Raw genomic sequence first — 53,124 nt, 5'->3', positions numbered from 1 at the left:
TCGAGACCCGCTGGCTGCTCGAGGAGTATCGCGTGAGCGTGTTCGCGCAGCGGCTCGGCACTGCCCAGCCCGTCTCGCCGCAGCGCATCATGAAGGTGCTGGCATCCCGGGGGTAGCCTGAGGGCATGGCTCGCGCGATCGTCTACACAGAGTTCGGTTCCCCTGATGTGCTGCACCTGATCGAGGTCCCCGATCCGATCGCGCTCGACGGCGAGGCCGTGGTGCGCATCGAAGCGGCAGGGGCCAACCCGATCGACGCCAAGCTGCGCAGCGCGAAGCGGCCATCGCCGCCGATCACCGAGCCCCGCGCCGTCGGCTTCGACGGCGCCGGGGTGATCGAGTCGCTCGGCGACGACGTCGACGGCTTCGCCGTGGGCGACCGCGTGGCCATCCGCGACACCCTCGGCACCTACGCGAGCCTGCTCGCCGTGCCGGTCGAGAAGATGGTGGCGCTGCCCGATGCGGTCACCGCGGCCGAGGGCGCCGGCATCGGCATCCCGGCCGGCACCGCCTACCAGGCCCTCCGCTCGCTCGGGCTCGCGGAAGGCGACGTGCTGCTCGTGCACGGCGGCTCCGGCTCGGTCGGCCAGGCGGCCGTGCAGTTCGCCGTCGCCTGGGGCGCCACCGTGATCGCCACCGCCAGCCCTGCTCGACACGATCAGCTGCGCGAACTCGGCGCCACACCCGTCGCCTACGGGGACGGGCTGCTCGAACGAGTGCGCGAGGCCGCTCCGGACGGCGTGACCGTCGTCCTCGACTGCGCAGGCACCGACGAGGCGATCGACGCCTCGCTCGAGCTCGTCGCAGACCGCGACCGCATCGCGACGATCGTGCGCGGCCCGGATGCCGCGTCGTTCGGCATCCGCGCCTTCTCCGGCGGCTCCCCCACCCCGCTCTCCGAGCAGGAGCTCGCGTGGCGGGCCGAGGCGCTGGGCGCGACCGTCGAGCTGCTGGCGGCCGGCGACTTCGTCATCGAGCTCGGACCCGAGCTGCCGCTCGCCGAGGCGGCGCAGGCCCATGAGCTCATGGAGTCCGGCGCCGCCTCGGGCAAGATCGTGCTGATCCCGTAAAGCCTCAGGACCAGACGCCGGCCGCAGTGGATGCTGTGGCCAGCGAGATCGAGTTCGCGGTGATCAGTCGGCGCGTCGCTTCGGCGATCTGTTTCTGAGTCCTCGCCTGGTTCAGACGGCAGCGACCGGACGGCCGAGCGAGAGCATCAGTCGGTTCGCCCAGTTGAAGAACGCTGCCCCGTGGATGACGTCGGCGATCTCGAGATCGTCGAGGCCCGCCGCGCGCAGACGGGCGATCTCGTCGGCGCCGAACGCATTCGGGGTGTCGGTCAGCGCGACGGACGCCGCCACCACGGCGTTCCACCGCTCGCCGAGGTCGGCATCCACGCCCTCGTCGAGCAGGCGATCGACGTCGTCGACGCGCTTGCTGTGGTGCGCCGCGAAGCGCGAGTGCACCGAGGCGCAGAACACGCAGCCGTTGCGTCGGGATGCGGCCGTCGCCGAGAGCTCGCGCTCGGCGCGAGGCAGCCCTTCAGCGGCGTTGTAGAAGATGTCCTTGTCGACGAGCGTGCGCGCCTTGAGCACCTCGGGGTCGCGCGCGAGCAGACGGAAGTAGTCGTTCTTCGCGCGCGAGGCGTCGACGAGTCCGTCGTAGTGGCGCTCGGTCAGCTCCTCCTCGGCGAGTGGCGGGAGGTGAGGAGTCCAGCCGACCTCGGCCCGTGTGAACGCCTCGGGGTGCGGTGCGATGTCATGCAGCAGAGCGGTCATGCGGCGATTCCCTTCTGAAGTGCGGTCAGCCCTGTGACCACGCGCTGCTGGAACGCGAGGAACGACACCAGCTGCGACAGCGTCACGATGCCGTCGGCCGACCACCCCGCATCCACCAGCCGCTGGATGTCGTCCGCCGACGACTCCCGCGGACGGAACACGAGCAGGTGCGTGTGCGCGAGGGCCGCGGCGAGACGGTCGCCCAGCACTTCTGCGACCTCGGCCGACGGGGCGTAGCGCTCACCGTCGGTGTTCTCGGCCTGCAGCCCCGCCTCGGTGTAGGAGCCGAACGGCCCGGCGACCGCGGCATCCGTCGCCTCGGCGATCACGACCGCCGCGCGCTGCGGGTCCGCCGTCAGCGCCCGGTCTGCGTAGAACCTCCCTGTGGCGTCGTCGTCTCCGGCGAGGCGCGTGGCGAACGCGGCGATCAGCTCGCGCTCGGCCTGCGACACCTCCGTCGTCGAAACCGGCGCGAAGAGCGCATCGAAGCTCGCCTGCAGCTGCTCCCTGGTGACGGGGCGACGGCGCCGCAGCGCATCGAGCTCGGGCGTCACCCCCGCGATCTGATCGACGATGTCGGTGGTCATGCCTTCTCCTTGATGGTGTCGGTGCGGGTGTAGCCGAGAGCAGGGGCCACCTGCTCTGCGAACAGCTCGATCGAGCGCAGCACGTGCTCGTGCGGCGCATCGACCGAGTGGACCTGGAATGCCACCTCGGTGGCTCTCGCGAGGGTCGAGTCGGAGGCGAGCGACTCGGCGACCTGCTCGGGGGTGCCGAGGTGGGTGTCGAGCGCGAGGATCAGCTCGTCGAGGTCGTCGCCGGGGATCGTCTGCCCCTGACGACGGAAGCCCTCGGCGGCACGGCGCAGGCCGACCTCCGCGAAGCGCAGGGCCTCGGCGCGGTCGTCTGCCACGAACACAGTGCGCGAGGCGGTGATGCGCGGAGCGGTGCCGTCGGGCAGAGCTTCGAGATACGCGTCGATGATCGGATCCTGCAGCGCCGAGAGCGGGGCGTGCAGCGCGTCCGTCGACCGCGGCTGGGTACGCGACAGCAGCAGGCCGTGTCCGTGGATGCCGGCGCGGTGACCGCCTGGCGACGAGAACGTGGCCTGCCAGATGCGGTCGGCGAGGCTGCCGGCATCCGGATAGAGAGTGTTGTCCGCGCCGATGTCGCGCCCCGAGAGCGCGTCGAGGAGAAGTCGGAGCTTGCGGTCGTAGGTCGGCGCCTTGTCGCGCACGTCCTCGCCGAACGGGATGAACGACGCCGGCGTCCCTCCGCTTCCCAGCCCCAGATCGATGCGGCCGCCCGAGAGCAGATCGGCGACGACGGCATCCTCGGCGACGCGCACCGCATCTTCGAGCGGAAGCGTGACGACGCCGGTGCCCAGGCGGATGCGCGACGTCTGCGCGGCGACGTTCGCCAGGAACACGAGCGGTGAAGGGAGCCCGCCCTCCGCCGCACGGAAGTGATGCTGCGCCACCCAGGCACGTCCGACGCCGTGACGCTCGGCGTGCTGGATCTGCTCGGTGGCGAGCGCGTATCGCTCGGCAGGAGACGCGTCATCGAGCAGACGTGTGAAGAAGGCGATCGTGGGTCCGGTCATGCGGGCTGCTCCGTTCGTCCGGGGACGGCTGCGAGCAGCTCCCTGGTGTACTCGTGCTGAGGGTCGTGGAAGAGGTCCTCGGTGTTGCCCTCCTCGACGATGCGCCCGCGGCGCATGACCGAGACCGTGTGGCTGATCCGGCGCACGACGGCGAGATCGTGCGAGATGAACAGGTAGGTCAGGCCGAGTTCCGACTGCAGCGAGGTGAGCAGTTCGAGGATGCGCGCCTGCACCGTCACGTCGAGGGCCGAGACCGCCTCGTCGAGCACGACGATCTCGGGGTCGATGGCGAGCGCCCTCGCGATCGCCACCCGCTGCCGCTGACCGCCCGAGAGCTCGCCCGGCGTTCGTCGGGCGACGTCGCTCGGCAGCGACACCCTGTCGAGCAGCGCCAGCGAGCGCTCCCTGCGTTCGGCGCGCGAGCCGACGCCGAAGTTCTGCAGCGGCTCGGCGACGATGTCGACGATCTGCTGCCGCGGGTCCAACGACGCGAACGGGTTCTGATAGACGAGCTGGATGCGGCGACGCAGGGCGCGCAGGCGCTGCCCCGACAGCCCGGTGACATCCTCTCCGTCGATCTCGATCGCACCGGCATCCGGCTGATGGAACCGCGTGACCAGTCGCGCGGTCGTGGTCTTGCCCGAACCCGACTCCCCGACCAGGGCGTGCGTCGTTCCCCTGCGCACCCGGAACGACACGTCGTCGACCGCGCGGAAGCGCTCACGCCCGGCGACCGCGAACTCCTTCACGAGTCCGGTCGCGGTGATCGCGAACGGGTTCTCCGCGGCCACCGCCGCAGCATCCCTCAGGAATGGCGGTGCCTCCGGCCGACGGAAACCGGTGGTGAATGCCGGAGCGTCGGCGAGCAGCTGCTTCGTGTACCCGTCTGAGGGTGCTGCGAGCACCTGCGCGCTCGCGCCCTGCTCGACGATGCGCCCGTCCTTGAGCACCACCAGTCGCTGCGCGCGGTCGGCGGCGACTCCGAGATCGTGGGTGACGAGCAGGATGCTCGTGCCCTCCTCGCGGCGCAGCTCGTCGAGCAGATCGAGCACCTTGCGCTGCACGGTGGCATCCAGTGCGCTGGTCGGCTCGTCGGCGATCAGCAGGCGGGGGCGCAGGGCGATCGCGGATGCGATGAGCACGCGCTGGCGCATGCCCCCGGAGAGCTCGTGCGGGTACTGGCGCACGCGCAGATCAGGGTCGTCGATGCCGACCCGCTCGAGCAGCTCGATCGCCCGCGCCCGGCGCGACCGACGGTCGCGGTGGCCGTGCAGCCGCAGCACCTCCTCGACCTGTGCGCCGATCGTGCGCACGGGATCGAGCGAGGTCACCGGGTCCTGCGGGACGAGACCGATCTCAGGACCGCGGATGCTGCGCAGCGCGCGATCCGACCAGCCCGAGATGTCGAGATCGCCGAGGCGCACCGCACCACCCTCGACCCTGCCGCCGGCCGGCAGCAGGCCGAGCAGGGCATGCGCGGTGGTGGACTTGCCCGACCCCGACTCGCCCACCAGCGCGAGCGCCTCCCCCTCGGCGATCTCGAACGAGACGCCGTGCACGACCTCGCGCCGACCCTCCCTGGTGGCGTACGAGACCCTGAGGTCGTCGACGGCGAGAACGGTCATCGTGATCTCCTTCCGATGCGGTGCGAGATGCGGTTGGCGCTGAGCACGACCGCGACCACGACCAGACCGGGCAGCGCGGTCAGCCACCAGGCGGTGGCGGTGTAGTTGCGACCCTCGGCGATGAGCAGACCCCATTCGGGGGTGGGCGGCGGAGCCCCGTAGCCGAGGAAGCCGAGTGTCGAGATCGCCAGGATCGCGGTGCCGAACTGCAATGCGGCGAGCGCCACGATCGGGGTGAGCGAGTTCGGCAGCACATGCCGGCGGAGCACCGTGAGGAACGTGCCACCGCTGCCGTACGCCGCCTCGACGTACTCGCTGCGACGCACCCGCGCGACCTCCGACCGCATCAGACGGGCGAACGCCGCGACGCTGCCGAGACCGACGGCGATGGCCGCGTTCACCGTGCCGAAGCCGAGCAGGATGATCACCGAGAGCGACAGCAGCAGGCCGGGGATCGCCAGCAGCACGTCGACCACGCGCATCAGGATGTCGTCGACGACGCCGCCGATGGCTCCGGCGATCGCGCCGAGGATGGTGCCCAGCGCGAGGCCGAGAGTGACGGCGATGAGGGCGCCGGAGAGCGAGTGCACGGCGCCGTGCACGACGCGCCCGAACAGGTCGCGCCCCAGGGTGTCGGTGCCGAACCAGTGCGCCGCGCTCGGCGGCAGCAGCTTGTCTGCAGGGGTGCCGGTGAGCGGGTCACCCGGGGCGAACGCCCCGGGGATCACCGCCCAGAGCACTGCGAGAGCGATCACGGCGACAGCGAGGTACAGATCCCACTGTCGTGCCCCGAGTCGCCGAGGTCGGCTGCTCGGGACGGATGCCGTGGCATCCTGCTGCGGAGGCTCGACGGCGGGGTCGGCGGATGCGGCGATGGCTGCGACGGTCATGCCGAGACTCCTGTCTTCGAGAGGGCGCGCTGGCGGGGATCGATCAGCGGGGTGACGAGGTCGACGGCGAAGCTGATGAGAACGAAGCCGAGCGCCGACAGCAGCACGACGCCCTGCAGCACGGGGATGTCCTGGTTGGAGACCGCCTGCTCGGTGAGCCTGCCGATGCCGGTACGGCCGAACACGGTCTCGGTGACGACCGCTCCCCCGACCAGTTCGCCGAAGAGCACGCCGGCGATCGTGAGCGTCGGCAGCGCCGCGTTGCGCGCCACCGAACGGGTGAGGACCCACGATGGTGGTGCGCCCTTGGCGCGCACCACGGTGATGAAGGGCTGCGCCTGCACCTGGTCGATCGCTCGCACCAGCACCTGTGCGAGTGGCGCCGAGATCGGCACGGCGAGCGTGAGCACGGGCAGGATCAGCCCCGCGACCGGGTCGGCGCCGACGACCGGCACCCAGCCGAGGCCGAACGAGAAGACCTGGATGAGCAGGATGCCGAGCCAGAAGACCGGCACGGCGACGAACAGACCCGGCACCTGGCGGATGCCGTCGCGCAGCCAGGCGAACGGTGCGAGCGAGGAGAGTCCTGCGACGAGCACCGCGATCAGCAGCGCCACCACGAGTCCGAGCGACGCGAGCAGCAGGGTCGACGGCAGCGCCTCGGCGAGCATCGTCAGCACCGGGGTGCCGAACTGCGTCGAGAAGCCGAAATCGCCGCCGAGGAACCCGAGCCCCGCATGCAGGTACTGCTGCCACCACGGCAGGTCGGTGCCGTACGTGGCGCGGATCCCGTCGAGCTGCTCCGGCGACAGCCCGAGGCTGGGGTCGGAGAACTTGATCAGGATCGCGTCGCCCGGCAGCAGCTGCAGCAGGAAGAAGGTGGCCGTGAAGGCCGCGATCAGGACGATCGCGGCCTGCCCGGCCCGTCGGAGGACGAAGTTCATCGATGCACCGTGTCGCTCGGGCTCAGTGCTCGGAGAGCCAGACGCCCGAGAAGGTGGGGCGACCGACCGACTCGAAGTCCACGCCGTGCACATAGGTCGCGGTGCCGTAGACCTGCGGCTCCTCGAACAGCGGGATGACGTATGCCTGCTCGGCGATGTAGTCCTGCACGGCCTGCGAGGCCTCGGCGCGCTTCCCGGTGTCCGGCTCCGAGGCGACCGCCTCCAGCAGAGCGTCGAGCTCGGCGTCGTTCGAGATCAGCACGTCGCGGTTCTTCGTGTGGTACTGGCTCTTGATCACGTCGAAGTCCGCGCGTCCGACCATCGAGTGGTAGAACCCCGTCTTCAGCGGGTCACGCGTGTCCTCGGCATACGAACCCGCATCCGCCGGCTTCACCGTGAGCTCCACACCGACCTTCGCGAGCTGCTGGGCGACGAGTTCGAGCGTCTGCTTCGAGAGCGGCTGCGGAGCGGCCTCGTAGACGGTGATCGACAGACGCTCTCCGTCCTTCTCGCGGATGCCGTCGGATCCCTCCGTCCATCCGGCCTCGTCGAGCAGCTCCTCGGCCTTCTCCGGGTCGTAGGCGTAGTGCTCGGACTCGTCCTTGTAGCCGAGTGCCTCCTGCGACAGCACCGAAGTCGCGACCGGGTAGTTCTCGGTGAACAGGGTGTCGACGACCTCCTGAGCGTCGACGGCGGCGACAAGGGCCTGACGCACCTTGATGTCGGCCAGAAGCGGGTTCTCGGGGCGCAGCGCGATGGAGTTGTTCACTCCGCGGGTCTGCGGCGCGTAGAGCGTGAAGCCCGCGCTCTCGACACGATCCTCGTCGAAGGCCTGCACGTAGCGCACGTAGTCTGCCTGACCGGCGAGCAGTGAGCCGATGCGCACCGAGTCCTCGGGCGTCACGAGGACATGCACGGCGTCGACGTAGGGCCGCCCCTGGTTGCCGGCACTCTCGGGTGCCCACGCGTAGTCCTCGCGAGCGGTCAGAGTGAACTCGGTGCCCAGCTTCTCGTCGGTGACCGTGAAGGGCCCTGCGCCGACGATGGCCTCGGCGTTGCCCGCACCGAAGTCCTCGATCGTGCCGTCGAGTGTGTCGGAGGAGAGGAGTCCGGAGTTGATGGTGGAGGTCGCCTGCAGGAACCCCGGGGCCGGGGCCGAGAAGCGGAACGTGACGGTGTCGTCGTCGACGACCTCGCTCGACGCGTAGTTGTTGATCGCCTCCGAGACGGTGAGTCCGCGCTCCGGATCGCCCAGGCCGTAGGTGTCGAAGTTCTTCGCCACGGCTGCGGCATCCACCGGGGTGCCGTCCGAGAACGTCACATCCGGCTTCAGGTTGAACGTGTACTCGGTGGCATCGGCGTTCACGGTCCAGTCCGACGCGATCCACGGCTCGATCTCGAGCGAGTCCGGGTTCTGCCAGGTGAGGCGGGCGGTGATGTTGTTGACCACGCCGCCATTCGGATAGAACCCCGCCTGCGGCGGATACAGGTTCGTGAACGTCTGGTGCTCGAGGTACGTGAGCGTGCCCCCGGTGATGGGGTCGCCGCCGGCGTCCGACTCGCCGGAGGGAGCGGGAGACGAGGCGCACGCCGCGAGGCTCGCGGCGAGGACGAGCGGAAGCGCGACTGCTGCTGCGCGGATGAGACGGCGGGTCATGCGGTCCTCCTGGGAAGGGATGCTGTGGTTCGTGGTGTGCGGGTGATGGTCACGCTAGGGACTCCCTGAGCCCCGCCGCGAATGGAGTCGTCACGCGCGGACGTGACCTGTCATGAGGCGTCATGACAGGTCACCGGGCGCAATCCGGCGTAATGATCCAGGGGGTCACCGGGTGGCGAGCGCGGACGAGGCTGCGTCTCGTCGGTCGACACCGAGACGGTCGCGCAAGGTGCCGGTGCTGCCCTCGTCCGCGCGCCTGAGCAGGCCACGACGACGCAGCTCTGGCCCCGCAAGGCGCGTGAACGCGTCGAACTGCGCGGGCTGGAAGGCCGACAGCACGTTGAAGCCGTCCGCCGCACCCTCGTCGCGCCAGGTCTCGAAGTGATCGGCGATCGTGGAGGCATCGCCGACAACGAAGGCTGCGGGCACGGCGTGCGCCGCCACCAGATGGCGCCAGGTGAGCGCGTGCGAGCTGCTCTGCCCCTCGACGTGCAGTCCCGCGATGCGGGCGAGCCGGTCGATCAGCGCGGCGCCGGCGTCACCCAGTCGCCGCGCATCGTCCGCTGATACCTCATCGTCGAAACCGGCCGCGCGCAGCCGGTCGTCCGGTGCCACCCCGAGCGCGTCGGCCAGTGCCGCGACCGATCGGTTCGTCGGGAAGGCCGTGCGCGACGGCTGAAGCCCTTCGGCGAGGGGCACGAGGGCGAGCAGCCGTTCGACGATGCGGTGCGCCTCGGCATCCGAGTCGGCGACGACGGGAAGCACGGGAGCGATCACCGCGAGCGCCTCGGGCGAGCGCCCGGCGGCGGCTGCGATGTCGCGCAGGTCACGCCGGGTGGCGATCGCATCCGCGAGGTTCGGGGCCGCGATCAGTGCCAGGTCTGCCTCGGTGGCCGCGAGCACACGCGACCGAGCAGACGTCCCCGCGTGCACGATCGGGATCTGCCCCTGCGGCGGCCTGGCCACGTTCAACGGACCGGAGACCCGCAGGTGCTCCCCGTGCAGGTCGGCGCCACGGAGGCCGTCCGGGTCGATCAGCACGCCGCGCTCGGCATCCGCGATCCAGGCGTCGTCGCTCCACGAGTCCCACAGGCGTCGCAGCGCCGCGACGAACTCCTCGGCGCGGTCGTATCGGGTCTCGTTGTCGGCGTGCGCGTCTCGGCCGTGGTTGCCCGCGGCGCGAGGCTCGGCGCCGGTGACGAGGTTGATGCCGGCGCGTCCACGGGTCAGCACGTCGAGGGAGGCGAGCGAGCGAGCGGTCGTGTAGGGGTCGGCGTAGGTCGTGTTCACGGTGGCGATGAGGCCGATGCGCGACGTGACGCCGGCGAGGAACAGCACCGCACTCACCGGGTCTATGCGCGCCAGCAGATACGGGTCGCGGAACTCGAGGTCGGGCCCGGTGGCCAGCCAGTCGCCGAAGAACAGGTAGTCGAGCCCGGCGTCCTCGCCCTCGCGCGCGATGTGACGGAGGATGTCGGCATCCGACGAGGGGTTCCGGTGCGCTCCTGGCTGACGCCAACCCGACGGATAGGCCCCGAGGGTGCGCACCATGGCGCCGATGATGAGGGGTTCGGTCATGCCCCCGAAAGTACGTGCGCCGCGGGCGGCCGCCAATCGCCGGGGAAGCTCGGAGACACGCAGCGCAATACGCCGACACATCCTCGCGGCGATCCAGCTGTCGGTGCGACCCTCTACGCTGAGACCATGACTGGTCTTCGTTGGGGAATCCTCGCGACCGGCGGCATCGCCGGCGCGTTCGCATCCGATCTGCGCACGGCAGGGCTCGACCTCGTCGCTGTCGGCTCGCGCTCGCAGGAGTCGGCCGACGCGTTCGCGGCCCGCTTCGACATCCCCCGCGCGCACCCCACGTACGAGGCCCTCGTCGCCGACCCGGACGTCGACATCATCTACGTCTCCACGCCGCACCCGCTGCACCACGAGAACGCCCGCCTCGCGCTCGAGGCCGGCAAGCACGTGCTGGTCGAGAAGGCCTTCACCCTCAACCGGGGCGAGGCCGAAGACCTGCAGCGCCTCGCCGCTGAACGCGGGCTGCTGGCGATGGAGGCCATGTGGACCCGGTATCTGCCGCACATGGTGCGCATCCGCGAGATCATCGCCGACGGAACGCTCGGAGAGATCCGCGCCGTCACCGCCGACCACACCCAGCTTCTGCCGGACGACCCCACCCACCGCCTGAACGCTCTCGAGCTCGGCGGCGGTGCACTGCTCGACCTCGGGATCTACCCGATCTCGTTCGTGTGGGACGTCCTGGGCGCCCCGACCGCCGTCCATGCCGTGGCCCGGCTCATCGAGACCGGAGCGGATGCCGAGGTCGCCACCGTCATGACCCACGAGGGCGGCGCGATCTCGACCACTCTCTCCTCGTCGCGAGCCGCCGGCCCGAACGCCGCGAGCATCGTCGGCACCAAGGCCCGCATCGACATCGATCGCGTCTGGTACACCCCGACGACCTTCCGCGTCGTCCTCCCCGACGGCACGGTCGTCGAGGAGTACGTGTCCGAGGTGGCCGGCCGCGGCATGCAGTATCAGGCGCATGCGGCCGAGCGCCTCGTCGCCGACGGCGTGCTCGAGGGCGACATCCTGCCGATCGCCGAGAGTGTCGCGATCATGGGCACGCTCGACGACATCCGCGCCCAGATCGGGGTGCGCTACCCGCGCGAAGGAGTCAACCATGGCTGAAGCCAACGACGCCCGTGTCGCCGTCTATCTCGACTTCGACAACATCGTCATCTCCTGGTACGACCGCGTGCACGGACGCAACGCCTACGGCAAAGACCGTCAGCGGATCACCGAGAACCCGACCGATCCCGAGGTCACCGAGCGGCTCTCCCGCGCCATGATCGAGGTCGGGGCGATCATCGACTACGCGGCGTCCTTCGGCACGCTCGTGCTCACGCGTGCCTACGCAGACTGGTCGTCGCCGGTGAACGCCGTGTACCGCTCGCAGCTCGTGGCCCGCGCCGTCGATCTCGTGCAGCTCTTCCCGGCCGCCGCCTATGCGAAGAACGGCGCTGACATCCGCCTCGCCGTCGACGCGGTCGAAGACATGTTCCGTCTGCCCGACCTCACGCACGTCGTGATCGTCGCCGGCGACAGCGACTACGTCCCCCTCGCGCAGCGCTGCAAGCGCCTCGGCCGTTACGTCATCGGCGTCGGCGTCGCGGGGTCCACGGCCAAGTCGCTCGCCGCGGCGTGCGATGAGTTCGAGGCATACGACTCGCTGCCCGGTGTGGTGCGCCCGAGCAAGACCGCTCCGGCCACCGTCATCGCGGTGCCGGAAGCCGCAGTCGAACCCGCCGTCGAGCCGGCCGCAGAGCCTGCCGCGAAGACGAGGACGAGGCAGCCTGCCAAGACCGCCAAGGCCAAGGCCCAGGCAGCCGCCGCCACGGCTGCGAGCGCGACTCCGGCCAAGGTCGACGAACACGCAGAGGGCACTGAGCAGGGCGAGGCGACAGAGCTGCTGCATCGCGCGCTGCGCCTCGGGCATGACAAGGCCGACGCCGACGAATGGCTGCACAGCTCGGCCGTGAAGACGCACATGCGCCGCATGGACCCCTCCTTCAGCGAGAAGGCCCTCGGCTACCGGTCGTTCTCGGACTTCCTCAAGTCGCGCGAGAGCATCGCAGAGCTCGAGGAGACCGGGCACGAGCGTCTCGTGAAGCTGCGCGACTCGGCCTGACCCCGCACGACTCGACCGGCCTGTCACGCCACCGGACGGTCACTCCTCGAAGTCGTATTCCTGGAAGGCGGCGACCTCGGGCACCCAGCGCTCCGACACGAACGCGGTGTGCGCAGGGTGCGCGTCGTAGGCGCGGTACGCCGCTCGGTCGTGGAACACCATCGAGAACTGGTGCTCCAGGTCGCTCTTCGGGCTCACCTGGCGACGGATCGTGAAGTCCTCGACCCCGGGGATCGACGTGAGCACGGCTCTGGCGGTGGCGAGGAACTCGCGCTCCTCGGGGCTGCCCGCCTCGTGCACGAGGCGGAAGACGACGGTGTGCTGGATGGTCATGCGGTGTCTCCGGTCGTCTGGTTGCTGAAGGCGGCGTCGAAGGACGCGGTGGGCACGGGCCACAGCAGCGACCGCACGTAGGCGAGCGCCTGCGGAGCCCCGTGCAGGCGGTCCATTCCGGCATCCTCCCACTCGATCGAGATGGGACCCGCATAGCCGATCGCGTCCAGCGCGCGGAACGAGTCCTCCCATGGCACGTCGCCGTGACCGGTCGAGACGAAGTCCCACCCGCGTCGGGGATCCCCCCACGGCAGGTGCGAGCCGAACACTCCCGCACGCCCGTTGTGCGGCCGCATCCGGGTGTCCTTGCAGTCGACGTGATAGATCCGGTCGGCGAAGTCGACGATGAACCCGACCGGGTCGATGTTCTGCCACATCATGTGCGACGGGTCCCAGTTGAACCCGAACGCCTCGCGGTGGTCGATCGCATCCAACGCCCGCACCGACGACCAGTAGTCATAGGCGATCTCGCCCGGATGCACCTCGTGCGCGAAGCGCACGCCCTCGCCGTCGAACACATCGAGGATCGGGTTCCAGCGGGTGGCGAAGTCGTCGAAACCGGCCTCGATGACGGATGCCGGCACCGGCGGGAACATCGCCAGATACGGCCAGATCGACGAGCCGGTGAATCCCACGACGGTGTCGACGCCGAGCTTGCGCGCCACTCGAGCCGCGCGTCTCATGTCCTCCGCCGCGCGGACGCGCACGCCCTCCGCCTCCCCGTCTCCCCACACGTAGTCGCGCAGGATCGCCCGGTGGCGGAAGTCGATGGGCGCGTCGCACACCGCCTGCCCCGCGAGGTGATTCGAGATCGCGAAGATCTGCAGTCCGTGTCGGTCGAGGATCTCGAGGCGCGAGGCGACGTACGCGTCATCCTCGTCGGCCCGCCGCAGGTCGAGGTGATCGCCGGAGGCGGCGACCTCGAGGCCGTCGTACCCCCACTCCGCCGCGAGGCGCGCGACCTCCTCGAAGGGCAGATCTGCCCATTGGCCGGTGAACAGGGTGACCGGGTGCGTGGTCATGGACACTCCTTCGTATCGCGTGACGGTTCAGGCGCCGAGCACTCTCAGCGCCTGGATGCTGCGTGCGGCGAGTTCGTCCTGACTCTCCGCGAGTGGTCGCCACACGGACGCGGCGACCGCGATCGTCGCGTTCTCACCCGTGAAGCTCTCGAGCCCGAGCGGACCCCGATACCCCGCGTCGTCGAGGGCTCGCAGGATCTCCGGCCAATCGGTGTGATCGTCGCCGACCGCTCCCCGATCGCTGCCGCACACCTGCACGTGGGCGATCGCCGACCCCGCCGCACGGATGGCCTGCGTCGGCCTCTTCTCCTCGATGTTCAGGTGATAGGTGTCGAGAGCGAGCCCCACGCCCGCACCGAGCAGCGGCGCGAGCGCGTCGAGGCTCTGCTCGACGGTGTTGAGCACGCTGGTCTCATAGCGGTTGAGCGGCTCGATGGCGAGGGTGATCCCGGCATCGGCGGCATCCGACGCCAGCGGTTCGAGGTTCTCGCGCAGCTCCCGCACCATCTGGGCGCGTTCATCCGCCGACATCCGCCAGGTCGCGCCCGTGGGTGCGTAGAAGGGGCCGGCGACCACGGCGGAGCCGAGCGTCGCCGCTGCGGCGATGCACGATCGCAGGTAGTCCTGGGTCGCGCCGACGTCGCCCGCCTGCGCGAGCAGCGAGCGCCCCGGCCCCATGGCTCCGATGACGATGGCGCCGAGGCCGAGATCGTCGAGCACGTCGCGGGATCGCGCCGGATCCCAGTCCCCGATGCTCTCGAGCGGCAGTTCGAGCGCCTGATACCCCATGTCGGCGGCCTTGCGCGCGAGCGGTCCGAGCGTCGCGTCGGTGAGCGGAGACGTCCACACCCACGTGTTGACGGCGATCGTGCGAGGCATCCTGCTCCTTCGGGGATGACGCGAGTGCTCCCACCCTCCCATCCGCGGGACGCGGAGGGAAGGGCGGGAGCATCACAGAGGGTTACGGGATCTGACGTTCCTGCCACACCGTCGGGTAGCCGGGGAGGTTCTCCCCGCCGAACTTCGCGTAGTGCCCGTCAGGCATGCCCTCGTTGGCGGCGAGGTAGTCGTCGAGCTCTCCCTCGGTGATCGGCTTCTGCGGCAGCACCCACTCCTTCGGCACCTCTTCACCCGCGAAGATCATCTGCGCGGCGAGCAGGGGCGTGCGCCATTGGAAGTTCGAGTAGACCGGTGCGAGACCGGTGAGACCCGTGTCCTTCCACTTGCGGAGGAAGCTCATCTCGTCTTCACCGGTCATCACCGGGTAATCGGCGCCGGCGTCCTCGAAGGCCTCGATCGCGGCGACAGCGCCGTCACCGGCATCCATCCAGACGCCCTGGACATCGCCCTTGGCGAGCTCGTCGCTGATGATGCTCTTGATCTCTGCCGGGTCCGCGCCTGTGAAGTAGTCCACCGCCTCGATACCCGCCTCGTCGAAGAGCTTCTCCGCCGCGGCCCACCGGTGCTCGAGCACGTCGACGCCGGGGAGGATGCGGAGCGCCACGACCTTGTCGCCCTCTTCGAGGTTGTCGATGAGGAACTCGGCGGTGTCGATGCCCCACGCGAATCCGCCGATCGGGTGGATGAACGTGACGGGGCAGTCGGTGTCGACGCCGCGGTCGAACACGATCACCGGCTTGCCGGTCTCGCATGCCCGCTCGACGGCCGGGGTCATCGCCGCGGTGCTGTTGGGCGAGATGAGGAAGACGTCGCAGTCGCCCTCCGAGATGAAGTAGTCGATGTCGGCGATCTGCGTGTCATCGGAGTCCTGCGCGTCGCGGGTCTCCATCTCGCTGATCGCGCCGGCCTCTTGCAGAGACTTCAGCTGCTCGTTCATCGTGATCCAGCCCGTCTGCCGCCACGGGTTCGAGATCGAGGCGTTCGCGAAGCAGGCCTTCTTGGCCCCTTCGCTCGCGAACTCCGAGGTGTCGACCATCTCGGCGTTGATGTGCTGGAGGTACGGCTCGTCCGCCGGGCCCTGGGGCTCGACACCCCGCTCCTCCATCTGCTTGTCGAAGAGCTCCTGGTCGAACCACTCGGTGGTCTCCGCCGACTCCTCCGGGTTCTCCGACTCCGCCGGCGCCACGGACGGGTCTGTCGTACACCCGGCGAGCGCGATGAGGCCGAAGAGAGCCACCCCTGCGGTGGCGATCTTCATTGATCGTCGCATTGCTAATCTCCTCTGGTTTCTGTGTGGATGGTGCTGGTTGTTGCGGGTTCTGCGGTCTGTGCGGGTTCTGCGGTCGAGAGATCGAGAGAGGTCTGCGGGCCTCGCTTGCGCCGTGCGCGGAAGGCCACGGCGGAGTAGGCGACGGCGGCGATGATGATGACGCCCTGCACGGCGTCTCGCAGCGTCGACGGGACACCGGCGATGTTCAGCAGCATGAAGAGGGCCTCGAGAGCGAAGGCACCGGCAGCCGCCGCGACGATCCAGCCTCGACCGCCGCCCAGCACGACGCCACCGAGGACGACGGCCGTGATCGCGACGAATTCGTAGCCGCGGCCGACCGAGGGGTGCACCCCGGCGTATCCCACGAGGAGCACGGCCGAGAGCGTCGCCGACAGCGACGAGATCACGAAGGCGCGGGTGGTGACCCAGGCGCTGCGCGCACCGGCGAAGTCGACCGCCGTGGCGTTGTCGCCCACCGCGATGAGCAGCTTGCCGAGCGGGCGCTTGGTGATCCAGATGCCGAGGGCGAGCCAGCCGATGAGGATGAACACCGCCCACGGGATGAACTCGAGAAGCGGCACATCGCGGATGCCGCCGCGGCCGATCTCGCGGAAGCTGTCTGCCGGGTTTCCCGTGGCCGCTCCGCCCGTCCACCACATGACGCCGCCGAGAAGGGCGAGCATCATGCCGAGCGTGACGATGAAGGAGGGCACCTTGAGCAGCGTCGTGATGACCCCGTTGACGAGTCCGACGACCACTCCGAAGACGATCATGAGCAGCAGCACGGGGATCGTGCGCGAGTCGTCCTGCCCGACGAGGTTGCCGGCGATGATCACCTGGGCCGTGATCAGCGAGCCCTGCGACAGGTCGAACTCGCCCGCGATGATGACGAAGTACTGACCGATGGCGACGATCGCGATCGGGGCGACGCGCTGGATGAACCTCATGACCTGGCCCGGCTCGGCGAAGCTCGGGTTGAGGATCATGACCGCCACGAGCAGGATCACGAGCAGCAGGAACACCGCGCCCCGAGGGCTCACGAGTGTGCGCAGCGCGTTCATGCGCGTCCTCCTTCCGCCACGGGGTTCGTATCGGCGAGCTCCGATGCGGCGGCCGCCATCTCGGACTCGGCCGCCTTCGCGGCGTCGTCTCCCCCGGTTCTCGTGCCGCCTGCTCCGAAGCGCGGGCGGCGGCTGACGATCGAGCGCCGGCTGTAGACCGCCACCGCGGCGACGATCACGACGCCGCGGACGACGTCCTTCAGGAACGGGTTGACCTGCATGACGCTCATGACGTTGTCGACGACCGCGAGGATCGCGACGCCGCCGATCGCACCCCAGATCGAGCCGCGTCCGCCCAGCAGAAGCGTGCCGCCGAGCACGACCGCGGCGATCGACAGCAGTGCGTAGCCGCCCTGCTGGCCGACGGTGGGGCTGCCGACGCCGAGACGGCTGGCGAGCAGCAGACCGGCGAGCCCTGCGAACACCGAGCACAGCACGTGCGCGGCGATCAGCGGCGGCTTCGTGCGCACTCCCGACAGGCGGGCGATCTCCGGGTCGCCGCCGACCGCGTAGAGGTGGGCGCCGGTGCGGGTGCGGTTGAGCAGGAACCAGACGAGCACGGCGAGCGCGATCATGATGATCGTCGAGACGGGAACGGGCCCGACGCCGGTGGCGCCGATGAGCTGGAACTCCCAGGGCACGCTGCCTGCCGAGCCCTCGAAGTTGGTGTTGAGGATGCCCTGCAGAATGAGCCCCACGCCGAGGGTGGCGATGAAGCCGTTGACCTTGAGCACGGTGACGATCAGGCCGTTGACCAGGCCGATGCCTGCGCAGACGAGCAGGGTGACGGCGACGGCCGCCGGCACGTTCGAGGGGTTCCCGTTCATGATCGTCGCAGCCAAGAGGCTCGAGAGACTCACGACGTAGGTCACCGACAGATCGAGCGATGCTCCGAGCACCACCAGGGTCTGGCCGATCGCGACGAGTCCGAGCACGCTCATGCCGGTGAGGATGTCGCGGATGTTCCCGGGGCTGAAGAAGTTGCGCCCCACGGTGCCGACGAGGATGGCGCCGACGATGAGGGTCAGGATCAGGATGCCGAGGACGATGACCGTCGAGTCGATCCGAAGCCGCTTCATCGTGCACCTCCGTCGATGGTGGCGCCCGTGGCCGCGCCGAGGATCTCATGCTCGGCCGACCCTGCGGGCAGCTCGGCGACGAGCTCGCCGTCGTGCATCACGAGGATCCGATCGCTCATGCCGATCACCTCGGGCAGCTCGCTCGACACCATCAGCACCGCCTTGCCCTGAGCCGCCAGCTCGCGCATGAGCTGGTACACCGCGTACTTCGCACCGACGTCGATGCCGCGGGTCGGCTCGTCGAAGAGCACGATCTGCGGCTGCGTGAGCAGCCACTTGGCGAGGACGACCTTCTGCTGGTTGCCGCCGGAGAGGAACCGCACCTCCTGGTCGACGCCCCGCGAGCTGATCTCCAGGGAGCTGAGCACTCCGGGCACCTCGCGCCTGGACGAGGCGGTGCGAGCAGCGAAGACGCTGCGGGTCACGAGCAGGGCGTTGTCGAGCACCGACTGCCCCAGCGCGAGCCCCTGGGCCTTGCGGTCCTCCGAGACGAGCGCGAACCCGGCGCGCACTGCCGCCCTGGCGCTCGTGATGCGCGCAGGTGAGCCGTCGACCCGCATCGAGCCCCGCACGAACGGGTCGATCCCGAAGACGCCTTCGACCAGTTCGGTGCGCCCGGAGCCCTGGAGTCCCGCGAGTCCGACGATCTCCCCCGCGCGCAGGGTCAGCGACACCCCGTCGACGAAGGCGTTGCCGCAGCCGTCGAGCTCGAGACGCGGCTCCCCCACGCCCGTGCCCGCCACGGCATCCGGGTAGTACGACTGGATCGAGCGGCCGACCATGCGGCGCACGAGCTCGTCGGTCGTCAGCGCGCCCGTCTCGTCGGTCGACACGAGAGCGCCGTCCTTGAGGATCGTGATGCGGTCGCACAGGTCGAAGATCTCCTTCAGCCGGTGCGAGACGTAGATCACCGCCACCCCGCGCGAGGTGAGCCGACGGATGATGGCGTAGAGCAGCTCGACCTCGCGATCGCTGAGTGCGGCGGTCGGCTCATCCATCGAGATGACCTGCGCCTCGAACGAGAGCGCCTTGACGATCTCGACGATCTGCTGCTCCGCGACCGTCAGCGACCCGACCCGCGCCTGGGGGTCGATGAACGAGACACCGAGATCGGCGAGCAGCTCGCCGGTGCGGCGGACCATCGCCTTCTGATCCACGAACCCGGCACGGCGGGGCTCGCGTCCGAGGTAGACGTTCTGCGCGACCGTGCGCTCGGGCAGCAGGGTGAACTCCTGGAAGACGGTCACGATGCCGTCGTCCATCGCCTGTCGAGGGTGCGCGTACCGCACCTCTCCGCCGCGGTACCGCACGACGCCGTCGTCGGCGGGTTGCACCCCGGCGATGATCTTCATGAGAGTCGACTTGCCTGCGCCGTTCTCGCCGACGAGGCCGTGCACCTCGCCCGGACGCACGTCGAAGTCGATGCCCTTCAGCACCTCGACGCCGAAGAACGACTTGCGGATCCCCGACACCTCGAGCACCGGCTGGGTGATCGTCGCGGTCATGCCGCCACCTCCGTCCATCGTCCGTCAGCGGCCGCGGAGGCGAGGACCGCCTCGGTCAGCACGGCCGAGCGGAACCCGTCTTCGAACGTCGGCAGCCCCTCGGGGTTCGCACCGCCGATCGCCGCGTACACGTCGGCGATGAAGCCGTTGAAGGCATCCTGGTAGCCCATCGCGTGCCCCGAGGGCACCCGCTGCAGGCGGGCCGAGTCGGGCGCGGCCGTGGCGGGATCGCGCAGCAGCAGTCGGGACTCGTCGCGCATGCCGATCCACAGCTCCTCGGGCCGCTCCTGCTCGAAGCGGAGTGTCTGCCTGGATCCGTGCAGCTCGAGCGTCAGAGCGTTCTTGCGTCCGGCCGCCATCTGCGAGATGAGCAGCGTGCCGAGGGCACCGGACTCCGTCTCGACGAGGATCGCGACGATGTCCTCGGTGTCGACCGCCTGGCCCGCTCGCTCGTCGAACACCCTGCGGGTGCGCGCGCTCAGCGCGCTGATGCGCTGGCCGATCACGAACTCGATGAGGTCGCACAGATGCGAACCGATATCGGCGAACGCCCGGGACGACCCGCCGGATGCCGAGCGCACCCGCCAGTCGTCGTCGGTGGGATGCAGCATCCAGTCCTGCAGATACGAGCAGTCGAGCGTGAGAAGCTCGCCGATGTCTCCCCTGGCGACGCGGGCACGCGCCTCGCGCACCATCGGGTGGTAGCGGTAGACGAAGGGAACCGCGCCGACCCGCCCTCGCGACGCCGCGGTCTCGGCGAGCCTGCGGGCGTCTGCGGCGTTCGTGGCCAAGGGCTTCTCGCAGATGACGTGCTTGCCGGACTCGAGCGCTCGGAGTGCCAGTGCGGCGTGTGTGGCGTTAGGGGTGCAGATGTGCACGACGTCGATGTCGTCGGCGTCGAGGAGCGCGGCTGCATCGATCTCGGCGCGCGCGGCACCCAGTTCGTCTGCGGCCAGTCGTCCGCCCGAGGCGGAGCGGGTGGCGACGGCGCGGAGCTCGCCGCCCGCGTCCCTGGCCGCGGTGCGATGCACGCGTGCCATGAATCCCCCGCCGAGGATGCCGGCTCGGATCGTCCCGAGACCGGTGTCAGTGACATCCGTTGTCATGCGGGTGAGTCTGACACAGGCGCTCCGACTTTTGCTAGACCTCTGTCAAAAGTTCTTTGTAACGAATCGGAAGTCGATCGAGCCCTGTTCCAAGTCTGTGGTTTACTGACGCAATGGTCGACGCACTCCGCACCGCCGCGGCAGCGAACCCCGGCGCCGGCGAGATCTTCCAGATCCTTCGCGACGGCACCGCTCGCACCAAGGCCGAGCTCGCAGCCATCACCGGCCTCGCCCGGTCGACCGTCGCGCTGCGCGTCGACGCGCTGCTCGCCGCGGACCTCCTTCGTCCGGCGGGCGAGGCCGTCTCTACCGGCGGGCGTCCGCCGGCGCGGCTGGCCTTCAATTCCCGCGCCGGAGTCGTGCTCGCCGTCGACCTCGGCGCCACCCATGCCACGGTCGCCGTCGCGGATCTCGCCGGCGTGATCCTCGATTCGCGCACACGCACGATCGACATCGCCGACGGACCGGACAATCTGCTCGACGTGATCCTCGCCGACGGGGCGACCCTGCTCGAGACTCCGGCGGCCGTGGGCATCCCGCTGCTCGGCATCGGGATCGGCGTGCCCGGGCCCGTCGAGCACTCGACGGGTCGGCCGACCAACCCTCCGATCATGCCCGGCTGGGACCGCTTCGACGTCCCCGGCTACGTGCAGCGCACGTTCGACGTGCCGGTGCTGGTCGACAACGACGTGAACATCCTCGCCCTCGGCGAGCACGCGACGATGTGGCCGCACGTCGATGACCTGATCTTCGTGAAGGTCTCGACCGGCATCGGAGCCGGCATCATCGCCGGCGGGCAGCTGCAACGGGGGGCGCAGGGCTCAGCCGGCGACATGGGGCATGTCCAGGTGCCGAGAGTGGCCGGGTCCACCAGGGAGCCTGGCGACGAGCGCGACCTCGAGGCGCTCGCGAGCGGGTCGGCCCTCGCGACGGCGCTGCGCGGCGCGGGGCACGAGGCGCACAGCCCGGCCGATGTGATCGAGCTGGTGCGCTCCGGCAATGCCGCAGCCATCGAGGCGACACGGCAGGCGGGACGCGATGTGGGCGAGGTCCTGGCGACGGTGGTCAATCTGCTCAATCCGTCGATCATCGTGCTCGGCGGCAGCATCGCCAGGGCCGGCGAACACCTGCTCGCCGGGGTGCGCGAGGTCGTCTACAGACGGTCCATCCCGCTGGCGACCCAGCATCTGGCCATCGTGCAGTCGCAGGCGGGCGACAGGGCCGCCGTGCTCGGGGCGGCGATCATGGTCGCCCGCGAGGTGCTCTCACCCGCGAGCGTCGACCGCTATGTGGTGACGAAGGCGCGCTGACCGCACCCTCGTCACCACATCGGCCGATCTCAGAGCGTCGCCTCGAACGGGTCGAAGTCGGCGTCGAGTGAGCCGACCTCGTCGATCGTGCTCGCGACCTGCACGAAGCTGCGCGACACGGCAGCCTCTTCGATCGACAGCAGGGTGTCGAGCACGTGGTAGCCGAACTCACCGGTCGCGACATGCGGGCGGTCGGCGGCGATCGAACGCGCCATGTCGAGCAGACCGACGCCGCGACCCGAGAGCACACCCTCCTGGACCACGTCGACGACCTCCTGCGTCATGGGCGCCGGCGGGACGAAGGCCTGCGTCAGCGGACGGGTGATCGTGATCTCGCCTCCGAAGGTGTTCGGGTCGGGGATCACGATCGTCCCCTCGGTGCCGGTGATCTCGACGATGCCCGTGCGCAGCAGCGGCGAGTCGGTGCTGTACAGGCTCTGCGCCTGTCCACCCTGCTCGAAGTCCATCAGCACGCTCAGCGTCGACGGGATCTCGACGGGGAACTCCTGACCGGCGAGCTCGCCGACCTGCACGGTGCGGGTCGGGCTGCCCTGGAGACCGAGCGCGGCGACGGCGGCGACCGGTCCGAACACGTGCACGAGAGCCGAGACGTAGTACGGCCCCATGTCGAGCAGCGGCCCCGCGCCCTTTGCGTACAGGAACGCGGGGTTCGGGTGGAAGATCTCCGGCCCCTGCCATTGGAACGTGGTCTGGGCGAACAGCGGACGACCGATGTCACCCCTGGCGATGGCGCGCTTCGCCGTCTGCACACCCGGCCCGAGCACCGTGTCGGGCGCGACGCCGACGCGCAGCCCCGCGGCATCCGCCTTCTGCAGCAGGCGCAGCGACTCGTCGCGGCTGACGCCGATCGGCTTCTCGGTCCACACGTGCTTGCCTGCGGCGAGGATCGCCTCGGACACCTCGACATGCACCGCGGGGATCGTCAGGTTCACCACGATGTCGATCTCGGGGTCGTTCAGCACGAGCTCGACGCCGCCCGCCCGCGGGACGCCGTACTTCTCGGCCTGCGCCCTCGCGCGCTCCTCGAGCAGGTCGCCGATGGCGAGCACCCGCACGTCGGGGAACGTGGTCAGGTTCGACAGGTACTGGTCGCTGATGTTGCCCGCGCCGATGATGCCGACGCCGACGGGCCCGTTGCCGATCGCCATCAGCCGGCCACCTTCTCGTCGAGGTAGACGCGGCTGCGCTCGATGGCGTCCCAGAGGTCGCCGTCGAAGTGGTCGAACTCCACGATCGCGAGCTCGAGTGCCGGGGCTGCGGCGATGGCCTCGACCAGCGGGACCACGCCCTCTCCTGCCGCGACCTGGTCGGCGGGCGGGTAGGCGCTCAGCAGCGAGGGATCGAGCGTGCCGTCCTTGGCGTGCACGGCGATGACCCGGTCGCCCAGACGCTGCAGAAGTGCGACCGGGTCGACGCCGCCGCGGGCGACCCAGTACAGGTCGACCTCGAGCACGACGCGCTCGTCGAGCAGGCCCGCGAGCACCTCGAGTCCGGTGACGCCGTCGAAGACGGCCTCGAGCTCGTGGGCGTGGTTGTGATAGCCGACGCGCACGTCGACGGTGGCACCCACGGCGGCCGCCTCGTTGAGCAGACGTGCGGTCTCCTCGATCTGCTCGACCGTCTCCCAGCGCGCGGGCTCGGTGTACGGGTCGATGACCGTGTCCATGCCGAGCACCTTCGCGGCGGCGAACACCTCAGCGGGCGAGGGCACAGGAAGCGTGGTGCCGCTGCCGTCCGGGTTCACGAACGACTCGGAGGCGAGGAACGCGTGACCCGAGGGCGCGGTGAGACCCGCGTCGGCCAGCGCATCGGCGAGCGGCTGCGCACGGCGCACGAAGTCATAGGGCTCGACGGCCGTGAAGCCTCGCGCGGCGACCTCTTTCAGTGAGCCCTCGAGGTCGGTCTCGAGCTGATCCTTGATCGTGAACAGCTGGATGGAAGTCTGAATCGCCACGGGGTCTCCTTCGGTCGTCGGTGACGTGCGGGCCGTCTTCGCCCGTCTGTCCGAGCACGCTATCACCAAATACCTCCGCGCGGAAGTTTTCATGTCGTTACACTCTCACCATGACCGACGATCAGGATCGCCCACGGCAACGCGGTGCGTATGCGAAGGGCATCGCCCGTCGCCAGGAGATCCTCGATCGTGCCATCGAGGTCTTCGCCGAGCGCGGGGCCGACCGCACGAGCCTGCGCTCCATCGCGAGCGCCGTCGGCGTCACCCACTCAGCCCTCACGCACTACTTCGGGTCGCTCGAAGAGCTGCTCGTCGCGGTCTACCAGGAGAGCACGGCACCAGAGCGCCAGCATCCCGACGCTTTTCAGCCGGATGCGACCCCCGTCGAGCGGATGATCGAGTCCGCGCGCACCAACCGCGAGGTCCCCGGTCTCGTGCAGCTGTATTCGATGCTGGTCGCCGCCGCTCTCGAAGAAGGGCACCCGGCCGCCCGCGAGTTCGCGACGACCCGATTTGCGCGGTTGCGAGCGGACATGGCCGCGGTCGTGCGGGAGCAGCAGAGCACCGGACGCATGCGGGAGGACGTGGATGCCGAGGCCGTCGCCGCCCTGGTGGTCGCCGCCTCCGACGGCCTGCAGACGCAGTGGCTGCTCGATGACACCGCCCCGCAGCACGAGGCGCTCGCGCTGCTCGACCGGCTGCTGCGGCCGACCGCTCGATAGGGTGAAGGCGTGACAGCACCAGGCACGGATCGACGTTCGCCCTACGAGCGCGCGCTCGGCGACCGCATCTCGGAACTCCACCCGAAGACCGCCTGGTACTTCCGCACGATCCCCGAAGGCCACGTCGGTGTCGGCACCGGGGTCTTCACGACCGCGGGATCCCGTCATCGCTGGCTCTGGCCCGTGTTCCGCATCGCGGAGTCTCTCGGAGTCGCGTTCGCCGGGTGGGAGCACGACGTGCCGTTCCGCATCGAGAACCGCACGGTCGCGGGCGAGGCCCTGGCGGTCAGGCACTTCGACCTTCCGGGGCGCACGTGGGTCATGCCCGACATCGTCTCGCTCGGCGCGAACCGCATCCTGCGCAACGAGATCGGCCCTCATCGCACGGTCGTCACGACCTTCGACATCGACGTGCGCGACGGCGCGGTCGTGCTGACCATCCGCCGCGTCGGGATGCGTTTCGGGCGGCTGCGCATCGCGGCCCCGCGTTTCCTTCGTCCGCGCATCGGCCTCGTCGAGCGCTGGGACGAGCAGCGTGAACGGCACCACGTGAACATGACCATCGATGCCCCTCTGCTCGGTCGCGTCTACGAGTACACCGGCTTCTTCGAGTACGCGATCGAGAGCGAGACTCCGTGACAGAACCGACACCCCTCACGTCAGGCCCCGTCGTGATCGGCGGCTCGACCGGTTTCATGGGGCAGTACCTGATCCCGCACCTGCAGTCAGCCGGGCGGGAGGTCCTCACGATCTCGCGCTCGGGCGCCGACATCTCCTGGGGCGACCAGGCGGCGATCGATCGAGCCGTCGACGGCGCCTCGCTCGTGATCGGCCTGGCGGGCAAGAGCGTGAACTGCCGCTACACGCCCGAGAACCGCGCGGCGATCTTCCGTTCGCGTCTCGACACCACCTCGTCGCTGAGCTCCGCGATTGCGAGAGCCGCGAGTCCTCCCCCGCTGTGGATCAACTCGTCGACGGCGACGATCTACCGCCATGCGGAGGAGCGACCGATGACCGAGTCGTCGGGCGAGATCGGATCAGGGTTCTCCGTCGAGGTCGCGAAGGCATGGGAGCGCGCCCTGTTCGCCGACGATCTGCCGCACACGCGTCGGGTGGCCCTGCGCAGCGCGATCGTACTGGGCCACGGAGGCGTGCTCGGCCCGCTGAAGAACCTGGCACGACTCGGCCTCGGCGGGGCGCAGCACGACGGCCGGTGGCCGATCAGTCGCGCGCGCCGGGCCGCCGGCACCGCGCACCGCCTAGGAGCACGCCGCGGTCGGCAGCGGTTCAGCTGGGTGCACGTCGAGGACATCGCCCGCATCATCGACTTCCTCGAGGTCACGCCGACGCTCGATGGCCCTGTGAACGCCGCCTCCCCGAATCCGACGGACAACGCCGACTTCATGGCGACCGTCCGGCGGGTGCTCGGAGTGCGCATCGGACCGCCGATGCCCCGGTGGATGCTCGAGCTGGGCGCCATCGCCATCCGCACCGAGACCGAGCTGATCCTCAAGAGCCGATGGGTGATCCCCGAGAAGCTCACGGTCGCCGGCTTCGAGTTCGCGTACCCGGACCTCGAAGACGCCCTGCGGGAGTCGTTCGATCTCGAGCGCGTCCGCTAGCGAGGCGCGTCAGTCGTCCCGCTCGACGAGTCACCGCCGCCTTCGCGCCTGCGCTTCTCGATCTCCTGACGCAGCCGCCACTCCTCGATCTCGCGATCGAGATCGGCGATCTGCTGCTCGGTGCTGCGGGCGTCGACGGGCGGTGTCGGGCGCGGTTCAGGTCGAGCAGCCGCAGGCCGAGCAGCCGGCCGCATGCGGGGGATCCGCGGGATCCGAAGACCGGCCTCGGAGTACTCCCTGCCGATCGCGAACCACAGCAGACTGCCGATGAGGGGCAGCAGGATCACGATGATGACCCACGCCATCTTCGGCAGGTACCTCACCTGCGCGTCGTCTCTCCGGATGATGTCGACCATCGCGCCGACCATCAGCGCGATGACGAGGAGCGAGAACAGGAACGGCATGCGTTCAGGGTAGACGACCGGGCCGCGTCTTGCCGCTGCTAGGGCAGCAGGTGACCGGCCGCGCGGAACAGCTCGTACCACTCGGCCCGGGTGAGCTCGATGTCGGCACCCGCTGCGGCATCCTGCACGCGCTGCGGAGTCGTGGTCCCGAGCACGACCTGCATCTTGGCCGGGTGACGCGTGATCCACGCCGTCGCGATCGCGATCGGTGCGACTCCGTACGACGCCGCCAGACGATCGATCACCCCGTTGAGCTCCGCGTACTCGGGGTTTCCGAGGAAGACGCCCGTGAAGAATCCGCCCTGGAACGGCGACCAGGCCTGGATCGTGATGCCGTTGATGCGGCAGTACTCGACGATGCCGCCACCGTCGCGGACGATGCTCTGGTCTTCGCCGGCCATGTTCGCGGCGACCGGCTGCGCGAGGATCGGCGCGTGCGTGATCGAGAGCTGCAGCTGGTTGGCGACCAGGGGCTGGGTGACGGCGGTGCGGAGCAGATCGATCTGTCGAGGGGTGTGGTTCGAGACGCCGAACGCGCGGACCTTGCCCGCGGCCTCGAGCTCGTCGAACGCCCTGGCCACCTCTTCGGGTTCGACCAGCGCATCCGGGCGATGCAGCAGCAGCACGTCGATGTGCTCGGTGCGCAGCGCCGCGAGCGACCCCTCGACCTGGCGGACGATGTGATCGTACGAGAAGTCGAACGTGCCCTCAGCGGGGTTGATGCCGCACTTGGTCTGCAGCACGATCTCGTCGCGCTCGGCGGCGCTCAGCCCCAGCGCCTCGGCGAAGCGGCCCTCACAGAAGTGCATGCTTCCGCCGTAGATGTCGGCGTGGTCGAAGAAGTCGATGCCCGCGCCGCGGGCCGTGTCGTAGAGTTCGCGGATCTGCGCGTCATCCTTGTCATCGATGCGCATCATTCCGGCGACGACGGCGGGGGCAGTGGCGGATCCGAACGGGATGGTCTTCATACCCCCACGCTAGTGCGGACGAGGGGTGAGCTGTGCGACTGCGATGCCGAGCGCCTGCGCGATCTCGGCCAGATCGGCGACGGTGAAGTCGACCTCGCCCGCGAGCTTCCGGCGCAGCTCGGTGCCGGTGATGCCCACGCGCGCCGAGAGCCACTGACTGCTGCGCCCAGCCCGCAGCAGTTCCTCTTCGACCGCATCAGCCACCACACGTCGCACATCTGTCGTCATTCATAGACAGTATCGCCGCATGCGTAGCACATCAAGCCTCCAAGGCGCCAGTATGACGGCATCCTGGCTTCATCTCGGTGCTATCGTGACTCACGTGAAGACACCGGGTGAGCAGTTCAACGCGGCAGTCGGCCGCCAGCTCCGTGCGGAGATCGGCGCCGCAGGCAGCAGCATCGCCGCGATGGCACGCGAGATCGGCATCGCCAGGAGCGCGCTCGACAATTACGTCACGGGCAAGCGTTCCATCCCGGTCCCCATCGTGTACGCGGTCAGCGCGTCGCTCGACATCGCTCCCCACATCATGATCACCCGTGCAGAAGAGCGGCTTCGCTCCGAGGTCGAGCGCGGCGGCGCCACGATCACCCCGCTCCACCCCCGCACCGATGTCCGTGGTCGACGCGAGGATCGATCCGAAGTCGCGTTCGAGTCTCCCCTCGCCCACGCCGACGACACCGACGATCTCTACGACTGACGACCTGCGACGAGGAGGACCATGGAGGCTCTCCTCCGCCTGCTCGAACAGAACGGGCTGCACCTCGTCGAACGCCGAGGTCCGTGCCACGGCGGCTACGAACCGCAGACGGCGACCATCCGCGTCTCCCCCGGACTCAGCCGGAGAGCGACCAGCAGCGTGATCGCCCACGAGTTGGCGCACGCCGTGCTCGGCCACACTCCCACGGCAGACCCGTCGATCCGTGCGCGACAGGAGCGACGCGCCGACGAGTGGGCTGCGCGCCTGCTGATCAGCGCCGACGCCTACGCGGAGGCCGAGAAGGCGCGAGGCACCCATCCGGCCAGCCTCGCGTTCGAGCTGGGGGTGACGATCGAGATCGTGACCGCCTACCAGCGGCTGCTCCGCCGCGTCGGCGACGCCACGTACGTCGGCGCGAAGATGGGCCGAGGCCAGTGGGAGCACCGCACCCTGATCGCGGGATCCGCCACCGGGCGCCGCGCTGATTGAATGGCTGCATGACCTTCCGCACCGCCCCGGCCCCGATCACGCTCACGGGACGTCTCGTCGAGCTCCGCCCGCTGGAGACCTCGCATCACGACGGACTCCTCGACGCGCTGCGCGAAGGCGATCTGTGGAAGCAGGCCTGGTACACCTCGGTGCCCTCTCCCGACGGGCTCGCCGCCGAGATCGACCGTCGCATCGGTCTGATCGAGAGCGGCGGCATGATCCCCTTCACGGCGTTCGACGCCTCGGGGCGCATCCTCGGCCTCACCTCGTACTACGACCTCGAGGGTGACGCCCCACGGCTGCACATCGGGTACACCTGGAACCGCCCGTCGGCGCACGGAACGGGCACCAACGCCGAATCGAAGCTGCTGCTGCTCCGGCACGCATTCGAAGAGCTCGGCGTCTTCCGGGTGGGCCTGACCACTCAGTGGGTCAACTTCCAGTCGCGCGCCGCGATCGAACGCCTGGGAGCGAAGCAGGACGGCGTCATGCGCGCGATGAGCCGGTACCGCAACGGCGCACTGCGCGACAGCGTCGAGTTCTCGATCATCGAACCGGAATGGCCCGCAGTGCGGGCCAACCTCGAGGCGAGGCTGGCAAGACGACGCTGATCACTCGGTGGCGTTGCCCGACCAGTTGTCCTTGCGACGAGTGGCCGAACCACCTGCACGCATCATGAATGCGAGCGACAGGCTGGTGATGAGAAGTCCACCGACGAAGACGATCGCCTGGAAGTCCTCGAGCGACTGCGCGAGCCCCATGAGCCAGATGCCTCCGAGGAAGAGGATCATGAAGAAGATGAAGCTGAGGATCACGGGATCTCCTGTCGTAGCGGCCGTCATCCAGGATACCGTCTAGCGCACACCTGCCAGCGACGGAACCCCCTGGGCTATCGGCGTCGTCGATGATTTCGTGCAGGGATGACCGCACAACTGACTGCCCTCGCCATCTCCTGCACTCTCAAGCCCTCCCCCGCGGAGTCGAGCACCGACCTTCTCGGTTCGCAGATCCTCTCAGCGCTCGCCGAGCACGGAGTGACCGGCGAGCTCGTGCGCGCCGTAGACCACGTCATCAGCCCCGGCGTCGAGGCCGACATGGGCGGAGACGACCAGTGGCCCACGTTGCGCGAGAAGGTTCATGCCGCCGACATCCTGGTTCTCCTGACGCCCACCTGGATGGGACAGCAGTCGAGTGTCGCCCAGCGGGTGCTCGAACGCCTCGACGCGGAGCTGAGCGAGACGGACGACGCAGGACGACCGATCCTCTTCGACAAGGTCGCGCTCGCCGGCATCGTCGGCAACGAGGACGGCGCACACCACATCGCCGCGATCCTGTTCCAGTCTCTGAACGACGTCGGATACTCCGTGCCTGCCCAGGCATCGGTCTACTGGAACGGGGAGGCGATGCAGACCGTCGACTACAAGGATCTCGACGAGACCCCCGAGAAGGTCGCCCAGGCGACGGCGACAGCCGCGCGCAACGCGGCGCGCCTGGCAGGCCTGCTCAAGGCGGACGGCTACCCGGCCGAGTAGGTCAGGACTTCGCCTTGCTCCCGTCGGCGATCTTCGCCTGCACGTAGTCGTCGATCACGAGTTCCCCGGTCGCGTTGAGCGCGTGCATGATCTCCTCGACGCGGGGCTTCTGGATGGCCTGGGGTTCCGCTGACGTGAAGAGGAACTGCAGGGGGATCGCCGGGTGGATCCATACCGTGACGCGCCCAGGATCGCCGCCCTCGGAAGGAAGCCAGGTCATCATGAAGCTCTCCTGGCGGCGGAGTTTGGTGCCGACGACGACCTTCAGATGAGCCAGTGTCTCGTCGTCGATGAGGATCGGCTCCGATGTGCCGTCATATCGCAGTCTTCCCATGAAGGAAACCGTACCCCGGGGTACGCGTCATCGTGTACACGCAGGCGTGATCAGACGCGACGGAACGTCACGACCTCATCACGGCGAGACCGTTCGACGCGCATTCCCGCGAGTTCGAGCCGGCGGAAGACCCGGCGCGGCAGCGCGGGCAGCTCGCCGGTGCGGCCCGGCGACGGTGCGGCGAGCCCGGCGATCAGCGAGAGGTCGACGCCCGCACCCCGCACCTCGATGCGGGCGTAGTCCGAGCGGGTTCGCCAGACGAGGTGCTGCAGGTGACGGAACGGGATGCGGTGCGTCGCTGTCCCCGCACGGATGCGCAGCTCGTCAGTGCCGAATGCGACGCCGCACGAGAGCGTACGACGGCGGAGCGCTCCTCTGAGCAGCAGATAGACCGGCAGGCCGACGAGGACGCCCACCAGGATGATCGCGAGACGGGCCCCGACGCGCATCACCGCGTCGTCGAAGGCGATGAGCAGAGCCGTTCCCGCGAGGCCGACGGCCAGGACCACGCCCACGATGGCGAGCGTCAGCGTCCGCATCCGCAGGTCGAGGGCCGTGAACTCGACGCCGGAGCCGTCGCGGCCCTCCTCCCGCTCCCACTCGGGTGCGGCGGGAGGCGGTCGTCGCTTCGCATCGCGTCGCCCGATGAGATCGGTGAGGCGCGAGAGTAGCCCGAGCCAGATCCACCCGGCTGCGGGGCCGGCGGCGATCTGCAGCACGACGACGACCGCGCGCACCGGGTCTGGCAGCCCTGCCAGCAGCGCGTCGTCGGACTCGATCACGAGGATCATCCCGGCAGTCAGGCCGACCGCGACACCGAGATGCACCGCGACGCCGGTGCGCACCGGGCGCATCTCCATCGTCGCGTTGACGAACGAGAACGCGACGCTCCAGCCACCGAGCAGCATGAGCAGGAACGGGAAGAAGCTCAGGTCGTCGCCCGCGATGGTCCAGACCATCGCGGCGATCAGGAACAGCAGTCCCCATGCGAACGGAGCACGCACGAACCGGCGACCGATCTCGCGCCTCAGCCGCCTCTCCGAGGTCGTCTCGGGCGCGGTCTCGGTCATCGCAGCAATCCTAGGACGAGACCCGACGTCATCGCGGGCGCATCGGGTCGCGTGCGGCAGTACCGTGGATCCATGACCGCTCCTGTTGATCCGACACACACTCCCGCCTGGTCCGAGCTCGCCGCGCTGCGCGAGTCGATCACCGCCGATCTGCGGGGCTGGTTCGCCGCCGATCCGGACCGCGCTGAACGTCTCTCGTTCCCGCTCGCGGACCTCCATGTCGATCTGTCGAAGAACCTCGTCACCGATGAGGTTCTGGCCGCGCTGCTGCGCCTCGCCGAGCAGACGGGTGTCGCCGAGCGCTACGCCGCGATGCTCGAGGGGAGCCATCTCAACACGTCCGAAGACCGGGCCGTGCTGCACACCGCACTGCGCCGACCGGCCGGGGCCTCCCCCGCGCTCATCGTCGACGGACAGGACGTGGATGCCGATGTGCATGCCGTGCTCGACGCGCTCAGCGCGTTCGCCACCCGGGTTCGCGCCGGCGAGTGGCTCGGCATCACCGGCAAGCGCGTCACCCACGTCGTCAACATCGGCATCGGCGGCTCCGACCTCGGGCCGGTCATGGTCTACGAGGCTCTGAAGCCCTACGCGGATGCCGGCATCGAGGCCCGGTTCGTGTCGAACATCGATCCGACAGACCTCGCGCAGAAGACCTCGGACCTCGACCCCGAGACGACGCTCTTCATCGTCGCGTCGAAGACCTTCACCACTCTCGAGACGCTCACCAACGCCCGTCTGGCGCGCGATTGGCTGTGGGCCGGGCTCCAGGCCTCCGGCGCCATCTCCGACGGCGACGACGCCCGCACCGACGCCGTCGCACACCACTTCGTGGCGGTGTCCACCGCGCTCGACAAGGTCGCCGCGTTCGGCATCGATCCGACGAACGCGTTCGGGTTCTGGGACTGGGTGGGCGGTCGCTACTCGGTCGACTCCGCGATCGGGCTGTCGCTCGCCATCGCGCTCGGTCCTGATGCGTTCCGTGAGCTGCTGGCCGGTTTCCACGCCGTCGACGAGCATGTGCGCACGACCCCGCTGGAGCGCAACGTCCCCGTGCTGATGGGCCTGCTCAACGTCTGGTACGTCAACTTCCACGGTGCTCAATCGCACGCGGTACTGCCCTACGCACAGCAGCTGAGTCGGTTCCCGGCCTACCTGCAGCAGTTGACGATGGAGTCCAACGGCAAGTCCGTCCGGTGGGACGGCACCCCCGTCACCACCGAGACCGGCGAGGTGTTCTGGGGAGAACCGGGCACCAACGGCCAGCACGCGTTCTACCAGCTCATCCATCAGGGCACGCGGCTGATCCCGGCGGATTTCATCGCCTTCGTCAACCCGGCGTACCCGCTGACCGACGACGGTCAGGACGTGCACGAGCTGTTCCTGGCCAACTTCCTCGCACAGACCAAGGCCCTGGCCTTCGGCAAGACCGCCGAAGAAGTCGAGGCCGAGGGAACCACGGGAGCACTCGTGGCCGCGCGCACCTTCCCCGGCAACCGCCCGACCACCTCGATCTTCGCGCCCGCTCTCACGCCGCGGGTCCTCGGCCAGCTCATCGCCCTCTACGAGCACATCACGTTCACCCAGGGCACGATCTGGGGCATCAACTCGTTCGACCAGTGGGGCGTCGAGCTCGGCAAGCAGCTCGCCATGCAGATCGCGCCGGCGATCGGCGGCGACGAGTCGGCGATCGAGGCGCAGGATGCGTCCACGAAGGCGCTGCTCGCGTACTACCGCGCGAATCGGAAGTAGGTGGAGGCGGACGAGACGCGGATGCCGCCGCCCGCGGGTCGCGATTCGCCCGTGCGTGCACGTCGACGAGGTCTGCTCGTCGGCGCCGCACTGGTGGTCGCGGCGGGGCTCGTCACGCACTTCGTCGGCAGCGGCCCGATAGCGGACCTGGCCGGCGATGCGCTCTATGCGGCGATGATCTACCTGTTCATCGCCATCGCGTTCCCTCGCGCCGCCTTCTGGGTCGTCGGCGTGACCGCGCTGACCCTGTGCACGCTCATCGAGTGCTTCCAGCTCACCGGCCTGCCGGGGCTGTGGGCGGAGAGCTTCTGGCCGGTGCGGCTGGTCCTGGGCATCGGCTTCGACGCGGGCGACCTCGCCGCATACGCGGTGGGCGCCGGCGTCGCGACCCTCGTCGACGTCGCGGTCAGCCGTCGTCGCAGGGCACGCGCCTGACGGACAGCGAAAGACCCCCCGAGCGGTGCTCGGGGGGTCTTGCTGTCTGTGGACCTAAGGGGACTCCGCCATCCTCGCTGCGCTGCGGTGGCTCCCCGAATCACTCAGCCGTATAGACAGACGAGAGCCCCCCGTGCTTCGCTCGGGGGGCTCTCGTCTGTCTGTGGACCTAAGGGGATTCGAACCCCTGACCTCCTCGATGCGAACGAGGCGCGCTACCAACTGCGCCATAGGCCCTGACGTCTTCTACGCTATCACGCTCGAAGACCCGCTCGCGCCGCGAAGATCAGCCGGCTGCGCGCTTCGCAAGGAGGTCGCGGACGTGCGCCTCGATCTCGGCATCGTCGACGTATCCCATCTTCGCGAAGGGAGAAGATGCCGCCGGCGCGGCGGCGGGGATCTGCACCGGCGTCGCGGGCGCCAGGCGCTCGGCGCGCTCGCGCAGCTCGGCGAGGCGAGCCGCTGTCCGGCGCTCCTCCTGCGCATCGAGCTCTGCTCGCGCTACCTGCGCACGAGAGCCCGCGACGGTCACCAGCGGCTCGGGCAGTGGACGCGGAGTCCATGTCGCTCGACCCTGGTCGTGCAGTTCGGGTGCCACTCTCTGCACGGGCTGCTCGGCCTCCCGAACGGAGCGTCGGGCAGCACGAGCGGCGACCGACGACATGCGCTGCAGGGCGTAGCCGGCCACGACGATCATCGCTCCGCCGATCCACAGCAGCAGCTGGGCCTGACCGGCGATCAGCTGCCACACGCCCAGCCCGGCGATGACGAGACCGAGAAGCAGAGTCGAGGTGGCGACGATGCGCACGCGGCGACGAGCGCGTGCCTGGCGCATGACAGGATCAGCCCTCGTGGCCGCGAGCTCTTCACGGAGGAGCATGAGCTCTGCGGCCTCCTTCTCGGACTGCAGGCGCTTCGCGAGCTTCTGCTGCGCGAGAGCCGTCCGCGCATTGAGCTCGAGGCGCACCTCGCCGGGGGTCTCGCTGGTCTCGGCGAGCACCCGCAGGGCCTGGTTCAGCCTGACGGCGTTGCGCTCGGCGGCGTCGTACTGGAAGCGTCCGCGCCATGACGGCAGCAGATAGAGCATCCACAGGAGCACAGCGACGAGGACTATCACTCCCCCGCTCAGCACTGGCCCGTCCATGTCGACAACGGTACGGGAACATCGGTGGTCACGACGCTCAGTGGCAGCGTGTGTCGCGACGAGTTCTGAACTCAGCGGCGTGTCAGAGCGCGAAACGGTCGGAAGGAGGGATCGTCGCGGCGTCCGGGGGCACTTCGCCGTTCAACCAGCGGGCCAGCACGCCCTGCGGCACATCCTCGCGTGTCAGGGCGAATGCGTAGTGATCGCGCCAGTCCCCATCGATGTGGATGTACCGGCGACGCAGCCCCTCATAGCGGAAACCGAGCTTCTGCACGACCCTCAGGCTCGCGACGTTCTCGGGGCGGATGCAGATCTCCATGCGATGCAGTGCGTACTCGGTGAAGCACGCGTCGGTCGCGAGCGCGACGGCCGTCGGCGTGATGCCCTTGCCGGCGAACCGCTCGCTCACCCAATAGCCGATGGTCGCCGAGCACAGCGACCCCCTGGCGACTCCCCAGACGTTGAGCTGCCCGGCGATCTCGCCGTCGTACTCCATGACGAACGGGTAGCCAGCGCCGTCTCGGTACTGCTGAAGCAATCGACGGATGCTGAGCCGCATGTCGAACGAGACCGAGCCGTAGGGGACGGTGGCCTCCCACGGCTGCAGCCACGAGCGGTTGCTCAACAGCTCATGCTGCAGAGCCCTCGCGTCGCGTGAGCGCACGAGGCGCAGCTCGATGGGACCGTGCCGCATCCCCGTCGCCTGATCCATCCGTGCGCCCCGCGATGACGCCTAGAGGCGTTCCGCGAACTCCTTCAGCCACGGGCGCAGCTCGGGGCCGAGGTCGTCGCGATCTGAGGCCAGCTGCACGATCGCCTTGATGTAGTCGACGCGGTCACCGGTGTCATAGCGGCGGCCGCGGAAGATCACGCCGACCACGCCGGGGCCCTCGGGCCTGGTCGCCAGCACCTGCAGCGCGTCGGTCAGCTGGATCTCTCCGCCCTTGCCGGGTTCGGTGTGCTCGAGCACCTCGAAGATCGACGCGGGAAGGACGTAGCGACCGATGATCGCGAGGTTCGACGGAGCGTCTTCGGCGGCCGGCTTCTCGACGAGGTCGGTCACGCGCACGGCATCCGATCCTTCGATGTCCTCCACGGCTGCGGCGCCGTACATGTGGATGTTCGCGGGGTCGACCTCCATGAGGGCGATCACGGCGGCGCCGGAGCGCTCGTGCTCGGCGATCATCTCGGTCAGCAGCTGGTCGCGCTCGTCGATGAGGTCGTCGCCCAGGAGCACGGCGAAAGAGCTGTCGCCGACGTGCGTCCGGGCACGCAGCACCGCGTGACCGAGGCCCTTCGGCTCGCCCTGACGGACGAAGTGGATGTCAGCGAGATCACTCGAGTGGATGACCCGAGCCAGACGACCCGTGTCGCCCTTCTCCATCAGCTTCACCTCGAGCTCGGGAACCGAGTCGAAGTGGTTGGAGATCGCGTTCTTGTTGCGGCCGATGATGACGAGGATGTCGTCGATCCCGGCTGAGGCGGCCTCTTCGACGACGTACTGGATGGCCGGCTTGTCGACGACCGGCAGCATCTCCTTCGGCATCGCCTTCGTCGCAGGCAGGAACCGTGTTCCCAGTCCTGCGGCGGGAATGACAGCCTTCATCTTCCTAATACCCATCCACACAGCCTAGTGGGGATGCCGCCGTAGACTCGGAGGCATGCCTCACGACGTCGAGCACGAGAAGCGCGCGCTTCGCGCCGAGCTCCGCGAGCGCCGCCAGCTGCTGAGCGACGCGCAGCGGGAGATCGCGGCATCCGCCATCACGCAGCGACTCGACGAGCTCGTCGCATCGCTCGGCGCCCGGTCGATCTCGTGCTTCCTCTCGACCTCGACCGAGCCGGGCACGAGGGAGTTCGTCACCGGGGCAGTGCGCCGCGGCATCCGGGTCCTGCTTCCGGTGACCCGCGCAGACGGTCTGCTCGACTGGGCGGTCGCGACCGATGACGACGACGTCGCCGAGGGGCTGTTCGGACTGCCCGAGCCGACAGGCGAAGTCCTCGGCCCGATCGCCGTGAACGACGTCGACCTGATGATCATCCCTGCCGCCGCGGTCGACCGCACCGGGATGCGCATGGGCTGGGGGCGCGGATACTTCGACAAGACCATCGGATCGATGGAGAAGTGCCCGCCTGTCTACGCAGTCATCTATGATTCCGAGGTACTCGACTTCCTGCCGAGGGAGGTGCACGATCAGCCGGTGTCCGGCGTCGTCACTCCCACGCAGACCCTCCATCTGTCGCCGACGCGACGCTGACCCGCGAGGATCGCCATGCCCACCTATGCCTACGCCTGCCGTTCGTGCGGCCACGCCTTCGACGCCGTGCAGAGCTTCTCGGACGACGCTCTCACCGTCTGCCCCGAGTGCGGCGGCGAGCTGCGCAAGCAGTACGGATCGATCGGCGTGACGTTCAACGGATCGGGCTTCTACCGCAACGACTCGCGCGCGGGTTCCGGCGCATCGACGTCCGCACCGGCATCATCGAAGTCGGAGCCGGCGAAGAGCACCACTCCGGCGCCCGCGTCGACCAGCACTTCATCCTGACCACATCGACTCTTCGGAGGCACTCACCATGCTCAAAGGCTTCAAGGACTTCATCCTCCGCGGCAACGTGATCGACCTGGCCGTCGCCGTGGTCATCGGCACCGCGTTCACGGCGATCGTCACCGCCGTGGTCAACAGCATCATCACCCCGCTCGTCTCCCTGTTCTTCAAGGCAGACGCGACCGGAAACTTCGGGCCGCAGCTGACGAGCATCTACGGCGACACGGTCACGTTCCCCATCGGCGACCTGATCTCGGCGGTCATCAGCTTCCTGTCGGTCGCCCTGGTGGTCTACTTCGTCTTCGTCCTGCCGATGAACACGTTCAAGGCGCACGTCGAGGCTCGCAAGGGCACACCCGCCGAGCAGCCGGAGGAGGAGCCGGCCGCCGCGACCGAAGCCGAGCTGCTCGTCGAGATCCGCGACCTGCTCGCCAGGAACAGCTCGCGCAGCTGACGCGGCATCGTCCTACGACGAAGCGCACGGCCCTGATCGGACCGTGCGCTTCGTCGTATCCCCTGCAGGAGGCGCAGGGGCAGGTGTTCAGTAGTGCGGCGGCACGTCCTGCATCAGCTGTTCGTCGTTCGGCCCCTTCGGGCCCTTCGGCCGCTGGGGGTCCTTCACGACCCGCTCCGGGTCGGTGTCGGTTCCCGGCACGGGAGTCAGCCGGGCACGTCTCGATCCGGCGATGCGCACGACCTTCTGCCGGGGTGCGTCAGGGTCGCGCTCGTCAGTCATTCTGCGGATCGGTGAGATCGATCGGCTGCGTGTCATTGTCGGCGCGAGCCGCGGATGCCGAGATGCCCAGGACACCGGCGATGCGCGAGGCCGCGGTGACCGGGTCGCTGTAGAGATCGAACGCATGCACGCGCACGTAGTGCCAACCGAGGCGACGCAGCACATGCGGGCGCAGTCGGAGCGTCTCGCGCAACGACTCGCCACGAGACTCCGGGTCGGACTCGATCACGACCGCCTTGCCGTTGTGCTGGGCGACGAGGGGCAGCAGGCCGCGATAGTCAACGTCGACGGAGGCGCCGAGACGGCGCAGCTCGCGAGCGAGTGCGAGCGTCAGCGGATCGGCGAGGTCTTCGAGGCGCGCATCGCGTGCGCGGGTGGCGAGGCCGCCCAGGATCGACATCAGCGTGGCCGCGCCGAACTCGAGTCGACCGTCGTCGAACGAGGAGGGTCGGATCGACGAGACGATGACCATGGACCGCCGGGCGCGGGTCATTCCCACGGTGAGCAGCCGCTCGCCGTCCGGCGTCGAGAGGTCACCGAAGTCGCTGAGGACCCGGCCGTGCTTGGTGAGGCCGTAGCCGAGCGAGAAGATCACGCGGTCGCGACTCTCGGCCACGGACTCCTCGAGCGTGAGCACCGCGAAGGGCTCGGCGGTGTCGCGACCGACGAAGTCGGCGACATCCGATCGTCCGGCGAAGGCGGAGGTGACCGCCGCGCGCACGCGCTCGGCGTGACGCCTGCTCGCCGTGACGACCATCAACGACTCGTCCGGGCGATGCACGGCGTGCTCGACGACCAGAGTCACGACGCGGGCGACCTCGGCCTCGGGGCTCTCCACCGCACCCGATACGGGGTCGGGCGCTCCCGTACCGCCTTCGACGTAGTCGACGGTGAGGCTGCCGCGTCCCAGATACGACCCCGCCCAGGGCAGGGAGACGATCTCGCCGCCGTAGAACGCGTCGTTGATGAGTTCGGCGAGATCTTCGCCGCCTGCGCGGTAGCTGCGCGTGAGGGTCATCACCGGCAGCAGCTCCGACAGCCGCTCGAACACCGACACGGAGTCGAAGGGAACCTCGTGCTCCCACTCGGAACCCGGGTCGACCGCGACGTGGAACGCGGTCGGCAGCTGCGTGACCGGGTCTCCGAACGCCACGACCTGACGCGCACGGCGGATCGCCGGGGCGGCTTCTGCCAGGTTGATGGCGGCCGCGTCGACGAGGAGAACCGTGTCGAACTCGACCGAGTCGGGGATCTGCGGCACGAGGTAGGGCGACGAGATCCAGACCGGCGCGAGCACGTCGACGAGCGTCGGCGCGGAGCTCACGATCTCGGCCGTCGTCGTCGCGGGCTGCTTCAGTGCGCGCCTCAGATTCTGGGATTCCTGCGGCTCGTCGACGATCGCGATCTTCCACTGGTTCGCGAGCTGCCATGCGAGAAGCGGACCTGCCATCGCGGCATGCGCCTCGTCGACGAGACGGAAGTCCCGCTCGAGCCGATCGACCACCGCCGTGTTCGCGCCGAGCAGCGCCCGGTCCTCCTGCAGAGCGCGCTCGAGCAGCGTCTGCCACCAGGCGAACTCCAGCTCGTCCCCCACGCGCGACTCGGCCACGTGCCGAACGGACAACTCCGCCAGCAGCGGCTCGAGACCGAGTTCGGCCAGTCGATCGCGCAGCTGCGCACGCTCGACGAGGTTGTCGAAGACATCGGACTTGGCCGCGAGGCCCGCGAGAGTGCGCACGAGACGGGCCACGGGAAGCGTCGAGAGCGGCTCCCTGCGTCCGAGCGCGACGTCCAGCTCTGCGAGCTCGGCCGTGACGCGCTGCCAGGAGGCGTAGACGTCGGCGAGGCCGAGCGGCACCTCGGGTGCGACACCGGCGTCCACGAATCGCTGCCACTGGGTGCGCTGCGCCTGGATGCGGAGCAGCGACTCATGCATCTCGGTGACGTGCACTCCGGGGCGGACGTATTCCTTCGCGAGTCGACGCAGACGGCGCCGGTTGGCTCCGGACATGGCCGGCGCATCGCGTCGCGAACCGTGGGCCTGGATGAGCTCCCCCAGCGGGCGCTCGAACACGGTGGGGCTGAACCGGTCGAGGGAATCACGGATGCCCTGCAGGAGCCGCAGATACTCGCCGAGCTCGTCGATGGTCGAGAACGGACGCATGTGCGTCTGGGCGATCAGCGCATAACCCCGCTCGAGCAGGGCAGGCACGCTCTCGGAGTGCAGGCGCGCCGCCAGCTGATGCGCGGACTTCGCAGCCTCCGTGCTCGAGAAGGTCACGCCGTACCAGGGTGAGTCGTTCGGGCCGAAGCGGAACTCGCCCAGGCGCGCCGCGTGCGCGAGCGCTGCGGCAGCCGATGAGCGATCGTCGGCGAGACGGCGGAGGGTCTCGGCGCTGAGCCGAGCGGTGGTCGACGGCGGAGTCGGCAGGGAGGCGAGCCTCGTGAGGTGACGCGTGGCGTCGAGCACCGACGAGTTCGTTCCCGCGACCGGAGCGGTGAGCGCGTGCCGGTAGTCCCGCAGCACGGCGCGCAGACGGACCAGCGCGTCATCGACGTCGCTGACCTTCGGAGCGGTCGCCTTCTCGTTCCGGCCGATCGCGCGCACGAGGTCGCGGCGCACGCTGGCGGGTGAGACCGCCAGGCTGTCGAGACCGATGCCCGCGAGGCGGTGCCTCACCCCGTCGAGGGTCGAGCGCCGAGCCGAGACGACGAGCACGCGCTTGCCGGCGCGCACGAGCTCGCCGAGCGCATTGATCACGGTCTGCGTGCCGCCGGTGCCGGGGAGAGTCGCGACGGTCAGCGAATGGCCGGCCGCGATCTTCGCGAGAAGGGCCTCCTGCTCGGCATCCGCGTCGAGCAGCAGGTTGTCGGATGCCGGTGCGCGGTCATCCGGTCCGGTGTGGTGCGGGTCGGGTCTGCGGGCGGAGACCTGTTCGCGGTCGCCGACGTGTCCGGCGAGAGCGTTGAGCACGACGTGGTCGAGGCTGCCCCCGTCGCGGGACATCGCGCCGCCGACGTCGGCGAAGGTCGAGACCACGAGTCTCGGCAGCACGGTGAACGTGTCGATCGATCGCGTCGTGGCACGCAGGCTGTCGATCACGGGCTGGGGCTTGAAGATCCCACCGTCGTAGGCGAGGGCGGCGAGCGCTGCGGCGTCGATCGTGATGCCGAAGTGCTCGCGCGCGATGCGCACGAGCTCCGGGTTCACCTCGAAGGCGCCCTGCAGCTTGAGCTCGAAGTCGGAATGGTGCCGTCGGATCGCCAGCGGGCGAAGGAGCACGGGTGCCGAGAACTCAGCCCCGCCGATGCGCCATCCGGCGACCCCGACCGCGAGGTGCACGGCTTCGATGCCGCGGACGGTGCGCAGCTCGGTGTTCTTCGCGGTGATCCGCTCGGCGGCGAGCCTCGCGGTGCGCAGACCGACCTCGTCGCGGTAGAGGTTCGACAGCAGGGTGGACTTGCCGGTGATGAACTGGGGAAGGCTGCCGGGGTGGGCCTTCGAGATGTCGATGCCGGACTCGACCGTGTCGCGGAAGTTGACGAGCGGCGATGAGCCGCCGAGGTCGGCGGCTTCCGCACGAAGCCGGGTGCGCTCCGCTTCGGCGGCATGCGCGATGCCGATACCGGAGACCGGCTCGTGCAATTCGCCGAGGGTCACTGCGGCATCGGTCGCCGCGTCATCCGCAGCCTTGCCTTCACGTCGCCACACACCTCACACACTAAGCGCGCCTCGCCCCGCAGCCGGTATCCCTGGCGGGTTTCACCGGATTTCCGCCCATCAGGGGGCTGGATCAGGTGTATGCGGACTGCTTCTGCACGCAAGCCGTGAGTCAGCGGCGTCTCCCCCGGTCGCGCTCGTGATGATGCCCGCGCTCGATCGCTGCGGTCAGTATGGAGGCATGACCTTCCACTACGACTTCGCACCGACCCCCTTCGGAGACGCACTCGCCGTGTTCTCCGACGAGGGGCTCGTCCGATTCGACCTCTCGGAATCGGACGATCCCTCGGTTCCCTGGGTTCTCGAGAACGTCTCGGGCCAGCTCGGCGCCGTCCCCGATCCCGACCCCGGAGCAGCCGACGACGTGACCGAACTCCTCGACGCCTACTTCGACGGCGCGCCGGTGCGATTCGAGGATCATCTCGAGCTCGATTGGCGCCTCGTCAACGGGTTCGCCCGCACCGCTCTGCAGACGATCAGCACGATCGAGTGGGGAGAGACGATGAGTTATGGCGAGATCGCGGTGCTGGCCGGTCGTCCCGGCGCCGCGCGCGCCGTCGGCACCGCGTGCCGCCTCTCCCCCTTCTCGATCGTCGTCCCGGTTCACCGCGTGGTGCGGTCCGACGGAACGGCGGGGCAGTACGGCGCGCATCCGGAGCGCAAGAGGTTCCTTCTCGATCTCGAGTCGCACAGCTGACCGCACACGACGTGGACCCCGACGAGTAGGCCGTCGGGGTCCACGATCGCTTCATCGCCGGATCAGTGATCCACGGCTTTCTCTGCTCCGAACCCGGTGAGCGACCGCACCTCCATCTCGGCGGCCAGGAGCGGCGACTCCTTGGTGCGGCTCGTGACGGTTCCGAGCCAGCCGAGGAAGAAGCCGAGCGGGATCGATACGATGCCCGGATTGTTCATCGGCCAGAGGACGATGTCGATTCCGGGGATCATCGACGTCGGCGAACCGGAGAACACCGGCGACAGGACGATGAGGATGATCGCCGCCGCAAGACCGCCGTACATGCTCCAGACCGCGCCACGGGTGTTGAATCGCTTCCAGAACAGCGAATACAGGATCGTCGGCAGATTCGCCGAGGCGGCGACCGCGAAGGCGAGCGCCACGAGGAAGGCGATGTTCTGCCCCTGGGCGCCGATGCCGCCGATGATGGCGAGGATGCCGATCACGACCACCGTTCGTCGCGCGACGCGCACCTCGCCGTCGGGGTCGGGCTCGACCGGGTTGCCCGCGGAGTCCTTCTTGCCCTTCTGGATCACGTTCGCATAGATGTCATGCGCGAACGAGGCGGCTGCCGTGATCGTGAGTCCGGCCACCACGGCGAGGATGGTCGCGAAGGCGACCGCCGAGATGAAGCCGAGCAGCACCGGTCCGCCCAGATACAGCGCGAGCAGCGGGGCGGCCGAGTTCGGTCCGCCGGGTGCTGCCGCGATCACATCCGCGCCGACGAGCGCGCCCGCTCCATATCCGAGCACCAGCGTGAGCAGATAGAAGCCGCCGATGAGCCAGATGGCCCACACCACTGAACGACGAGCCTCCTTGGCGGTGGGCACCGTGTAGAAGCGCATCAGCACATGCGGGAGCCCGGCGGTTCCGAGCACGAGGGCCATGCCGAGAGAAACGAAGTCCCAGGGGTTGGCCCCGTACTGCAGCCCCGGGCCGAGGATGGCATCGCCCTTGTCGGAATTCGCCACCGCTCCCTCGAGCAGCGTGTTGAGGCTGAACCCGTTGATCGCCAGCACCCAGATCGTCATCGCGATGGCACCGCCGATGAGCAGGAACGCCTTGACGATCTGCACCCAGGTCGTGCCCTTCATGCCGCCGATGAGGACGTAGACGATCATCAGCAGACCGACCACGGCGATCACGATCGACTGCCCGATCCGGCCGTCGATGCCGAGCAGCAGCGAGACCAGGCCGCCGGCACCCGCCATCTGCGCCAACAGGTAGAAGAAGCACACGGCGAGCGTCGTGATCGCGGCCGCCATGCGCACGGGGCGCTGCTTCAGACGGAAGGACAGCACGTCGGCCATCGTGAACTTGCCGGTGTTGCGCATGAGCTCTGCGACGAGAAGCAGTGCGACGAGCCAGGCGACGAGGAATCCGATCGAATACAGGAATCCGTCATAACCGTTGATCGCGATCGCTCCGCAGATTCCGAGGAACGACGCCGCCGACAGATAATCGCCGGCGATCGCGAAACCGTTCTGCGGCCCCGTGAACGAGCGGCCGGCGGCATAGTAGTCAGCCGCCGTCTTGTTGTTCTTGCTCGCCCGAATCACGATGAAAAGCGTCACCGCGACGAAAGCCAGGAAGATCGAGATGTTGAGGACGGGATTGCTCTCGGCCGTGACCGGCTGGGTGGCTGCGTGAATGATGTTCATGCTTCTCCCTGCGCCTTCTCGAGCTCTTCACGGATCTCCGTGGCGATCGGATCGAGCCGCCGGTTGGCGAACGCGACGTAGCCCATCGTGATCGCGAAAGTGGTGACGAATTGCCCGAGCCCCATGAGCAGTCCGACGGTGATATCGCCCCACACCCTCTGCGACATGAAGTCGATCGCGAATGCGGCGAGCAGGACGTAGACGAAATACCAGATGAGGAAGAACGCCGCGAGCGGGAAGATGAACGATCGCTGCGTCTTCTTCAACTCGCGGAATCGTGGTGATTGCTCGACAGCGATGTAGTCGATCGCTCCCGGCGAATCAGCCGTCTGATGGTCGGTCATGGGGCCTCCTTGCCTCATGTGCTGCGGCTCGCCCCGGTTTCCCAGGCGAATGATAGGGTCGACGCTACGAAACGGGGAACAGCGCCGTCACCCCCGAAAGTAGGTAGTCGTGACCACATCGACCCGGATGGAATCAGAGACCGAGCTCGTCGCCAGAGCAGTGCGCGAGCTCGCTCAGCGCACCCGGTTCCCCGTCGCCTTCGGTGGGCTCATCGACGAGGGTGTCGTCAGCGTGACCAGCATCGTCGGAAACCGCACCCGCAGTCTCGACGGGCTGCGTGTGAGACCCGAGCGCGGCCTCGGAGGGCGGGCGATGATGGAACTGCGCCCCCGCATGACCAGCGACTACGGATCCTCCCAGCAGATCACCCATGACTACGACGTGTTCGTGCTCGGCGAAGGACTGCGGACCCTGCTCGCTCTGCCCATCGTCGTGAGCGGTCGCCCTCGAGGCATCCTCTATGCGGGAGCCTGGGACAGGACACCCGTCGGAGGCGTGACGACCGCTCCGGCGATGCAGGTCGCGCAGTCCGTGGCGGAGGAGCTCCGCGTCCGCGACGAGGTGGAGCGACGACTTCGTTCGGTGGCACCGGCATCCGATTCCGTCGCGCCGCGTCATCGCGAAGAGCTGCGCGAGAGCTTCGCCGAGCTTCGCAGCATCGCGGCGTCCGTCGATGACGCCGAACTGCGCGCGCGAATCGCGCAGGTGGAACAGCGTCTCGTGATGCTCGCCGAGGATGCTGTCCCGCCGGGGACCGGACCGATCTCGACCGTTCATCTCTCCCGTCGGGAGACCGATGTGCTCGCGTGCGCGGCCCTCGGGGCGACGAATGCGGAGATCGCCGGTCAGTTGGGCCTCCGCGAGGGCACGGTCAAGGCCTACCTCGGCACGGCCATGTCGAAGCTCGACGCGTCGACCCGCCACGCTGCTGTGGCCAAGGCGCGCCGCGCCGGGCTGCTCCCCTAAGCCGCCGGCACGCGCGGCGGCAGGGCTGCACAGGCGCTGCCCAGCGCTGACGGCTATCGTGGACACCGGTCGGTGAACCCCGGCCCCGGACGAGGCAGACCAGTACCCGGTGAGCGAAAAGACTGGTCCGAAAGGACCGTCATGTCGTGGATCGTGCTGATCGTCTCCGGTGTTCTCGAGGCCGTGTGGGCGACTGCCCTGGGCAAATCCGAGGGACTCACCAAGCTCTGGCCGAGCATCATCTTCGCGGGTGGTCTGATCCTCTCGATGATCGGACTCGCATTCGCGATGCGTGATATCGCGACCGGAACCGCATATGCCGTATGGGTCGGAATCGGGGTGACACTCACCGTCGTCTGGGCGATGGTCACGGGTGACAGCGAGGTCTCCTGGGTGCGCATCCTGTTGCTTCTCGGACTCGTCGGATGCATCGTCGGATTGAAATTGATCGACCCCGGTCACGAGTAATATCCTCAGACCCGTCAATTCGGAGTATTGTCATTTCCATGGCAAGAAGAATTGTGCACCAGCTGGTAGACGACATCGACGGAAGCGTTCTGGACGTCGGTGAAGGCGAGACCGTGCATTTCTCGCTGAATGGAACCTCGTACGAAATCGATCTGAATACCGCTCACGCAGAAGAATTGCGCGCGGCGCTCGAGCCGTATATCTCGGCGGGGCGTCGGGCCGGCTCCGCCGTGTCTGCGCGATCGGCGGCACCTCGCAAGCGTGCCGGCCGCAATCCGGAGGTCGCCGCGATCAGGGCGTGGGCCAACGACAACGGCTACACGCTCTCAGAGCGGGGCCGGATTCCTGCTCCGGTCGTCGAGGCGTACAACGCCGCGCACTGACTCACTCGGAGGTCGCGACTCCGGGTTGGGCCCACGGCTCATCCCGGAGCGTGATCTCCTTCGCCATGTCCGAGAGGAATCGGATGACGACGTCACGCTCGTCCGCCGTCAACCGCGCCGCTGAGTAGAAGCGCTTTGCCTGCTGACGACCCACCGTCTCCATCGCCGCCTGTCGCGTCTCCGGAGTGATGGTGATCGCCAGAGCACGCCGGTCGGTCGGATGCGGTGCGCGCCGGATGTGGCCGCCCTTCTCCAGGCGGTCGAGCAGCTTGGTCGTCGACGCCGTCGAGATGCCGAGGTGGGTGGCGATACCCCCAGGAGTCGCCGTCGCACCGCGGTTCGCGCAGACGATCAGATAATGCAGCGCTCGCATGTCCGTGTCATTGAGGCGCATGTAGCGGCGCGAGGCGAGCGACAGCTTCTGCTCGGCGTCCCTGAGCTCGCCGAGTGCTCCCATCACCAGCGCGATCTGGCGCAGGTCCTCCGGTGCGACTCCCGACCGGTCGATCAGGGTGCTCCGCGGATCCGCGGACTCGACGTCGTAGATCGCCGCGTGCGCGACGCCGTCCGGCGAGCCCGCCTCCTGTCGAGAGAGGACGTCGGACGCGCCGCTTCCGCGGGGGGTGGCGTCGGGTCCGTCGTGCATGACATCATGCTACACACGAATGTTTCATGTTATGTTGATTATTAGCTAAGCTAGCGAAAATCGAGGAGGTTCCCCCGTTGGATGAGGTCACCCTCCTTTCTGCAGACGGAGTCGCGATCGGCACCAGTGCGAAAGACACGGTCCACACGACCGATACCCCTCTTCACCTGGCCTTCTCCTGCCACGTCTTCGATCGCGAGGGGCGTCTTCTGGTGACGCGACGAGCACTCGCGAAGCGCACATGGCCCGGCGTATGGACCAACAGCTTCTGCGGTCACCCGCGCCCCGGCGAAGACATGACCGACGCCGTGCATCGACGCGCACAGGACGAACTCGGGCTCCGCCTCACCGACGTCTCCCTGGTACTGCCCGACTACCGCTACCGGGCCGTCGACGCGAGCGGAATCGTCGAGAACGAGATCTGCCCCGTCCACGTGGCCATCGCAGACGGCCCCCTCTCTCCCGACCCCGACGAGGTCGCCGAGTGGGCATGGGTCGACCCGGCGGAGTTCGCCGACTCCGTGATCGGCGCTCCCTTCGCCTTCAGCCCCTGGCTCGTCGAGCAGCTCCCCCAGCTCCGCGACCTCGGGGTGGTGTGACCATGACCGTGACCGTGACGCAGGCTGCGCCGCGAGAGGACCTGAGCCCTCGAGTCGAAGAGATGCTCCGCCAGCGCTTCGCCCTGCACTGCGAGAACGCAGAGGCGTATGGAACCGAGTTCGCTGCGCTCTGGCGTGCGACCGCGGACCATGCGCTCGGCGGCAAGCTCGTTCGCCCGAGGCTGCTGCTCGACATCCATCGCGCACTCGTCCCGTCCGCCGACGACAGCGCGACGGTGGCCGCCGTCGACATCGCGACGCACATCGAGCTGCTGCACTACGCCTTCCTGCTGCACGACGATGTCATCGACGGAGACCTGACCCGCCGCAAGCGACCGAACCTGATCGGAGAGCTCGCAGCGAGCACGCCAGCCACCTCCGAGGAGGACTCGCTGCACTGGGCCAGATCGAGCGCGATCCTGATGGGCGATCTGATGCTCTCGGCCGCGATCATGGGTTTCGCCCGGGCAGAGGTCTCGGCGCACGCACGACGACGCCTGCTCGATCTCGTCGAGCAGACCATCCTCGAGACGGTGGCCGGCGAGCACACCGACGTGGCGCTGAGCCACGGGATCATCGCGTCGGACGTCGACACCGTCCTCACCATGAGCGTCTACAAGACGGCGACTTACTCGTTCTCACTGCCTCTGCGAGCAGCGGCCCTCCTCGCCGACTCCTCCGATTCGGCCGAAGCGACGCTGCAGTCCGTGGGCCGCCACCTGGGTCTCGCGTATCAGCTGCAGGACGACCTGCTCTGTGTCTTCGGAGACCACCGCACACACGGCAAGGATGCGTTCTCCGATCTGCGGGAGGGCAAGGAGACGGCCCTCATCGCCTTCGCCCGATCGACGGGCACCTGGGAGCGCATCGCGCCCCGATTCGGTTCCGCAGATCTGAGCCTCCAGGATGCCACCGCGATGCGCGACCTGCTGCGCGAATGCGGAGCCGAGCAATTCGTCGTCGGCCTCATCGGCGATCAGCTCGACGCGGTCTACGCGCTGTTGTCAGAGGCGGAGCTCGCCGGCGAGATCAGCTCGGATGCCGCGCGGTCGATTCTGGTCTCCGCGTCTCGCCTCGAAGGACGACAGGCATGAGCCCGACCCCTCACGACGCGTCGGGTGCGAGTCTGGGACGGTTCAACCGCGCCGCCGACACGGCATCCACCGAGGTCATCCGCACATACTCGACGTCGTTCGGGCTGGCGACCCGATTGCTCGGGGAGAGACATCGCCAGCATGTGCGCAACATCTACGCCATGGTTCGCATCGCCGACGAGATCGTCGACGGGGTCGCCGCGCAGGCAGGACTCGACGAGTCCGCGCAGACCGGCGCGCTCGCATCTTATGTGGCCGAGACCCACCGGGCGATGGATGTCGGATACAGCACGGACCTCGTGCTGCACGCCTTCGCGCGCACGGCGAGGGAGTGCGGGATCGGCGAGGATCTCACGCAGCCGTTCTTCGACTCGATGGCTGCAGACATCGCGGGCGACACCGGCTTCACCGCCTACGACGCGGCGGCGCACGAGCGCTATGTCTACGGCTCGGCCGAGGTGGTCGGACTGATGTGCCTGCGGGTGTTCCTGCGAGAAGACACGCGCACCACCGGCGAACTCGAGACCCTGACCCACGGAGCACGACAGCTCGGCGCCGCTTTCCAGAACGTCAACTTCCTCCGTGACCTCGCCGACGACACCGAGCGCCTCCAGCGCGGCTATCTCGGCGACGGCGGCCGCCTCACCGATGCCGACCGCGACGACTGGGTACGCACCATCACGGCGCAGCTCGACGATGCGGCACGCTCGATCCCCTTGCTGCCCAAAGACGCTCGCGCCGCCGTGCGCAGCGCCCACGCGCTGTTCGCTGCCCTGACCAGACGCGTCGCGAAGACTCCGGCCTCGAGCCTCTACGAGCGCCGGGTGCGCGTGCCGGATCCGATCAAGGCGCTGCTGGCCACGCGGTCCGTGCTCGTGACGGCGCTGGAGCGGAACCGATGAGCCGGGTCGCGGTGATCGGCGCGGGAGTCGCCGGTCTCGCTGTCGCAGGACTGCTCGCCCGCGACGGTCACGACGTGACCGTCTATGAGAAGAACAGCCGCGTCGGTGGTCGCGCGGGCACCATAGAGCGCGACGGCTTCCGGTTCGACTCCGGGCCGTCGTGGTACCTCATGCCCGAGGTGTTCGACCACTTCTTCGAGATGATGGGCACCTCGACGCAGGATCAGCTCGACCTGACGCTCCTCGATCCCGGGTACCGCGTCTTCCAGGCACCGGAAGCGGACGGGCACCCATCACCCTCCGTCACCGTGCCCTCCGGGCGCGCGGCGGTATCTCGTCTGTTCGAGTCCCGCGAGCCCGGCTCGGCGCAGGCGCTCGACGCGTATCTCGACTCGGCGCACGACGCACGCGTCATGGCCGAACGCTACTTCCTCTACAACCCGTTCACGCGGCTGCGCACGCTGATGACGCCGGAGGTGCTGCGAGCCCTTCCTCGTCTCTTCACGCTTCTGGGCACGCGCCTGCAGTCGTTCGCCGCTCGGCGCTTCCGAGACCCGGTGATCCGTCAACTGCTCGGATACCCCGCGGTGTTCCTCGGCACCGATCCCCGCACCGCCCCGGCGATGTACCACCTCATGAGCGCTCTCGATCTCGACGAGGGCGTCAGCTATCCGCAGGGCGGGTTCTGGCGCGTCGTCGAGCGCATCGCGGAGCTGGCCGAGGCGGCGGGCGCCAGGATCGTGCTGGATGCCGACGTCACGGCGATCAGCACAGGCATCCGGTCGGGCGCACCCACTGTGACGGGTGTCGAGTGGCGCGACTCCGACGGAGTCGCGCACACGGCAGACGCCGACATCGTCGTCTCCGGCGCCGATCTGCATCACACCGAGACGGCGCTGCTCCCACCGCACCTTCGCACGTACCCCGATTCGTGGTGGCAGCGGCGCACCAGCGGACCAGGTGCCGTGCTCGTGATGCTCGGCGTGCGAGGCTCTCTGCCCGAGCTGCCGCACCACTCGCTGTTCTTCACCGAAGACTGGGATGCCAACTTCGACGCCATCTTCGGCGATGCGCCCGAGATCCCCTCCCCCGCCTCGACGTACGTCTGCCGTCCGAGCGCCACTGACAGCACCGTCGCCCCCGAAGGGCACGAGAACCTCTTCGTGCTGGTGCCGATCCCTGCCGACACCGCTTTGGGCGCGGGCGGCTCCGACGGCGGCGGATCTGCAGCGATAGAGCGGGCAGCGGATGCCGCGATCGACCAGATCTCGCGCTGGGCAGGCATCGACGACCTGCGCGAGCGCATTGTGGTGCGTGAGACGAAAGGTCCCGCAGACTTCCTCGAGGACTACAACTCGTGGCGCGGCGGGATGCTGGGACCGGCGCACATCCTCTCCCAGAGCGCGATGTTCCGCGCTCAGAACGAGTCGCGCCAGGTGACGGGGCTGTACTACGCGGGCGCCACGACCGCACCGGGGGTCGGCGTGCCGATGTGCCTGATCAGCGCCGAGATCGTTCTCAAGCGGATCCGCGGCGACCACTCCAGCGGACCTCTCGACGTCTCGGCCACCGCTGAGTCTGCGAGCGGAACCGCGTGATGGGCTTCGTATATCCGGTGGTCCTGCTCGCCACCCTCGGATGCATGCTGCTGCTCGATCGGAGATTCCGGCTCTTCTTCTGGCGCGACGCCGTCTCCGCGTCCGTCGTCACGGCCGTCGGGCTCGCTTTCTTCCTCGTCTGGGACGTCGCGGGCATCGCCGGAGGGATCTTCTTCCGTGGCGAGTCGGCCATCGCGACGGGGATCGTCCTCGCCCCCGAGCTCCCGATCGAGGAGCCGGTCTTCCTTCTGTTCCTGGTCGTGTGCACGATGATCGTCTACACCGGGGCCGTGCGCATCCTGACGAGACTGACCCGACGCCCGAGCGAGGTCGCACAGTGACCTACCTCGAGCTCTCCGCGTGGTTCGTCGGCGCCGCGGTGGTGGCGGCCATCGTTCTGTCCGTCGTCTCGGGCCGGCACCGCGCCCACCTCGGCGCCGTGGCCGTGACCGTCGTCGTGCTCTTCATCCTCACCGCCGTGTTCGACACGGTGATGATCGCGACGGGCCTGTTCCACTACTCCGCCGATCATCTGCTCGGCGTGCACATCGGTCTCGCACCTCTCGAGGACTTCGCCTATCCGCTCGCCGGGGCGGTGCTGCTGCCGACTCTGTGGGCGGCGCTGCGCGCCCGTCGACGCGCTCGTGACGACGTCAGAACCGCCGACGAGGATCCCTCATGACCTCGTCGGCCCGCGGATCCGTCGGTCGCGACATCGCGCAGATCGTCCTGTCATCCCGTCCGATCAGCTGGATCAACACGGCATTCCCCTTCGCGGCCGCATACCTTCTCAGCACCCGCGAGATCGACCTCACGCTGATCATCGGCACGCTGTACTTCCTGGTGCCCTACAACCTGGCGATGTACGGCATCAACGACGTGTTCGACTACGCGTCCGACCTCGCCAACCCGCGCAAGGGCGGGATCGAAGGCGCGCTGCTCTCCCCCCGCATCCACCGGGCCACACTGTGGGCGGCGGTCGTGACGAACATCCCGTTCCTCGTCTACCTCGTGGTGGTCGGAAACCCCGCGTCCTGGTTCTGGCTGGCGATCAGCGTGTTCGCCGTGATCGCCTACTCCGCGCCGGGGCTGCGGTTCAAGGAGCGGGCATTCCTCGATTCGACGACCTCGAGCCTGCACTTCGTGACCCCGGCGGTCGTGGGTCTCGCCCTGGCCGACGCATCCGCCACGCCCACGGCGGTCATCGTGCTCATCGCCTTCTTCCTGTGGGGCATGGCGGCACACGCCTTCGGCGCGGTGCAGGACATCGCACCCGACCGCGAAGGCGGGATCGGATCGATCGCGACCGTGATCGGAGCCCGTGCGACCGTGCGGCTGTCGATCGCGCTCTGGGCGCTGGCCGGAGTCGCGATGCTGTTCACCTCGTGGCCGGGTCCGCTGGGCGCTGCGCTCGCGCTGCCGTACATCGTGAACGCGGCGCCCTGGTGGAACGTCACCGACGAGACCTCCGCGGGCACCAACCGCGCCTGGCGGCGTTTCATCTTCCTCAACTACTTCGCCGGGTTCCTCGCGACGATGATCCTCATCCTCGCCTGGGTCTCCTGACGCCCCCATCCCTGATCCCCGCCCTGCACCTCCCGAGAGGAACCCGATGTCCCGCCCTGAGAACGCGCCCAACCCACCGACCCGAGTGCGTACGCGGCGACACTCCTGGGCGCGCATCCTCATCCCCGTCGCCCTGATCCTGGTGTGGCTGGTCGGGGCGGGCCTCGGCGGCCCGCTGTTCGGCAAGGTCGATGAGGTCTCGTCGAACGATCAGACGAGCTATCTGC

At 68.8% G+C, this 53,124-nt stretch carries 61 protein-coding genes, 1 tRNA gene and 1 riboswitch (2 of these 63 cut by a window edge); of the genes, 29 read left to right on the top strand and 33 right to left on the bottom strand.

Features of this window, described 5'->3' with window-relative positions; genetic code table 11:
- Both hrpA and MRBLMI13_RS15325 read left to right on the top strand, forming a co-directional pair.
- Positions 1 to 116, top strand: the final stretch of a protein-coding gene (gene hrpA / locus MRBLMI13_RS15330) for an ATP-dependent RNA helicase HrpA (RefSeq protein WP_367823401.1). It extends 3,772 nt beyond the left edge of the window; the window shows 116 of its 3,888 coding nt (coding positions 3,773-3,888); the start codon falls outside the window, past its left edge; the stop codon is at positions 114 to 116.
- A gap of 9 nt (positions 117 to 125) precedes the next feature.
- Entirely contained in the window at positions 126 to 1,070 is a 945-nt protein-coding gene (locus MRBLMI13_RS15325; RefSeq protein WP_367823403.1) for a quinone oxidoreductase family protein, read from the top strand.
- Between the two features lie 111 nt (positions 1,071 to 1,181).
- Here MRBLMI13_RS15325 and MRBLMI13_RS15320 read toward each other — a convergent pair whose 3' ends face one another.
- From MRBLMI13_RS15320 to MRBLMI13_RS15285, 8 genes are all read right to left on the bottom strand, one after another.
- The gene (locus tag MRBLMI13_RS15320; protein WP_309690134.1) at positions 1,182 to 1,778 is read right to left on the bottom strand and encodes an alkylhydroperoxidase domain protein; all 597 of its coding nucleotides are present in this window, start codon (positions 1,776 to 1,778) and stop codon (positions 1,182 to 1,184) included.
- Positions 1,775 to 2,365: a CMD domain protein gene (locus MRBLMI13_RS15315; RefSeq protein WP_367823406.1), complete on the bottom strand. Its 591-nt coding sequence runs from the start codon at positions 2,363 to 2,365 to the stop codon at positions 1,775 to 1,777. Before MRBLMI13_RS15315 ends, MRBLMI13_RS15320 begins: the two co-directional genes overlap by 4 nt.
- Positions 2,362 to 3,381, bottom strand: coding sequence for a putative FMN-dependent luciferase-like monooxygenase (locus MRBLMI13_RS15310; RefSeq protein WP_367823408.1), 1,020 nt, complete (start codon positions 3,379 to 3,381; stop codon positions 2,362 to 2,364). The genes MRBLMI13_RS15315 and MRBLMI13_RS15310 overlap by 4 nt, the downstream gene beginning before the upstream one ends.
- Entirely contained in the window at positions 3,378 to 5,006 is a 1,629-nt protein-coding gene (locus MRBLMI13_RS15305; RefSeq protein ID WP_367823410.1) for a dipeptide ABC transporter ATP-binding protein, read from the bottom strand. The genes MRBLMI13_RS15310 and MRBLMI13_RS15305 overlap by 4 nt, the downstream gene beginning before the upstream one ends.
- Positions 5,003 to 5,896, bottom strand: coding sequence for an ABC transporter permease (locus tag MRBLMI13_RS15300; protein ID WP_367823412.1), 894 nt, complete (start codon positions 5,894 to 5,896; stop codon positions 5,003 to 5,005). The genes MRBLMI13_RS15305 and MRBLMI13_RS15300 overlap by 4 nt, the downstream gene beginning before the upstream one ends.
- Positions 5,893 to 6,840 (bottom strand): ABC transporter permease, encoded by a 948-nt coding sequence (locus MRBLMI13_RS15295; RefSeq protein WP_042537339.1) that lies wholly within the window; start codon positions 6,838 to 6,840, stop codon positions 5,893 to 5,895. The genes MRBLMI13_RS15300 and MRBLMI13_RS15295 overlap by 4 nt, the downstream gene beginning before the upstream one ends.
- 22 nt (positions 6,841 to 6,862) lie before the next feature.
- Complete coding sequence (locus MRBLMI13_RS15290; protein WP_367823415.1) at positions 6,863 to 8,497, bottom strand: TIGR04028 family ABC transporter substrate-binding protein; 1,635 nt, start codon at positions 8,495 to 8,497, stop codon at positions 6,863 to 6,865.
- Between the two features lie 165 nt (positions 8,498 to 8,662).
- Positions 8,663 to 10,075 carry an NtaA/DmoA family FMN-dependent monooxygenase gene (locus MRBLMI13_RS15285; RefSeq protein ID WP_367823417.1) on the bottom strand — a complete coding sequence of 471 codons (1,413 nt, stop codon included), beginning with the start codon at positions 10,073 to 10,075 and terminating at the stop codon, positions 8,663 to 8,665.
- 126 nt (positions 10,076 to 10,201) lie between these two features.
- On the opposite strand from MRBLMI13_RS15285, the gene MRBLMI13_RS15280 reads away from it, so the two are divergent.
- A complete protein-coding gene (locus MRBLMI13_RS15280; RefSeq protein WP_309690150.1) occupies positions 10,202 to 11,197 on the top strand; it encodes a Gfo/Idh/MocA family oxidoreductase in 996 nt (331 codons plus the stop codon).
- The gene (locus tag MRBLMI13_RS15275; protein ID WP_367823419.1) at positions 11,190 to 12,197 is read left to right on the top strand and encodes an NYN domain-containing protein; all 1,008 of its coding nucleotides are present in this window, start codon (positions 11,190 to 11,192) and stop codon (positions 12,195 to 12,197) included. Before MRBLMI13_RS15280 ends, MRBLMI13_RS15275 begins: the two co-directional genes overlap by 8 nt.
- A gap of 39 nt (positions 12,198 to 12,236) precedes the next feature.
- Here the strand turns inward: MRBLMI13_RS15275 and MRBLMI13_RS15270 are convergent, their stop codons facing one another.
- The 8 genes from MRBLMI13_RS15270 to MRBLMI13_RS15235 form a co-directional block, all read right to left on the bottom strand.
- Positions 12,237 to 12,530, bottom strand: a complete 294-nt coding sequence (locus MRBLMI13_RS15270; protein ID WP_311878417.1) for a Dabb family protein — start codon at positions 12,528 to 12,530, stop codon at positions 12,237 to 12,239.
- Positions 12,527 to 13,552: a sugar phosphate isomerase/epimerase family protein gene (locus tag MRBLMI13_RS15265; protein ID WP_367823421.1), complete on the bottom strand. Its 1,026-nt coding sequence runs from the start codon at positions 13,550 to 13,552 to the stop codon at positions 12,527 to 12,529. The genes MRBLMI13_RS15270 and MRBLMI13_RS15265 overlap by 4 nt, the downstream gene beginning before the upstream one ends.
- 27 nt (positions 13,553 to 13,579) lie before the next feature.
- A complete protein-coding gene (locus tag MRBLMI13_RS15260) occupies positions 13,580 to 14,431 on the bottom strand; it encodes a sugar phosphate isomerase/epimerase family protein (protein WP_367823423.1) in 852 nt (283 codons plus the stop codon).
- Positions 14,432 to 14,513: 82 nt separating this feature from the next.
- On the bottom strand, positions 14,514 to 15,722 hold the full coding sequence (locus MRBLMI13_RS15255; RefSeq protein WP_042537324.1) for a substrate-binding domain-containing protein: 1,209 nt from the start codon (positions 15,720 to 15,722) through the stop codon (positions 14,514 to 14,516).
- A gap of 2 nt (positions 15,723 to 15,724) precedes the next feature.
- Positions 15,725 to 16,783: an ABC transporter permease gene (locus tag MRBLMI13_RS15250; RefSeq protein ID WP_309690164.1), complete on the bottom strand. Its 1,059-nt coding sequence runs from the start codon at positions 16,781 to 16,783 to the stop codon at positions 15,725 to 15,727.
- Entirely contained in the window at positions 16,780 to 17,862 is a 1,083-nt protein-coding gene (locus tag MRBLMI13_RS15245) for an ABC transporter permease (protein ID WP_082508710.1), read from the bottom strand. Before MRBLMI13_RS15245 ends, MRBLMI13_RS15250 begins: the two co-directional genes overlap by 4 nt.
- Positions 17,859 to 19,367 carry a sugar ABC transporter ATP-binding protein gene (locus tag MRBLMI13_RS15240; RefSeq protein WP_367823426.1) on the bottom strand — a complete coding sequence of 503 codons (1,509 nt, stop codon included), beginning with the start codon at positions 19,365 to 19,367 and terminating at the stop codon, positions 17,859 to 17,861. Before MRBLMI13_RS15240 ends, MRBLMI13_RS15245 begins: the two co-directional genes overlap by 4 nt.
- Positions 19,364 to 20,473, bottom strand: a complete 1,110-nt coding sequence (locus tag MRBLMI13_RS15235; RefSeq protein WP_309690170.1) for a Gfo/Idh/MocA family protein — start codon at positions 20,471 to 20,473, stop codon at positions 19,364 to 19,366. The genes MRBLMI13_RS15240 and MRBLMI13_RS15235 overlap by 4 nt, the downstream gene beginning before the upstream one ends.
- A 113-nt stretch (positions 20,474 to 20,586) precedes the next feature.
- Between MRBLMI13_RS15235 and MRBLMI13_RS15230 the strand changes: the two genes are divergently transcribed.
- Positions 20,587 to 21,783 carry an ROK family transcriptional regulator gene (locus MRBLMI13_RS15230; RefSeq protein ID WP_309690172.1) on the top strand — a complete coding sequence of 399 codons (1,197 nt, stop codon included), beginning with the start codon at positions 20,587 to 20,589 and terminating at the stop codon, positions 21,781 to 21,783.
- A gap of 29 nt (positions 21,784 to 21,812) precedes the next feature.
- Here MRBLMI13_RS15230 and MRBLMI13_RS15225 read toward each other — a convergent pair whose 3' ends face one another.
- Both MRBLMI13_RS15225 and MRBLMI13_RS15220 read right to left on the bottom strand, forming a co-directional pair.
- Positions 21,813 to 22,952 (bottom strand): Gfo/Idh/MocA family protein, encoded by a 1,140-nt coding sequence (locus MRBLMI13_RS15225; RefSeq protein WP_367823429.1) that lies wholly within the window; start codon positions 22,950 to 22,952, stop codon positions 21,813 to 21,815.
- A complete protein-coding gene (locus MRBLMI13_RS15220; RefSeq protein ID WP_042537313.1) occupies positions 22,952 to 23,758 on the bottom strand; it encodes a sugar phosphate isomerase/epimerase family protein in 807 nt (268 codons plus the stop codon). The genes MRBLMI13_RS15225 and MRBLMI13_RS15220 overlap by 1 nt, the downstream gene beginning before the upstream one ends.
- A gap of 110 nt (positions 23,759 to 23,868) precedes the next feature.
- Here MRBLMI13_RS15220 and MRBLMI13_RS15215 point away from each other — a divergent pair, with 110 nt between their 5' ends.
- Genes MRBLMI13_RS15215 through MRBLMI13_RS15205 form a run of 3 tightly spaced genes read left to right on the top strand, consistent with a single transcriptional unit; the run spans position 23,869 to position 26,102 of the window.
- A complete protein-coding gene (locus tag MRBLMI13_RS15215; RefSeq protein WP_042537311.1) occupies positions 23,869 to 24,480 on the top strand; it encodes a TetR/AcrR family transcriptional regulator in 612 nt (203 codons plus the stop codon).
- A 9-nt stretch (positions 24,481 to 24,489) separates the two neighbouring features.
- A complete protein-coding gene (locus tag MRBLMI13_RS15210; protein WP_367823432.1) occupies positions 24,490 to 25,119 on the top strand; it encodes a DUF4166 domain-containing protein in 630 nt (209 codons plus the stop codon).
- Positions 25,116 to 26,102, top strand: coding sequence for an epimerase (locus tag MRBLMI13_RS15205; RefSeq protein WP_367823434.1), 987 nt, complete (start codon positions 25,116 to 25,118; stop codon positions 26,100 to 26,102). The genes MRBLMI13_RS15210 and MRBLMI13_RS15205 overlap by 4 nt, the downstream gene beginning before the upstream one ends.
- Here MRBLMI13_RS15205 and MRBLMI13_RS15200 read toward each other — a convergent pair.
- From MRBLMI13_RS15200 to MRBLMI13_RS15190, 3 genes are read right to left on the bottom strand one after another with little or no spacing between them, the layout of a single operon-like run.
- A complete protein-coding gene (locus tag MRBLMI13_RS15200) occupies positions 26,099 to 26,506 on the bottom strand; it encodes a PLD nuclease N-terminal domain-containing protein (RefSeq protein ID WP_042537307.1) in 408 nt (135 codons plus the stop codon). The two genes, MRBLMI13_RS15205 and MRBLMI13_RS15200, sit on opposite strands and share 4 nt — an antisense overlap.
- Before the next feature lie 38 nt (positions 26,507 to 26,544).
- Entirely contained in the window at positions 26,545 to 27,474 is a 930-nt protein-coding gene (locus MRBLMI13_RS15195; RefSeq protein ID WP_042537306.1) for an aldo/keto reductase, read from the bottom strand.
- 9 nt (positions 27,475 to 27,483) lie between these two features.
- Positions 27,484 to 27,702: a helix-turn-helix domain-containing protein gene (locus MRBLMI13_RS15190; protein WP_367823437.1), complete on the bottom strand. Its 219-nt coding sequence runs from the start codon at positions 27,700 to 27,702 to the stop codon at positions 27,484 to 27,486.
- 94 nt (positions 27,703 to 27,796) lie between these two features.
- Here MRBLMI13_RS15190 and MRBLMI13_RS15185 point away from each other — a divergent pair, with 94 nt between their 5' ends.
- Genes MRBLMI13_RS15185 through MRBLMI13_RS15175 form a run of 3 tightly spaced genes read left to right on the top strand, consistent with a single transcriptional unit; the run spans position 27,797 to position 29,274 of the window.
- On the top strand, positions 27,797 to 28,174 hold the full coding sequence (locus MRBLMI13_RS15185) for a helix-turn-helix domain-containing protein (protein ID WP_228385547.1): 378 nt from the start codon (positions 27,797 to 27,799) through the stop codon (positions 28,172 to 28,174).
- A gap of 21 nt (positions 28,175 to 28,195) precedes the next feature.
- Positions 28,196 to 28,663: an ImmA/IrrE family metallo-endopeptidase gene (locus tag MRBLMI13_RS15180; RefSeq protein WP_367823439.1), complete on the top strand. Its 468-nt coding sequence runs from the start codon at positions 28,196 to 28,198 to the stop codon at positions 28,661 to 28,663.
- Positions 28,664 to 28,671: 8 nt separating this feature from the next.
- On the top strand, positions 28,672 to 29,274 hold the full coding sequence (locus tag MRBLMI13_RS15175) for a GNAT family N-acetyltransferase (RefSeq protein ID WP_367823441.1): 603 nt from the start codon (positions 28,672 to 28,674) through the stop codon (positions 29,272 to 29,274).
- On the opposite strand, the gene MRBLMI13_RS15170 is transcribed toward MRBLMI13_RS15175, so the two are convergent.
- The gene (locus MRBLMI13_RS15170; protein ID WP_042537303.1) at positions 29,275 to 29,478 is read right to left on the bottom strand and encodes a hypothetical protein; all 204 of its coding nucleotides are present in this window, start codon (positions 29,476 to 29,478) and stop codon (positions 29,275 to 29,277) included. It abuts the gene before it with no gap.
- A gap of 105 nt (positions 29,479 to 29,583) precedes the next feature.
- On the opposite strand from MRBLMI13_RS15170, the gene MRBLMI13_RS15165 reads away from it, so the two are divergent.
- Positions 29,584 to 30,195, top strand: coding sequence for a flavodoxin family protein (locus MRBLMI13_RS15165; protein ID WP_042537302.1), 612 nt, complete (start codon positions 29,584 to 29,586; stop codon positions 30,193 to 30,195).
- 1 nt (position 30,196) lies between these two features.
- Here MRBLMI13_RS15165 and MRBLMI13_RS15160 read toward each other — a convergent pair whose 3' ends face one another.
- Both MRBLMI13_RS15160 and MRBLMI13_RS15155 read right to left on the bottom strand, forming a co-directional pair.
- Positions 30,197 to 30,529 (bottom strand): hypothetical protein, encoded by a 333-nt coding sequence (locus tag MRBLMI13_RS15160; protein WP_042537301.1) that lies wholly within the window; start codon positions 30,527 to 30,529, stop codon positions 30,197 to 30,199.
- A gap of 50 nt (positions 30,530 to 30,579) precedes the next feature.
- The gene (locus tag MRBLMI13_RS15155) at positions 30,580 to 31,599 is read right to left on the bottom strand and encodes a hypothetical protein (RefSeq protein WP_367823444.1); all 1,020 of its coding nucleotides are present in this window, start codon (positions 31,597 to 31,599) and stop codon (positions 30,580 to 30,582) included.
- A gap of 72 nt (positions 31,600 to 31,671) precedes the next feature.
- Between MRBLMI13_RS15155 and pgi the strand changes: the two genes are divergently transcribed.
- Entirely contained in the window at positions 31,672 to 33,351 is a 1,680-nt protein-coding gene (gene pgi, locus MRBLMI13_RS15150) for a glucose-6-phosphate isomerase (RefSeq protein WP_367823446.1), read from the top strand.
- 21 nt (positions 33,352 to 33,372) lie between these two features.
- Positions 33,373 to 33,786: a DUF2809 domain-containing protein gene (locus tag MRBLMI13_RS15145; protein ID WP_367823448.1), complete on the top strand. Its 414-nt coding sequence runs from the start codon at positions 33,373 to 33,375 to the stop codon at positions 33,784 to 33,786.
- Positions 33,787 to 33,950: 164 nt separating this feature from the next.
- On the opposite strand, the gene MRBLMI13_RS15140 is transcribed toward MRBLMI13_RS15145, so the two are convergent.
- From MRBLMI13_RS15140 to galU, 4 genes are all read right to left on the bottom strand, one after another.
- Positions 33,951 to 34,023: transfer RNA gene (locus MRBLMI13_RS15140), tRNA-Ala, on the bottom strand.
- 49 nt (positions 34,024 to 34,072) lie between these two features.
- Complete coding sequence (locus MRBLMI13_RS15135; protein WP_042539868.1) at positions 34,073 to 34,930, bottom strand: hypothetical protein; 858 nt, start codon at positions 34,928 to 34,930, stop codon at positions 34,073 to 34,075.
- An 82-nt stretch (positions 34,931 to 35,012) separates the two neighbouring features.
- On the bottom strand, positions 35,013 to 35,624 hold the full coding sequence (locus MRBLMI13_RS15130; RefSeq protein ID WP_309694366.1) for a GNAT family protein: 612 nt from the start codon (positions 35,622 to 35,624) through the stop codon (positions 35,013 to 35,015).
- Positions 35,625 to 35,663: 39 nt separating this feature from the next.
- Complete coding sequence (gene galU, locus MRBLMI13_RS15125; RefSeq protein ID WP_042539866.1) at positions 35,664 to 36,551, bottom strand: UTP--glucose-1-phosphate uridylyltransferase GalU; 888 nt, start codon at positions 36,549 to 36,551, stop codon at positions 35,664 to 35,666.
- Positions 36,552 to 36,591: 40 nt separating this feature from the next.
- On the opposite strand from galU, the gene MRBLMI13_RS15120 reads away from it, so the two are divergent.
- From MRBLMI13_RS15120 to mscL, 3 genes are read left to right on the top strand one after another with little or no spacing between them, the layout of a single operon-like run.
- A complete protein-coding gene (locus MRBLMI13_RS15120) occupies positions 36,592 to 37,188 on the top strand; it encodes a 5-formyltetrahydrofolate cyclo-ligase (RefSeq protein WP_367823451.1) in 597 nt (198 codons plus the stop codon).
- Positions 37,189 to 37,203: 15 nt separating this feature from the next.
- Positions 37,204 to 37,476 carry an FmdB family zinc ribbon protein gene (locus MRBLMI13_RS15115; protein WP_042539862.1) on the top strand — a complete coding sequence of 91 codons (273 nt, stop codon included), beginning with the start codon at positions 37,204 to 37,206 and terminating at the stop codon, positions 37,474 to 37,476.
- A gap of 28 nt (positions 37,477 to 37,504) precedes the next feature.
- A complete protein-coding gene (mscL, locus tag MRBLMI13_RS15110) occupies positions 37,505 to 37,930 on the top strand; it encodes a large conductance mechanosensitive channel protein MscL (RefSeq protein WP_042539861.1) in 426 nt (141 codons plus the stop codon).
- 87 nt (positions 37,931 to 38,017) lie between these two features.
- Here the strand turns inward: mscL and MRBLMI13_RS15105 are convergent, their stop codons facing one another.
- Together MRBLMI13_RS15105 and MRBLMI13_RS15100 are read right to left on the bottom strand one after the other, a co-directional pair.
- Positions 38,018 to 38,212: a hypothetical protein gene (locus tag MRBLMI13_RS15105; RefSeq protein WP_367823453.1), complete on the bottom strand. Its 195-nt coding sequence runs from the start codon at positions 38,210 to 38,212 to the stop codon at positions 38,018 to 38,020.
- Positions 38,205 to 41,924, bottom strand: coding sequence for an ATP-binding protein (locus MRBLMI13_RS15100; protein WP_042539857.1), 3,720 nt, complete (start codon positions 41,922 to 41,924; stop codon positions 38,205 to 38,207). The genes MRBLMI13_RS15105 and MRBLMI13_RS15100 overlap by 8 nt, the downstream gene beginning before the upstream one ends.
- A 190-nt stretch (positions 41,925 to 42,114) precedes the next feature.
- On the opposite strand from MRBLMI13_RS15100, the gene MRBLMI13_RS15095 reads away from it, so the two are divergent.
- On the top strand, positions 42,115 to 42,630 hold the full coding sequence (locus MRBLMI13_RS15095; RefSeq protein WP_367823455.1) for a methylated-DNA--[protein]-cysteine S-methyltransferase: 516 nt from the start codon (positions 42,115 to 42,117) through the stop codon (positions 42,628 to 42,630).
- 62 nt (positions 42,631 to 42,692) lie between these two features.
- Here the strand turns inward: MRBLMI13_RS15095 and MRBLMI13_RS15090 are convergent, their stop codons facing one another.
- Both MRBLMI13_RS15090 and MRBLMI13_RS15085 read right to left on the bottom strand, forming a co-directional pair.
- Positions 42,693 to 44,330: a solute symporter family protein gene (locus MRBLMI13_RS15090; RefSeq protein WP_042539855.1), complete on the bottom strand. Its 1,638-nt coding sequence runs from the start codon at positions 44,328 to 44,330 to the stop codon at positions 42,693 to 42,695.
- A complete protein-coding gene (locus MRBLMI13_RS15085) occupies positions 44,327 to 44,674 on the bottom strand; it encodes a DUF485 domain-containing protein (RefSeq protein WP_042539853.1) in 348 nt (115 codons plus the stop codon). Before MRBLMI13_RS15085 ends, MRBLMI13_RS15090 begins: the two co-directional genes overlap by 4 nt.
- Positions 44,675 to 44,783: 109 nt before the next feature.
- On the opposite strand from MRBLMI13_RS15085, the gene MRBLMI13_RS15080 reads away from it, so the two are divergent.
- From MRBLMI13_RS15080 to MRBLMI13_RS15070, 3 genes are all read left to right on the top strand, one after another.
- Positions 44,784 to 45,641 (top strand): LuxR C-terminal-related transcriptional regulator, encoded by an 858-nt coding sequence (locus MRBLMI13_RS15080; RefSeq protein WP_042539851.1) that lies wholly within the window; start codon positions 44,784 to 44,786, stop codon positions 45,639 to 45,641.
- 64 nt (positions 45,642 to 45,705) lie between these two features.
- Positions 45,706 to 45,772, top strand: a riboswitch (guanidine-III (ykkC-III) riboswitch).
- 10 nt (positions 45,773 to 45,782) lie between these two features.
- Complete coding sequence (locus MRBLMI13_RS15075; RefSeq protein ID WP_042539849.1) at positions 45,783 to 46,109, top strand: DMT family transporter; 327 nt, start codon at positions 45,783 to 45,785, stop codon at positions 46,107 to 46,109.
- A gap of 38 nt (positions 46,110 to 46,147) precedes the next feature.
- A complete protein-coding gene (locus MRBLMI13_RS15070; protein WP_042539847.1) occupies positions 46,148 to 46,492 on the top strand; it encodes a histone-like nucleoid-structuring protein Lsr2 in 345 nt (114 codons plus the stop codon).
- Position 46,493: 1 nt separating this feature from the next.
- Here the strand turns inward: MRBLMI13_RS15070 and MRBLMI13_RS15065 are convergent, their stop codons facing one another.
- Positions 46,494 to 47,138, bottom strand: a complete 645-nt coding sequence (locus tag MRBLMI13_RS15065; RefSeq protein ID WP_079113264.1) for a MarR family winged helix-turn-helix transcriptional regulator — start codon at positions 47,136 to 47,138, stop codon at positions 46,494 to 46,496.
- 77 nt (positions 47,139 to 47,215) lie between these two features.
- Here MRBLMI13_RS15065 and idi point away from each other — a divergent pair, with 77 nt between their 5' ends.
- The 8 genes in view from idi to MRBLMI13_RS15025 are tightly spaced (at most 46 nt apart) and all read left to right on the top strand, a layout consistent with a single transcriptional unit that may run on beyond the window.
- Positions 47,216 to 47,737: an isopentenyl-diphosphate Delta-isomerase gene (gene idi / locus MRBLMI13_RS15060; protein WP_079113265.1), complete on the top strand. Its 522-nt coding sequence runs from the start codon at positions 47,216 to 47,218 to the stop codon at positions 47,735 to 47,737.
- Between the two features lie 2 nt (positions 47,738 to 47,739).
- The gene (locus tag MRBLMI13_RS15055; RefSeq protein ID WP_367823459.1) at positions 47,740 to 48,831 is read left to right on the top strand and encodes a polyprenyl synthetase family protein; all 1,092 of its coding nucleotides are present in this window, start codon (positions 47,740 to 47,742) and stop codon (positions 48,829 to 48,831) included.
- Entirely contained in the window at positions 48,828 to 49,733 is a 906-nt protein-coding gene (locus tag MRBLMI13_RS15050) for a phytoene/squalene synthase family protein (protein ID WP_042539842.1), read from the top strand. Before MRBLMI13_RS15055 ends, MRBLMI13_RS15050 begins: the two co-directional genes overlap by 4 nt.
- Entirely contained in the window at positions 49,730 to 51,331 is a 1,602-nt protein-coding gene (gene crtI / locus MRBLMI13_RS15045; RefSeq protein WP_367823461.1) for a phytoene desaturase family protein, read from the top strand. The genes MRBLMI13_RS15050 and crtI overlap by 4 nt, the downstream gene beginning before the upstream one ends.
- Positions 51,331 to 51,672: a lycopene cyclase domain-containing protein gene (locus MRBLMI13_RS15040; RefSeq protein ID WP_042539838.1), complete on the top strand. Its 342-nt coding sequence runs from the start codon at positions 51,331 to 51,333 to the stop codon at positions 51,670 to 51,672. The genes crtI and MRBLMI13_RS15040 overlap by 1 nt, the downstream gene beginning before the upstream one ends.
- Complete coding sequence (locus MRBLMI13_RS15035) at positions 51,669 to 52,013, top strand: lycopene cyclase domain-containing protein (protein ID WP_056373570.1); 345 nt, start codon at positions 51,669 to 51,671, stop codon at positions 52,011 to 52,013. The genes MRBLMI13_RS15040 and MRBLMI13_RS15035 overlap by 4 nt, the downstream gene beginning before the upstream one ends.
- The gene (locus MRBLMI13_RS15030) at positions 52,010 to 52,897 is read left to right on the top strand and encodes a prenyltransferase (protein ID WP_367823464.1); all 888 of its coding nucleotides are present in this window, start codon (positions 52,010 to 52,012) and stop codon (positions 52,895 to 52,897) included. The genes MRBLMI13_RS15035 and MRBLMI13_RS15030 overlap by 4 nt, the downstream gene beginning before the upstream one ends.
- A gap of 46 nt (positions 52,898 to 52,943) precedes the next feature.
- Positions 52,944 to 53,124, top strand: the beginning of a protein-coding gene (locus MRBLMI13_RS15025; RefSeq protein WP_367823466.1) for an MMPL family transporter. It continues 2,006 nt past the right edge of the window; 181 of the gene's 2,187 nt are visible here — the first part of the coding sequence; it begins with the start codon at positions 52,944 to 52,946; the stop codon falls past the right edge of the window.

Source organism: Microbacterium sp. LMI13-1-1.1 (genome assembly GCF_040815625.1).
Lineage (GTDB): Bacteria > Actinomycetota > Actinomycetes > Actinomycetales > Microbacteriaceae > Microbacterium > Microbacterium forte.
The sequence above is the reverse complement of the archived record's forward strand: the minus strand, read 5'-3'. Positions and strand labels throughout refer to the sequence as shown.

Coding starts and splice junctions, on each gene's coding strand:
- MRBLMI13_RS15325 (WP_367823403.1), top strand. CDS start 126: ATGGCTCGCGCGATCGTCTACACAGAGTTCGGTTCCCCTGATGTGCTG.
- MRBLMI13_RS15320 (WP_309690134.1), bottom strand. CDS start 1,778: ATGACCGCTCTGCTGCATGACATCGCACCGCACCCCGAGGCGTTCACA.
- MRBLMI13_RS15315 (WP_367823406.1), bottom strand. CDS start 2,365: ATGACCACCGACATCGTCGATCAGATCGCGGGGGTGACGCCCGAGCTC.
- MRBLMI13_RS15310 (WP_367823408.1), bottom strand. CDS start 3,381: ATGACCGGACCCACGATCGCCTTCTTCACACGTCTGCTCGATGACGCG.
- MRBLMI13_RS15305 (WP_367823410.1), bottom strand. CDS start 5,006: ATGACCGTTCTCGCCGTCGACGACCTCAGGGTCTCGTACGCCACCAGG.
- MRBLMI13_RS15300 (WP_367823412.1), bottom strand. CDS start 5,896: ATGACCGTCGCAGCCATCGCCGCATCCGCCGACCCCGCCGTCGAGCCT.
- MRBLMI13_RS15295 (WP_042537339.1), bottom strand. CDS start 6,840: ATGAACTTCGTCCTCCGACGGGCCGGGCAGGCCGCGATCGTCCTGATC.
- MRBLMI13_RS15290 (WP_367823415.1), bottom strand. CDS start 8,497: ATGACCCGCCGTCTCATCCGCGCAGCAGCAGTCGCGCTTCCGCTCGTC.
- MRBLMI13_RS15285 (WP_367823417.1), bottom strand. CDS start 10,075: ATGACCGAACCCCTCATCATCGGCGCCATGGTGCGCACCCTCGGGGCC.
- MRBLMI13_RS15280 (WP_309690150.1), top strand. CDS start 10,202: ATGACTGGTCTTCGTTGGGGAATCCTCGCGACCGGCGGCATCGCCGGC.
- MRBLMI13_RS15275 (WP_367823419.1), top strand. CDS start 11,190: ATGGCTGAAGCCAACGACGCCCGTGTCGCCGTCTATCTCGACTTCGAC.
- MRBLMI13_RS15270 (WP_311878417.1), bottom strand. CDS start 12,530: ATGACCATCCAGCACACCGTCGTCTTCCGCCTCGTGCACGAGGCGGGC.
- MRBLMI13_RS15265 (WP_367823421.1), bottom strand. CDS start 13,552: ATGACCACGCACCCGGTCACCCTGTTCACCGGCCAATGGGCAGATCTG.
- MRBLMI13_RS15260 (WP_367823423.1), bottom strand. CDS start 14,431: ATGCCTCGCACGATCGCCGTCAACACGTGGGTGTGGACGTCTCCGCTC.
- MRBLMI13_RS15255 (WP_042537324.1), bottom strand. CDS start 15,722: ATGCGACGATCAATGAAGATCGCCACCGCAGGGGTGGCTCTCTTCGGC.
- MRBLMI13_RS15250 (WP_309690164.1), bottom strand. CDS start 16,783: ATGAACGCGCTGCGCACACTCGTGAGCCCTCGGGGCGCGGTGTTCCTG.
- MRBLMI13_RS15245 (WP_082508710.1), bottom strand. CDS start 17,862: ATGAAGCGGCTTCGGATCGACTCGACGGTCATCGTCCTCGGCATCCTG.
- MRBLMI13_RS15240 (WP_367823426.1), bottom strand. CDS start 19,367: ATGACCGCGACGATCACCCAGCCGGTGCTCGAGGTGTCGGGGATCCGC.
- MRBLMI13_RS15235 (WP_309690170.1), bottom strand. CDS start 20,473: ATGACAACGGATGTCACTGACACCGGTCTCGGGACGATCCGAGCCGGC.
- MRBLMI13_RS15230 (WP_309690172.1), top strand. CDS start 20,587: ATGGTCGACGCACTCCGCACCGCCGCGGCAGCGAACCCCGGCGCCGGC.
- MRBLMI13_RS15225 (WP_367823429.1), bottom strand. CDS start 22,952: ATGGCGATCGGCAACGGGCCCGTCGGCGTCGGCATCATCGGCGCGGGC.
- MRBLMI13_RS15215 (WP_042537311.1), top strand. CDS start 23,869: ATGACCGACGATCAGGATCGCCCACGGCAACGCGGTGCGTATGCGAAG.
- MRBLMI13_RS15200 (WP_042537307.1), bottom strand. CDS start 26,506: ATGCCGTTCCTGTTCTCGCTCCTCGTCATCGCGCTGATGGTCGGCGCG.
- MRBLMI13_RS15195 (WP_042537306.1), bottom strand. CDS start 27,474: ATGAAGACCATCCCGTTCGGATCCGCCACTGCCCCCGCCGTCGTCGCC.
- MRBLMI13_RS15190 (WP_367823437.1), bottom strand. CDS start 27,702: ATGACGACAGATGTGCGACGTGTGGTGGCTGATGCGGTCGAAGAGGAA.
- MRBLMI13_RS15180 (WP_367823439.1), top strand. CDS start 28,196: ATGGAGGCTCTCCTCCGCCTGCTCGAACAGAACGGGCTGCACCTCGTC.
- MRBLMI13_RS15175 (WP_367823441.1), top strand. CDS start 28,672: ATGACCTTCCGCACCGCCCCGGCCCCGATCACGCTCACGGGACGTCTC.
- MRBLMI13_RS15165 (WP_042537302.1), top strand. CDS start 29,584: ATGACCGCACAACTGACTGCCCTCGCCATCTCCTGCACTCTCAAGCCC.
- MRBLMI13_RS15160 (WP_042537301.1), bottom strand. CDS start 30,529: ATGGGAAGACTGCGATATGACGGCACATCGGAGCCGATCCTCATCGAC.
- MRBLMI13_RS15155 (WP_367823444.1), bottom strand. CDS start 31,599: ATGACCGAGACCGCGCCCGAGACGACCTCGGAGAGGCGGCTGAGGCGC.
- pgi (WP_367823446.1), top strand. CDS start 31,672: ATGACCGCTCCTGTTGATCCGACACACACTCCCGCCTGGTCCGAGCTC.
- MRBLMI13_RS15145 (WP_367823448.1), top strand. CDS start 33,373: ATGCCGCCGCCCGCGGGTCGCGATTCGCCCGTGCGTGCACGTCGACGA.
- MRBLMI13_RS15135 (WP_042539868.1), bottom strand. CDS start 34,930: ATGGACGGGCCAGTGCTGAGCGGGGGAGTGATAGTCCTCGTCGCTGTG.
- MRBLMI13_RS15130 (WP_309694366.1), bottom strand. CDS start 35,624: ATGCGGCACGGTCCCATCGAGCTGCGCCTCGTGCGCTCACGCGACGCG.
- galU (WP_042539866.1), bottom strand. CDS start 36,551: ATGGGTATTAGGAAGATGAAGGCTGTCATTCCCGCCGCAGGACTGGGA.
- MRBLMI13_RS15120 (WP_367823451.1), top strand. CDS start 36,592: ATGCCTCACGACGTCGAGCACGAGAAGCGCGCGCTTCGCGCCGAGCTC.
- MRBLMI13_RS15115 (WP_042539862.1), top strand. CDS start 37,204: ATGCCCACCTATGCCTACGCCTGCCGTTCGTGCGGCCACGCCTTCGAC.
- mscL (WP_042539861.1), top strand. CDS start 37,505: ATGCTCAAAGGCTTCAAGGACTTCATCCTCCGCGGCAACGTGATCGAC.
- MRBLMI13_RS15105 (WP_367823453.1), bottom strand. CDS start 38,212: ATGACTGACGAGCGCGACCCTGACGCACCCCGGCAGAAGGTCGTGCGC.
- MRBLMI13_RS15095 (WP_367823455.1), top strand. CDS start 42,115: ATGACCTTCCACTACGACTTCGCACCGACCCCCTTCGGAGACGCACTC.
- MRBLMI13_RS15090 (WP_042539855.1), bottom strand. CDS start 44,330: ATGAACATCATTCACGCAGCCACCCAGCCGGTCACGGCCGAGAGCAAT.
- MRBLMI13_RS15085 (WP_042539853.1), bottom strand. CDS start 44,674: ATGACCGACCATCAGACGGCTGATTCGCCGGGAGCGATCGACTACATC.
- MRBLMI13_RS15075 (WP_042539849.1), top strand. CDS start 45,783: ATGTCGTGGATCGTGCTGATCGTCTCCGGTGTTCTCGAGGCCGTGTGG.
- MRBLMI13_RS15070 (WP_042539847.1), top strand. CDS start 46,148: ATGGCAAGAAGAATTGTGCACCAGCTGGTAGACGACATCGACGGAAGC.
- MRBLMI13_RS15065 (WP_079113264.1), bottom strand. CDS start 47,138: ATGCACGACGGACCCGACGCCACCCCCCGCGGAAGCGGCGCGTCCGAC.
- MRBLMI13_RS15055 (WP_367823459.1), top strand. CDS start 47,740: ATGACCGTGACCGTGACGCAGGCTGCGCCGCGAGAGGACCTGAGCCCT.
- MRBLMI13_RS15050 (WP_042539842.1), top strand. CDS start 48,828: ATGAGCCCGACCCCTCACGACGCGTCGGGTGCGAGTCTGGGACGGTTC.
- crtI (WP_367823461.1), top strand. CDS start 49,730: ATGAGCCGGGTCGCGGTGATCGGCGCGGGAGTCGCCGGTCTCGCTGTC.
- MRBLMI13_RS15040 (WP_042539838.1), top strand. CDS start 51,331: ATGGGCTTCGTATATCCGGTGGTCCTGCTCGCCACCCTCGGATGCATG.
- MRBLMI13_RS15030 (WP_367823464.1), top strand. CDS start 52,010: ATGACCTCGTCGGCCCGCGGATCCGTCGGTCGCGACATCGCGCAGATC.